The organism is Macrococcus brunensis (assembly GCF_022343725.1).
Taxonomy (GTDB): domain Bacteria; phylum Bacillota; class Bacilli; order Staphylococcales; family Staphylococcaceae; genus Macrococcus; species Macrococcus brunensis.
The window spans coordinates 173,015-229,450 of sequence record NZ_CP092179.1; the positions used below are offsets into that span (position 1 = coordinate 173,015).

At 42.5% G+C, this 56,436-nt stretch carries 66 protein-coding genes (2 of these 66 only partly in view); 49 read left to right on the forward strand and 17 right to left on the reverse strand.

Going from position 1 to position 56,436, the window contains the following annotated elements; translation table 11 throughout:
- Positions 1–346, forward strand: partial view of a Delta(5) desaturase DesA gene (desA, locus tag MGG13_RS00880; RefSeq protein WP_133431381.1) — the final stretch only. It extends 653 nt beyond the left edge of the window; the window shows 346 of its 999 coding nt (coding positions 654–999); the start codon falls outside the window, past its left edge; its stop codon occupies positions 344–346.
- A gap of 34 nt (positions 347–380) precedes the next feature.
- On the opposite strand, the gene MGG13_RS00885 is transcribed toward desA, so the two are convergent.
- The 3 genes from MGG13_RS00885 to MGG13_RS00895 all read right to left on the reverse strand — a co-directional run bounded on the left by MGG13_RS00885 (position 381) and on the right by MGG13_RS00895 (position 3,556).
- Positions 381–1,577: an MFS transporter gene (locus MGG13_RS00885; protein WP_239035041.1), complete on the reverse strand. Its 1,197-nt coding sequence runs from the start codon at positions 1,575–1,577 to the stop codon at positions 381–383.
- Complete coding sequence (locus MGG13_RS00890; protein ID WP_239035042.1) at positions 1,570–1,995, reverse strand: MarR family winged helix-turn-helix transcriptional regulator; 426 nt, start codon at positions 1,993–1,995, stop codon at positions 1,570–1,572. Before MGG13_RS00890 ends, MGG13_RS00885 begins: the two co-directional genes overlap by 8 nt.
- Positions 1,996–2,098: 103 nt before the next feature.
- Complete coding sequence (locus tag MGG13_RS00895; RefSeq protein WP_239035043.1) at positions 2,099–3,556, reverse strand: NAD-dependent succinate-semialdehyde dehydrogenase; 1,458 nt, start codon at positions 3,554–3,556, stop codon at positions 2,099–2,101.
- Positions 3,557–3,659: 103 nt separating this feature from the next.
- Between MGG13_RS00895 and MGG13_RS00900 the strand changes: the two genes are divergently transcribed.
- Positions 3,660–4,859, forward strand: a complete 1,200-nt coding sequence (locus MGG13_RS00900; protein ID WP_133431384.1) for a putative multidrug effflux MFS transporter TcaB — start codon at positions 3,660–3,662, stop codon at positions 4,857–4,859.
- 192 nt (positions 4,860–5,051) lie between these two features.
- Here the strand turns inward: MGG13_RS00900 and MGG13_RS00905 are convergent, their stop codons facing one another.
- Positions 5,052–5,774 (reverse strand): M50 family metallopeptidase, encoded by a 723-nt coding sequence (locus MGG13_RS00905; protein ID WP_239035044.1) that lies wholly within the window; start codon positions 5,772–5,774, stop codon positions 5,052–5,054.
- A 76-nt stretch (positions 5,775–5,850) separates the two neighbouring features.
- Positions 5,851–7,128, reverse strand: coding sequence for a DUF1958 domain-containing protein (locus MGG13_RS00910; protein WP_239035045.1), 1,278 nt, complete (start codon positions 7,126–7,128; stop codon positions 5,851–5,853).
- A 240-nt stretch (positions 7,129–7,368) separates the two neighbouring features.
- On the opposite strand from MGG13_RS00910, the gene MGG13_RS00915 reads away from it, so the two are divergent.
- The 4 genes from MGG13_RS00915 (at position 7,369) to MGG13_RS00930 (ending at position 11,435) form a co-directional block, all read left to right on the forward strand.
- Positions 7,369–8,586 (forward strand): NupC/NupG family nucleoside CNT transporter, encoded by a 1,218-nt coding sequence (locus MGG13_RS00915; RefSeq protein WP_239035046.1) that lies wholly within the window; start codon positions 7,369–7,371, stop codon positions 8,584–8,586.
- Positions 8,587–8,834: 248 nt separating this feature from the next.
- Positions 8,835–9,770, forward strand: a complete 936-nt coding sequence (locus MGG13_RS00920; protein WP_239035047.1) for an L-lactate dehydrogenase — start codon at positions 8,835–8,837, stop codon at positions 9,768–9,770.
- Positions 9,771–9,853: 83 nt separating this feature from the next.
- Positions 9,854–10,687 (forward strand): YitT family protein, encoded by an 834-nt coding sequence (locus MGG13_RS00925; RefSeq protein ID WP_133431389.1) that lies wholly within the window; start codon positions 9,854–9,856, stop codon positions 10,685–10,687.
- Between the two features lie 10 nt (positions 10,688–10,697).
- The gene (locus MGG13_RS00930) at positions 10,698–11,435 is read left to right on the forward strand and encodes a glucosamine-6-phosphate deaminase (RefSeq protein WP_239035048.1); all 738 of its coding nucleotides are present in this window, start codon (positions 10,698–10,700) and stop codon (positions 11,433–11,435) included.
- Between the two features lie 40 nt (positions 11,436–11,475).
- Here the strand turns inward: MGG13_RS00930 and MGG13_RS00935 are convergent, their stop codons facing one another.
- A complete protein-coding gene (locus MGG13_RS00935; protein WP_239035049.1) occupies positions 11,476–12,507 on the reverse strand; it encodes an NAD(P)/FAD-dependent oxidoreductase in 1,032 nt (343 codons plus the stop codon).
- Between the two features lie 101 nt (positions 12,508–12,608).
- Between MGG13_RS00935 and MGG13_RS00940 the strand changes: the two genes are divergently transcribed.
- The 16 genes from MGG13_RS00940 to MGG13_RS01015 all read left to right on the forward strand — a co-directional run bounded on the left by MGG13_RS00940 (position 12,609) and on the right by MGG13_RS01015 (position 30,669).
- Positions 12,609–13,412, forward strand: a complete 804-nt coding sequence (locus MGG13_RS00940) for an ABC transporter ATP-binding protein (RefSeq protein ID WP_239035050.1) — start codon at positions 12,609–12,611, stop codon at positions 13,410–13,412.
- Positions 13,413–13,414: 2 nt separating this feature from the next.
- A complete protein-coding gene (locus MGG13_RS00945; protein ID WP_239035051.1) occupies positions 13,415–14,401 on the forward strand; it encodes a FecCD family ABC transporter permease in 987 nt (328 codons plus the stop codon).
- Positions 14,398–15,420 (forward strand): FecCD family ABC transporter permease, encoded by a 1,023-nt coding sequence (locus MGG13_RS00950; RefSeq protein ID WP_239035052.1) that lies wholly within the window; start codon positions 14,398–14,400, stop codon positions 15,418–15,420. Before MGG13_RS00945 ends, MGG13_RS00950 begins: the two co-directional genes overlap by 4 nt.
- A 54-nt stretch (positions 15,421–15,474) precedes the next feature.
- Positions 15,475–16,515 (forward strand): GTPase domain-containing protein, encoded by a 1,041-nt coding sequence (locus MGG13_RS00955; protein ID WP_239035053.1) that lies wholly within the window; start codon positions 15,475–15,477, stop codon positions 16,513–16,515.
- 142 nt (positions 16,516–16,657) lie between these two features.
- Complete coding sequence (locus MGG13_RS00960; RefSeq protein ID WP_239035054.1) at positions 16,658–17,956, forward strand: ABC transporter substrate-binding protein; 1,299 nt, start codon at positions 16,658–16,660, stop codon at positions 17,954–17,956.
- Between the two features lie 58 nt (positions 17,957–18,014).
- Positions 18,015–18,881, forward strand: coding sequence for a carbohydrate ABC transporter permease (locus tag MGG13_RS00965; protein ID WP_133431397.1), 867 nt, complete (start codon positions 18,015–18,017; stop codon positions 18,879–18,881).
- Entirely contained in the window at positions 18,881–19,690 is an 810-nt protein-coding gene (locus MGG13_RS00970) for a carbohydrate ABC transporter permease (protein WP_239035055.1), read from the forward strand. Before MGG13_RS00965 ends, MGG13_RS00970 begins: the two co-directional genes overlap by 1 nt.
- A gap of 1 nt (position 19,691) precedes the next feature.
- On the forward strand, positions 19,692–20,702 hold the full coding sequence (locus MGG13_RS00975; RefSeq protein WP_239035056.1) for a LacI family DNA-binding transcriptional regulator: 1,011 nt from the start codon (positions 19,692–19,694) through the stop codon (positions 20,700–20,702).
- Positions 20,699–21,427, forward strand: a complete 729-nt coding sequence (locus tag MGG13_RS00980) for a ThuA domain-containing protein (protein WP_133431400.1) — start codon at positions 20,699–20,701, stop codon at positions 21,425–21,427. Before MGG13_RS00975 ends, MGG13_RS00980 begins: the two co-directional genes overlap by 4 nt.
- Positions 21,420–22,436 (forward strand): Gfo/Idh/MocA family protein, encoded by a 1,017-nt coding sequence (locus MGG13_RS00985; RefSeq protein WP_239035057.1) that lies wholly within the window; start codon positions 21,420–21,422, stop codon positions 22,434–22,436. Before MGG13_RS00980 ends, MGG13_RS00985 begins: the two co-directional genes overlap by 8 nt.
- A 12-nt stretch (positions 22,437–22,448) precedes the next feature.
- The gene (locus tag MGG13_RS00990) at positions 22,449–23,492 is read left to right on the forward strand and encodes a Gfo/Idh/MocA family protein (RefSeq protein ID WP_239035058.1); all 1,044 of its coding nucleotides are present in this window, start codon (positions 22,449–22,451) and stop codon (positions 23,490–23,492) included.
- A 2-nt stretch (positions 23,493–23,494) separates the two neighbouring features.
- Entirely contained in the window at positions 23,495–24,463 is a 969-nt protein-coding gene (locus MGG13_RS00995; RefSeq protein ID WP_239035059.1) for a sugar phosphate isomerase/epimerase family protein, read from the forward strand.
- 12 nt (positions 24,464–24,475) lie between these two features.
- Positions 24,476–25,624: an ABC transporter ATP-binding protein gene (locus MGG13_RS01000; RefSeq protein WP_239035060.1), complete on the forward strand. Its 1,149-nt coding sequence runs from the start codon at positions 24,476–24,478 to the stop codon at positions 25,622–25,624.
- Between the two features lie 84 nt (positions 25,625–25,708).
- On the forward strand, positions 25,709–27,379 hold the full coding sequence (locus tag MGG13_RS01005; RefSeq protein ID WP_239035061.1) for a glycoside hydrolase family 13 protein: 1,671 nt from the start codon (positions 25,709–25,711) through the stop codon (positions 27,377–27,379).
- A gap of 137 nt (positions 27,380–27,516) precedes the next feature.
- Positions 27,517–29,871, forward strand: a complete 2,355-nt coding sequence (locus MGG13_RS01010; RefSeq protein ID WP_239035062.1) for a thermonuclease family protein — start codon at positions 27,517–27,519, stop codon at positions 29,869–29,871.
- 75 nt (positions 29,872–29,946) lie between these two features.
- On the forward strand, positions 29,947–30,669 hold the full coding sequence (locus MGG13_RS01015; RefSeq protein WP_239035063.1) for a VOC family protein: 723 nt from the start codon (positions 29,947–29,949) through the stop codon (positions 30,667–30,669).
- Here the strand turns inward: MGG13_RS01015 and MGG13_RS01020 are convergent.
- On the reverse strand, positions 30,660–30,914 hold the full coding sequence (locus tag MGG13_RS01020) for a hypothetical protein (protein WP_133431408.1): 255 nt from the start codon (positions 30,912–30,914) through the stop codon (positions 30,660–30,662). The two genes, MGG13_RS01015 and MGG13_RS01020, sit on opposite strands and share 10 nt — an antisense overlap.
- An 85-nt stretch (positions 30,915–30,999) precedes the next feature.
- On the opposite strand from MGG13_RS01020, the gene MGG13_RS01025 reads away from it, so the two are divergent.
- Positions 31,000–32,238: a lipid II:glycine glycyltransferase FemX gene (locus tag MGG13_RS01025; protein WP_133431469.1), complete on the forward strand. Its 1,239-nt coding sequence runs from the start codon at positions 31,000–31,002 to the stop codon at positions 32,236–32,238.
- A gap of 30 nt (positions 32,239–32,268) precedes the next feature.
- On the opposite strand, the gene MGG13_RS01030 is transcribed toward MGG13_RS01025, so the two are convergent.
- The gene (locus tag MGG13_RS01030) at positions 32,269–32,556 is read right to left on the reverse strand and encodes a hypothetical protein (protein WP_133431409.1); all 288 of its coding nucleotides are present in this window, start codon (positions 32,554–32,556) and stop codon (positions 32,269–32,271) included.
- Positions 32,557–32,723: 167 nt separating this feature from the next.
- Between MGG13_RS01030 and MGG13_RS01035 the strand changes: the two genes are divergently transcribed.
- Entirely contained in the window at positions 32,724–35,924 is a 3,201-nt protein-coding gene (locus MGG13_RS01035) for an efflux RND transporter permease subunit (RefSeq protein ID WP_275416128.1), read from the forward strand.
- Positions 35,925–35,962: 38 nt separating this feature from the next.
- Here MGG13_RS01035 and MGG13_RS01040 read toward each other — a convergent pair whose 3' ends face one another.
- The 3 genes from MGG13_RS01040 to MGG13_RS01050 are packed head-to-tail and all read right to left on the reverse strand — an operon-like array spanning position 35,963 to position 37,576.
- Positions 35,963–36,274 (reverse strand): hypothetical protein, encoded by a 312-nt coding sequence (locus tag MGG13_RS01040; RefSeq protein WP_239035064.1) that lies wholly within the window; start codon positions 36,272–36,274, stop codon positions 35,963–35,965.
- Entirely contained in the window at positions 36,271–37,386 is a 1,116-nt protein-coding gene (locus MGG13_RS01045; protein WP_239035065.1) for an MFS transporter, read from the reverse strand. Before MGG13_RS01045 ends, MGG13_RS01040 begins: the two co-directional genes overlap by 4 nt.
- Positions 37,387–37,411: 25 nt before the next feature.
- Entirely contained in the window at positions 37,412–37,576 is a 165-nt protein-coding gene (locus MGG13_RS01050; RefSeq protein WP_165983068.1) for an SE1832 family protein, read from the reverse strand.
- Between the two features lie 74 nt (positions 37,577–37,650).
- Between MGG13_RS01050 and ybaK the strand changes: the two genes are divergently transcribed.
- Positions 37,651–38,124, forward strand: coding sequence for a Cys-tRNA(Pro) deacylase (gene ybaK / locus MGG13_RS01055; protein ID WP_133431413.1), 474 nt, complete (start codon positions 37,651–37,653; stop codon positions 38,122–38,124).
- Entirely contained in the window at positions 38,121–39,200 is a 1,080-nt protein-coding gene (locus MGG13_RS01060; protein ID WP_133431414.1) for a metallophosphoesterase, read from the forward strand. The genes ybaK and MGG13_RS01060 overlap by 4 nt, the downstream gene beginning before the upstream one ends.
- On the opposite strand, the gene MGG13_RS01065 is transcribed toward MGG13_RS01060, so the two are convergent.
- From MGG13_RS01065 to MGG13_RS01085, 5 genes are all read right to left on the reverse strand, one after another.
- On the reverse strand, positions 39,197–39,598 hold the full coding sequence (locus MGG13_RS01065; RefSeq protein ID WP_133431415.1) for a DUF4064 domain-containing protein: 402 nt from the start codon (positions 39,596–39,598) through the stop codon (positions 39,197–39,199). The genes MGG13_RS01060 and MGG13_RS01065 overlap by 4 nt on opposite strands.
- 74 nt (positions 39,599–39,672) lie before the next feature.
- Entirely contained in the window at positions 39,673–40,458 is a 786-nt protein-coding gene (locus MGG13_RS01070) for a glucose 1-dehydrogenase (protein WP_239035066.1), read from the reverse strand.
- 15 nt (positions 40,459–40,473) lie between these two features.
- Positions 40,474–41,328 carry a GRP family sugar transporter gene (locus tag MGG13_RS01075; RefSeq protein ID WP_239035067.1) on the reverse strand — a complete coding sequence of 285 codons (855 nt, stop codon included), beginning with the start codon at positions 41,326–41,328 and terminating at the stop codon, positions 40,474–40,476.
- A gap of 83 nt (positions 41,329–41,411) precedes the next feature.
- Positions 41,412–42,230 (reverse strand): GNAT family N-acetyltransferase, encoded by an 819-nt coding sequence (locus MGG13_RS01080; RefSeq protein WP_239035068.1) that lies wholly within the window; start codon positions 42,228–42,230, stop codon positions 41,412–41,414.
- Between the two features lies 1 nt (position 42,231).
- The gene (locus MGG13_RS01085; protein ID WP_165983070.1) at positions 42,232–43,023 is read right to left on the reverse strand and encodes an HAD-IIB family hydrolase; all 792 of its coding nucleotides are present in this window, start codon (positions 43,021–43,023) and stop codon (positions 42,232–42,234) included.
- Between the two features lie 104 nt (positions 43,024–43,127).
- On the opposite strand from MGG13_RS01085, the gene MGG13_RS01090 reads away from it, so the two are divergent.
- Both MGG13_RS01090 and MGG13_RS01095 read left to right on the forward strand, forming a co-directional pair.
- Positions 43,128–45,245 (forward strand): DNA topoisomerase III, encoded by a 2,118-nt coding sequence (locus MGG13_RS01090; RefSeq protein ID WP_239035069.1) that lies wholly within the window; start codon positions 43,128–43,130, stop codon positions 45,243–45,245.
- Between the two features lie 143 nt (positions 45,246–45,388).
- Positions 45,389–46,726 carry an NCS2 family permease gene (locus MGG13_RS01095; protein WP_239035070.1) on the forward strand — a complete coding sequence of 446 codons (1,338 nt, stop codon included), beginning with the start codon at positions 45,389–45,391 and terminating at the stop codon, positions 46,724–46,726.
- A 219-nt stretch (positions 46,727–46,945) separates the two neighbouring features.
- Here MGG13_RS01095 and MGG13_RS01100 read toward each other — a convergent pair whose 3' ends face one another.
- On the reverse strand, positions 46,946–47,341 hold the full coding sequence (locus MGG13_RS01100; protein WP_239035071.1) for a hypothetical protein: 396 nt from the start codon (positions 47,339–47,341) through the stop codon (positions 46,946–46,948).
- 346 nt (positions 47,342–47,687) lie between these two features.
- On the opposite strand from MGG13_RS01100, the gene rpsJ reads away from it, so the two are divergent.
- From rpsJ to rplO, 21 genes are all read left to right on the forward strand, one after another.
- A complete protein-coding gene (gene rpsJ / locus MGG13_RS01105; protein ID WP_133417834.1) occupies positions 47,688–47,996 on the forward strand; it encodes a 30S ribosomal protein S10 in 309 nt (102 codons plus the stop codon).
- A gap of 25 nt (positions 47,997–48,021) precedes the next feature.
- Positions 48,022–48,684 (forward strand): 50S ribosomal protein L3, encoded by a 663-nt coding sequence (rplC, locus tag MGG13_RS01110; protein ID WP_133431423.1) that lies wholly within the window; start codon positions 48,022–48,024, stop codon positions 48,682–48,684.
- Positions 48,685–48,708: 24 nt separating this feature from the next.
- Positions 48,709–49,332 carry a 50S ribosomal protein L4 gene (gene rplD / locus MGG13_RS01115; RefSeq protein WP_133431424.1) on the forward strand — a complete coding sequence of 208 codons (624 nt, stop codon included), beginning with the start codon at positions 48,709–48,711 and terminating at the stop codon, positions 49,330–49,332.
- Positions 49,332–49,607, forward strand: coding sequence for a 50S ribosomal protein L23 (rplW, locus tag MGG13_RS01120; RefSeq protein ID WP_133431425.1), 276 nt, complete (start codon positions 49,332–49,334; stop codon positions 49,605–49,607). Before rplD ends, rplW begins: the two co-directional genes overlap by 1 nt.
- A gap of 35 nt (positions 49,608–49,642) precedes the next feature.
- The gene (gene rplB / locus MGG13_RS01125; RefSeq protein WP_133431426.1) at positions 49,643–50,473 is read left to right on the forward strand and encodes a 50S ribosomal protein L2; all 831 of its coding nucleotides are present in this window, start codon (positions 49,643–49,645) and stop codon (positions 50,471–50,473) included.
- 65 nt (positions 50,474–50,538) lie between these two features.
- On the forward strand, positions 50,539–50,817 hold the full coding sequence (gene rpsS / locus MGG13_RS01130) for a 30S ribosomal protein S19 (protein ID WP_133431427.1): 279 nt from the start codon (positions 50,539–50,541) through the stop codon (positions 50,815–50,817).
- Positions 50,818–50,841: 24 nt separating this feature from the next.
- Positions 50,842–51,183, forward strand: coding sequence for a 50S ribosomal protein L22 (rplV, locus tag MGG13_RS01135; protein WP_133451662.1), 342 nt, complete (start codon positions 50,842–50,844; stop codon positions 51,181–51,183).
- 27 nt (positions 51,184–51,210) lie between these two features.
- Positions 51,211–51,864: a 30S ribosomal protein S3 gene (gene rpsC / locus MGG13_RS01140; RefSeq protein ID WP_133431429.1), complete on the forward strand. Its 654-nt coding sequence runs from the start codon at positions 51,211–51,213 to the stop codon at positions 51,862–51,864.
- A gap of 2 nt (positions 51,865–51,866) precedes the next feature.
- Complete coding sequence (gene rplP / locus MGG13_RS01145) at positions 51,867–52,301, forward strand: 50S ribosomal protein L16 (protein WP_133431430.1); 435 nt, start codon at positions 51,867–51,869, stop codon at positions 52,299–52,301.
- The gene (gene rpmC, locus MGG13_RS01150) at positions 52,291–52,503 is read left to right on the forward strand and encodes a 50S ribosomal protein L29 (RefSeq protein ID WP_133417843.1); all 213 of its coding nucleotides are present in this window, start codon (positions 52,291–52,293) and stop codon (positions 52,501–52,503) included. The genes rplP and rpmC overlap by 11 nt, the downstream gene beginning before the upstream one ends.
- Before the next feature lie 22 nt (positions 52,504–52,525).
- Positions 52,526–52,789, forward strand: coding sequence for a 30S ribosomal protein S17 (rpsQ, locus tag MGG13_RS01155; protein WP_133431431.1), 264 nt, complete (start codon positions 52,526–52,528; stop codon positions 52,787–52,789).
- A gap of 29 nt (positions 52,790–52,818) precedes the next feature.
- The gene (gene rplN, locus MGG13_RS01160; RefSeq protein ID WP_133429850.1) at positions 52,819–53,187 is read left to right on the forward strand and encodes a 50S ribosomal protein L14; all 369 of its coding nucleotides are present in this window, start codon (positions 52,819–52,821) and stop codon (positions 53,185–53,187) included.
- Positions 53,188–53,218: 31 nt separating this feature from the next.
- The gene (gene rplX, locus MGG13_RS01165) at positions 53,219–53,524 is read left to right on the forward strand and encodes a 50S ribosomal protein L24 (RefSeq protein WP_133429849.1); all 306 of its coding nucleotides are present in this window, start codon (positions 53,219–53,221) and stop codon (positions 53,522–53,524) included.
- A 24-nt stretch (positions 53,525–53,548) separates the two neighbouring features.
- Positions 53,549–54,088 carry a 50S ribosomal protein L5 gene (gene rplE / locus MGG13_RS01170; RefSeq protein ID WP_133431432.1) on the forward strand — a complete coding sequence of 180 codons (540 nt, stop codon included), beginning with the start codon at positions 53,549–53,551 and terminating at the stop codon, positions 54,086–54,088.
- Positions 54,089–54,117: 29 nt separating this feature from the next.
- Complete coding sequence (rpsN, locus tag MGG13_RS01175) at positions 54,118–54,303, forward strand: 30S ribosomal protein S14 (protein WP_133417847.1); 186 nt, start codon at positions 54,118–54,120, stop codon at positions 54,301–54,303.
- 29 nt (positions 54,304–54,332) lie between these two features.
- Entirely contained in the window at positions 54,333–54,731 is a 399-nt protein-coding gene (gene rpsH / locus MGG13_RS01180) for a 30S ribosomal protein S8 (RefSeq protein WP_096077492.1), read from the forward strand.
- Between the two features lie 28 nt (positions 54,732–54,759).
- Positions 54,760–55,296: a 50S ribosomal protein L6 gene (rplF, locus tag MGG13_RS01185; RefSeq protein ID WP_133431433.1), complete on the forward strand. Its 537-nt coding sequence runs from the start codon at positions 54,760–54,762 to the stop codon at positions 55,294–55,296.
- Positions 55,297–55,321: 25 nt separating this feature from the next.
- Positions 55,322–55,678 carry a 50S ribosomal protein L18 gene (rplR, locus tag MGG13_RS01190; protein WP_133431434.1) on the forward strand — a complete coding sequence of 119 codons (357 nt, stop codon included), beginning with the start codon at positions 55,322–55,324 and terminating at the stop codon, positions 55,676–55,678.
- 18 nt (positions 55,679–55,696) lie between these two features.
- Entirely contained in the window at positions 55,697–56,194 is a 498-nt protein-coding gene (rpsE, locus tag MGG13_RS01195) for a 30S ribosomal protein S5 (protein WP_133431435.1), read from the forward strand.
- Between the two features lie 13 nt (positions 56,195–56,207).
- Positions 56,208–56,387: a 50S ribosomal protein L30 gene (rpmD, locus tag MGG13_RS01200; RefSeq protein ID WP_133431436.1), complete on the forward strand. Its 180-nt coding sequence runs from the start codon at positions 56,208–56,210 to the stop codon at positions 56,385–56,387.
- A gap of 29 nt (positions 56,388–56,416) precedes the next feature.
- Positions 56,417–56,436: the 5' portion of a 50S ribosomal protein L15 gene (gene rplO / locus MGG13_RS01205; RefSeq protein WP_133431437.1), read on the forward strand. The gene runs 421 nt beyond the window's last position; 20 of the gene's 441 nt are visible here — the first part of the coding sequence; it begins with the start codon at positions 56,417–56,419; its stop codon lies off the right edge, out of view.

Below are 56,436 nucleotides of genomic sequence, written 5' to 3' on the forward strand. Positions count from 1 at the left end.
GCTCGGTATCTGGATGTTCTATATCCAGCATACATTTGAGGATTCATATTTTGAAGATGAAAGCCAGTGGGATTACGTTAAAGCAGCAGTAGAAGGCAGCTCATACTACCGACTCCCTAAACTGTTTCAATGGCTGACAGGGAATATCGGCTATCATCACGTACATCACTTAAGTCCGAGAATACCGAATTATATGCTTGAGAAAGCACATAATGAAGTGACACCTCTGCAGCATGCGACGACGATCGGTATCCGTAAAAGTTTCGAGTCTCTAAAATACAAACTGTATGATCCGGAACAGAAGCGTTTCATCACATTCAGTGAATATAAAAGATTCGCTAAATAACAAGAACCCTTACCAGCTGGTAAGGGTTCTTCGTTTATTGACGTTCAAATAATCTGGCATTACGTCCGTGCAGTAAGTAGTAGAGGATAAGACCGACAACAGCGAGAATAGCCATCAGCTGGTATAAACCATGCATACCGACTGAAGGAATCAGATAACCGAGTCCATAAGGGCCAAATCCAAGTGCGAAATCCAGAAAGATGAAATAAGTTGATGTAGCGAGCCCGATTTTATGCGCATCAGTCACTTTAATCGCAACAGCCTGTGCAATGGACTGAATATTACCGTAGCCGAGACCGATGAAGATAGCACTGAGGAGGAGCAGTAGGGCGCTATGGGTCACACTGAGAAGCAGCAGGCCAATAGCGAAACTGATAAATGCCGGAATCATGACAACATTAGTTCCTTTAGTATCCATCAGTCGTCCTGTAATCGGACGTGAAATCAGTACAGCGATAGCATAGATCAGAAAAAAGAAGCTGCCGGCTGCGACTAAATGATTTTCTTTAGTGAAAAACGAAATAAAACTTAAAATACTGGAGTAGGCAGTTGCTGCTACGAGTACAACCACCGCAATCGGTAATGCATTCTTATCGATGAAGTCGCCGAGACGGAACCCTTTATCCGCTGAAGTCTGTGGCGTCAGGTTCTCATTTACTTTGACGAATGAGAGCATGAGTAATGCTGCTACTGCCAGCACGAAGCAGACGATAAAAAGCTGCGGGAACGAGATAAAACGTAGTAAAGTTAAGCCGAGAAACGGGCCGACAGCTGTAGATAACACTGTACTCATACTGAAATAACTGATGCCTTCACCACGACGGGTAACAGGTGTAATGGAAGCAGCGATAGTACCTGTTGCGGTAGATGCGACGCCACTACCGATTCCATTGACGAGTCGCATGACAAGCATCAATGTTAAGTTGCCGGAAAATAAGTATAGTCCTGTTGTAATCGTAAAGATAATCGTACCGATGACCAGAATTTTCTTCTGACCGAGGATATCGATATATTTACCCGCCCAGAAACGGCCGATCAAACTGCCGACGATAAATATCCCTGAGACGAGACCTGCAATGCTTTGGTTGACATGATATTCGTCGACCGCATAACCGCCGATGGTCACTAATAATAAATACATGGATAACATAATAATGAAATTGATAAGAGAAACTAAAATGAAGTTCTTTGTCCATAAGGGTTCTTTAATAGGGGTATGCAATTTATTCATCCTTTCCTTTTTGCAGGTGCTGATAGATAGTGGAGAGTTCATTTGTCACTAAATCAAGCTGTTCGACATCTGCCAATATTTCTGTCTGTTTTTGAATCACTTCATGCAGCATAGTGGCATAGTGTTCGCTGCCTGCTGTGGTCAGCGTCAATATTTTTTCGCGCTTATCTTTTCCTTCAGAAGTTTCAATCAGATTCAGTTCGATCAGACGATGAATGACTTTAGTAGCTGTGGGCTTTTCGATACGACGACTCCGCGCAACTTCAACAAGTGTAGTCGGTTGCTGCTTCGCGATTTCTTTAAAAACAAGCCATTGCGCTGAAGACAGCTGGTGCTTCGTCAGGACCTTATTCATGTCTTCTACATAAAGACGACGGACATCCAGTATTAAATCGAAGAATCGTTGAGATTGTTCCATAAAAATTCTCTCCTTTAATTAGTTAGCCTAACTAACTATATCAAAAAGATAAAAGATGTCAATAAAAAAAGATGGATACCGTAGTATCCATCACATCATGTTATTAGATGAAACGTGTATTGACGAATTTTTCAATGACATATTCTTTAATACCTAAGTGGCTGTTTTCACGGCCGAAACCGGAATGTTTAACGCCACCGAATGGTGTCTCTGGTTGTGAGATAGCAGTAGCATTGATACCTACCATTCCATATTCCAGGCGACGAGAAATTTCCTGAATCACTTTTGCTGAAGAAGCAAACGCATAAGAAGCGAGTCCGAACTCTGTATCGTTTGCCATTTCAATCACTTCATCAAGCTCTTTGTAGCTGATTAAAGGAACGACAGGGCCGAATGTTTCTTTATAGAAGATATCCATTGAGCGGTCGACACCGTCAAGAACAGTCGGTGCATAGAAAGTTCCCTTTGCATAGTCACCTTCAGTAAGACGTTCGCCGCCAAGAAGGATTTTAGCACCTTTAGAAGTGGCATCGTCCAGCTGTTCCTGGATTTTATCAATAGCATCTTCACGAATCAATGGTCCAATGTCGCTGGATTCGTCCATCCCATTACCGACTTTAAGTGTTTTCACTTTTTCAACTAAACGTTTTGTAAATGTATCTTTAATACTCTCGTGGACAAAGATACGGTTAGGTGAGACACAGACCTGACCATTGTTACGGAATTTTGCCGATGCCAGTCCTTCAACAGCCGCATCGATATCTGCATCGCTATGCACGATAAACGGTGCATGGCCGCCTAGTTCAAGAGAAATCTTCTTGAGCGTATCTGCAGATTGTTTATAGAGTTCTTTACCGATAGGTGTTGAACCTGTGAACGTGAGTTTACGTACTGTATCAGAATCTGTCATTGTTTTACCGATCACTTCTGAACTCCCCATCACCAGGTTAACAACACCAGCCGGTAATCCAGCTGCTTCGAACTGTTCAAAGATGGCAAGAGCCGTCAACGGTGTGTCACCAGAAGGTTTGAGAACAATCGTGTTTCCGGCAGCAAGAGCAGGCGCCAGTTTACGTGTGACCATACCAGCCGGGAAGTTCCAAGGTGTAATGGCACCCACGACACCAATTGGCTGATAAACGATTTCAAATTTATGATCGTTTGGTGCAGGAATCAGTTCACCGTATAAGCGACGGGATTCTTCAGCGTTCCATCTGAATAAGTCTGCACCGCCTACAGATTCTACTTGTGATTCTTTAAACGGTTTACCTTGCTCAATCGTCATCACTTCAGCGATATAATCTGCATTTTCTTCAAGTAAGTCTGCTACTTTATTCAGCAGTTCGACTCTATCTTTCAGCTCCATATCACGCCACGCCGGGAATGCTTTTTCAGCAGCTTCTATTGCACGCTTAGTTTCTGCTTCACCTGCTTGTGCGACTTTGGCAATGACTTCGCCTGTTGCCGGGTTGATGACTTCTTTCGTTTCTTTGCTGTCACCCTCTACCCACTGACCATCTATAAATAACTGAGTGTGTACTTGTTCAATAACGTTACTCATGTAAGAAACCCTTCTTTCATAATAGTTATATTTTAGTAATTCCCGCTTCACCTGCCATTAAACGTTAAGGTATAATGCCTGTATGAATAAGAGGAGGCTCTCGATGGAAGAAGTAAAGAAAGTAAAATGGTCTTTAGTAATTGTACTTGGTCTCCTAGCAGCGTTCGGTCCGCTGTCCTTGGATATGTATTTGCCGGCATTACCGCAAGTAGCGGATGATCTATCAACGTCTGCCTCTACAGCACAGCTCAGCTTGACCGCATGTCTGATAGGACTGGCACTCGGGCAGGTACTTGTAGGTCCATTGAGCGATGTGATTGGTCGTAAAAAACCTTTAATTACCGTTTTAATTGTTTATGCGTTCGCATCTCTGCTCTGTGCTTTTGCGGATAATATTGTCTTTTTAGTTGTTCTAAGATTTATTCAAGGTGCGAGTGGTGGTGCAGGGGCTGTCATTTCCCGGGCTATTTCCAGTGATATGTATCAAGGTAAGGCACTCACGAAATTCTTAAGTATGCTGATGCTGGTGAATGGTCTTGCACCTATCTTAGCTCCGGTTATTGGCGGACTGATTCTCAGCTTCTCGACGTGGCACATGGTGTTCTATATTCTGGCAGCTTACGGTGCACTGATGGTCATATTGAGTCTGCCACTTGATGAATCGCTCCCACCTGCTGCCAGACGGGAAGGTGCGTTTTCTGTAATATTCAGCGACTTCAAAGCGCTATTTAAAAATAAACGTTTTGTCATTATGCTGCTCCTGCAGTCACTCACTTACGGCGTGTTATTCAGTTATATTTCAGCTTCACCTTTTATCACCCAGAAGATTTTCCATCTGAGCGCTCAGCAGTTCAGCTATATGTTTGCAGCGAACGGAGTCGGTCTGATTATCGCGAGTCAGCTGACGGCGAAACTGGTCGACCGCTATGATGAGTTCACTATACTCAAGTTCGGTCAGATTGTACAGCTTACTGGCATGCTGCTCACAGCTGCCGTTCTTCTCCTGCATCTGCCGGTCATGCTGCTCTTTGTTGCTTTCTTCTTGCTGATTGCACCAGTCAGCATGATTGGTACAACAGGCTTTTCAATCGCGATGCAAGTCCAGAAGCAGGGTGCTGGCAGTGCATCTTCAATACTCGGTTTAATGCAGTTTATGATGGGTGCCTTGTTGTCGCCGCTCGTCGGTGTGATGGGCGAAACATCTGTGATTCCGTTTATCGTTATCATCTTGATTTGTACAGTAAGCGCGCAGATTGTCCGAATGATGAACCGCAAATATTTTATGGATATTATTCAGGACTAGAGAACTAGGACAGTGTTTGTAGTCTGAATTGACCTGAAGCTACGTAAAGTCCTGCAAAAGCAGTTAGCGGGACTTTACTCTTCGTAAGGCATGATTCCATGCACATATTTAGTGAAAAAAACAGCGCTCATCTCTAATAATATTCAGAGATGAGCGCTGTTTTAGTTTTCAAATAACCTGTGTCCTGAAATTTTAAATCAGGAGCTGCACCGCTGCATATAATGCAGCGAGATGAGCGCTTAGGAATAAGAGATAATAGATAAAAACAGGTAGACGGGTCATCTGACCTAATAAGGCGCCGTCCCATGTCTGATTACGGTCATGAAAATATAAAGCACTGATTGTAAATGACGTAAGGATGGTATCTGCCAGGAGCACTGCAAGGATCAGTTGATAGATGATATCGTTCAACAGCGTATACTGATACTGTGGATTAGCCATCATAAAATACATAAAGGTCCCCAATACAATTAAGACAATCAGTGGCAGCCATTTTCTCGAGGTTTTTATAAAATAGTAAGTGAATATCATGATGAGTGTCAGCCAGAAGATAACAGGTTGATGGTATTGTAAAGAGAGGATGCCTGTTAACAACATCATCGGTGGAAAAAGATAACCACCTATCATCGTCATAAATTGATTGAATGCATGTTTTGTGCGTGTGACTGCATAGCCTGCACGGCCTGTTGTTTTTCTCTCGTAGCGGCTCGTGACGATAATAATATCTTCTACTTTTCCGCCGGTCAGCTGGCAGAACAGAGCATGGCCGAATTCATGAAGTAAAGTCGGAATAATATGAATCCAGCGAAGTAAAAAATGCTGCTGAAATCTGATGTTGATCAGTGTATAGAAAATGGCGATGCCAATAATAAACCAAGGATATAAAGTAATAGGGGATAATAAGAAATCAAACATTAAATCGCTCCTTTAACAAAAATCTAACACATAAAAAGATGCATCTCATCGGTCGTGAGATGCATCTTTCAAATATTTATGATGTTTTTTTCTTCTTTGGCATGAAACTATAAATAAGTAATGCCAGACCTGAAAGAATAGAAAGAGTGGTTAAACCGATAATCCAGCCGAAATGATCTTTAAAAAACTTCTTCATGGCATAACGGTTATAATCTTCATAAGTGACTGTAGCGGGTTTATCATTACTGTCGACAAACTGCCGTTTATAATCATATTGAACGATACCATTTTCATATTTAAATGTGCCTTTTTGCTTCTTGTCTACAATATCGTAAAGGTCTTTTGCAACATAAACTTCCTGATCCCCAAACTGATGTTTACCTTTGGCCAGGACTTTCTGATAGGAATAGCGCCCGTAAATTTCATCCATGATGGCATTTGCCATAATATTGCGGTTAAATTCTGCAGGAGGATCATACCAGTCCATTACACCCATCATCGTCAGGATGATACGCATATTATTTTTATGACCCGTTATCGTAGTGTTAAATCCAGCCGTATCGCTTGATCCGGTCTTTAAGCCATCTACACCTTTATAACCGAGTTTAGCACCTTCCAGGGAATGATTGTATGTATGGAAAGTTTCTTCGTCCTGTGTGCCTTTTTTTATCGTCACTTCGACTTTTTTTGTGTATTTCAGAATATCAGGAAATTCACTGATTAGATGTTGTGTCAGAATAGCATAATCTTTCGCGCTTGAAATATTATCATCGTCTTCAGGATAACCTTTTGCTTTGTACTGCAGCAATAAGTTATTAGGCGCCCCGACAGGATTATAATAATGTGTATGTGTCATGCGCAGTGTTTTCGCCTTCTGATTCATTTTGTCGATAAATGCGGTATCATCTTTATCAACGAGTGAAGCAAGTATATAAGTCGCTACGTTTGATGAATCTGTTAAAGCGGTCTGCAGGAGTTCATCGACGGTATAAGACGCGCCAAGACGCATATGGTTGTTGCTGAGCATCGGTAATTGCGAAATCGCATAGAACTTATCATTGACTTTAACTTTAGTGTTTTTGCTGAACTTGCCTTGCTCCATTGCCTGATAGACGAGATAAATCGTCATCAGCTTAGACATTGAAGCGGGTGGCCACTTTATATTTGGCCGGTCTGCATAGAGAATCTGACCATTTCGTGCAGCGATGACCATAGTACCATGAGGTGCATACTGCTCGCCGATATAAACGCCTTGTTCGTTAGCGATTTCGACTGGGGATTTTGCGTAGGCTGAAGAACAGAATAAGGCAGTGATTATCATAAATGAAAGCAGTGTTTTGATATAGGTAGACATGATTAAACCTCGATTAGTATAGGGAATGTTTTAATCTTATCACATCTTGCAGTAAGCGTGAGCATTTATTCTCAACCCATGATATAGAGGATAGTAAGAGGAAAACCGACATTTATTATTCGATTTTCAAACGATTTCATGACATCTATAAAAAGCATCGTTCGTTTATTAATAAAAAAGATATATTCATACCCTAAAATCAATGCTATAATCTTTCTATCAAAATTAAAGGTGGAAAAAATGAATCTATACTTACTGCTTAATATTTTAGGTCTCTTTGTATTCATACTCGTTGCTTATCTTTTTTCACGCGACAGAAAAAATATCAACTGGAAAGCAGTGGCGATTATGCTTGTCGTCAACTTATTCCTGGCTTGGTTCTTCACACAGTTCCCTTGGGGACGTATTGCTGTAAAATGGGTAGCAGATGGCTTCAGCTGGATGCTGAATGCGGCTTACGTAGGTATCGGTATGCCATTTGGCAGCTGGACAGCGCCGGGTCCTGGCAAAATGGATATGGCTGTCTCTGCTTTACTGCCGATTCTCTTCATTGTGCCGCTCTTCGATATCCTCATGTATATCGGTGTTCTGCCATTTATCATTAAATGGTTCGGCTGGCTGATCTCTAAAGTGACAGGCCAACCAAAGTTCGAATCATTCTTCTCTGTAGAGATGATGGTATTAGGTAATACAGAAGCACTTGCTGTTTCTAATGCACAAGTACGTGAAATGAGTCAGGCGCGTGTACTGACTATTGCCTTAATGTCGATGAGCTGTATTTCAGGTTCTATCGTCGGTGCTTATGTGACGATGGTTCCAGGTGAACTCGTTCTGACGGCTATTCCGCTGAACATCATCAATGCGATTATTATCGCAACAATCTTAAACCCTGTTCGTCTGACGCCGGAAGAAGATTATATCGTTGAAATCAAGGAAGAAAAACGTCAGCCATTCTTCTCATTCTTAGGAGATTCTGTGCTGGGTGCTGGTAAATTGATTTTAATCATCATCGCATTCTTGATCGCATTCGTATCACTTGCTCATTTCATTGATATGTTACTGTCATTACTTGACCGCTTCACAGGTATGGAAATTCGTTTAGCGACAATCCTTGGGCTGATCATGGCACCATTTGCCATGTTACTCGGCTTACCATGGGATCAGGCCTTAACAGTAGGTGGTCATATGGCGACTAAAATCGTAACGAACGAATTCGTTGTTATGATCGGTATCCAGGATGCACTGAAAACAATGCCTGAACATATGAAAGCAGTCCTTGTTACGTTCCTGATTTCGTTCGCCAACTTCTCAACAGTCGGTATGATTATCGGAACATTGAAAGGAATTGTCGATGTGAAAACTTCTGACTTTGTCAGCAAGTATGTACCGATGATGCTTTTAGCAGGTATTCTTGTTTCATTATTATCAGCTGGCTTTGTCGGATTATTCATCTGGTAATTTTACAACAACTTCATAAAGAATCAATAAGAGGTTAATAATCGGGATGTATACTTAAGGTGCTAGAGAAAATGAAAAAGGAGGCTTTTTCATGACTAACCGAGTGCTGAGAGACTTACGTCGCAGATTAAAACAATCCCTGATTCCTAAAATGCCGACGACTGCATAAATAGACTGACCATTTGGTCAGTCTATTTTTTGTATTTGAGGGTATGGGATAGTATTGATGAAGTAAAGGAGAGGCTTAGATGAATATCAGTGGCAATAAAGTAGTGTTAGTGGGGAACGGCGCAGTGGGCTCGAGCTATGCGTTCAGCATGATGAACCAAGGTCTCTGTGATGAATTTGTGATTATTGATCTGAATAAAGACAAAGTGACAGGCGATGTCATGGACTTGAATCACGGTGTACTCTATGCACCGAGTCCGACTAAGATTAAAGCGGGTGATTACAGTGATTGTCATGACGCGGCGATTGTCGTTCTATGTGCAGGGGCGGCTCAGAAGCCGGGTGAAACAAGACTAGACCTTGTGAACAAGAATCTGGCCATTTTTAAGTCAATTGTTGATGAGATCATGGCTTCTGGTTTTGATGGCATTTTTATTGTCGCGACTAACCCAGTAGATATTCTGACATATGCAACCATGAAGTTTTCAGGGCTGCCGACTCATCAGGTAATGGGTTCAGGAACGATTCTTGATACCGCACGCTTCCGTTATTTACTGAGTGAACGGTTCAATGTAGCACCTGCCAGCATCCATGCCAATATCATCGGTGAACACGGCGATTCTGAACTTGCTGTCTGGAGTACGGCAAATATTGCCGGCATGTCTTTAAAGGATTATCTTGAAAAGCACCCGGAACATGACGGAGAATTAGAGACGATTGTGGATGATGTCAAAGAGGCAGCATATCGTATCATTAAAGCAAAAGGCGCTACTTTCTACGGGGTCGCGATGGGACTGATGCGTATTACTAAAGCGATATTGAATAATGAAGAAGCGGTACTGACCGTCTCTGCTTATTTAGACGGTGAGTATGGACATAAGGATATCTATATCGGTGTGCCTGCTATTATCAATCGTCATGGGATCAGACAAGTGATTGAATCCAGACTGAATGACGAAGAAAAAGAACAGCTTGATCAGTCTGTTGCGACTCTTGTCCAGTATATGCCTCGCTGAACAAAACCTGTCCGGGTTGTTTAACAAGCGCCTGATAAGGTAAAGTAGTCATGGACTATAGTTAAAGGAAAGCGAGGATTTATATGAAGATTTCTCTGAAGACCGTATTAGTGGTCATGTTAGGTTCATTTCTTTTTTCAGTGGCAGTGAATATGTTTATTATTCCTGCCAATTTAGGTGAAGGCGGTGTGACAGGTATGTCACTCATCTTCTTATATGCATTCGGCTGGTCGCCCGCTATTACAACATTCGTCATGAACATGTTGCTGCTGGCAGTCGGCTATAAATTTTTATCAAAACGTTCAATGGTGCTGACGATTGTCTCGATTATCTCTTTATCCGTCTTTCTGAGACTGACAGAATCTTGGCAGCTACACCTGGACGAAGTACTGGTCGCACCTATATTTGGTGGATTTATCATCGGTATTGGTATCGGTCTGATTGTTATGGTAGGCGGCACAACTGCCGGTACAACGATTTTAGCGCGTATCGCCCATAAGTATCTGGACGTCAGCACTTCATATGCGCTTTTATTCTTCGATTTAATCGTTGTTGCGATTTCACTTACAGTTATGCCGATTGAAAAAGCACTCTTAACAACGCTAAGTCTTTATATCGGTACAAAAGCGATGGACTTCATGATTGAAGGAACAAACCCGAAAAAAGCTGTCACGATTATTTCACAGAATCCGGAACCGATTGCAAAAATGCTCGATGAAGATATCGGTCGCGGTGTGACACTCTTAAGTGGTAAAGGCTATTATACGAAACGTGAGACAGACGTACTTTACTGTGTCATCAACAAATTACAGCTGACAAAGACAAAACGGATGATCAGAAAAATCGATCCAAATGCATTCGTTGTAGTCCACGATGTCAGAGATGTACTCGGTAACGGCTTTATTACAGAAGACTAAGGAGGCAGTCATGAAATTCATGAACTTAGGCAGTCGGGAAAATGCCAGTCGATATGTTGCAGTTGAAATGTTTAAGGAAATTCATTTTAATGAATGTACACTCTTAGGCTTGGCAACAGGCGGTACGATGGAAGAGATGTACCAGGAATTAGTAGAGCTCCTAAAGCGTCATCAGACGGATATCTCCTGTCTTGAGACATTTAATTTAGATGAGTACTTTAACCTTGATACCAGCCACCCGAATAGTTACATGAGTTACATGAAAAAGCACTTCTTTGATCCGATTGGGATGCAGGATTCTCAGTTCCATCTGCCGGACAATGATCTGTTTGATGTAGAAGAGGACAATCTGCGTTATGACGCAGCCATTCGTGATAAGGGACCTCTGCATATTCAGCTCCTCGGTATCGGTGTCAATGGTCATATCGGCTTTAATGAGCCGGGAACACCTTTTGATAGTAAGACAAGGGTCGTTGAACTTACGCCGGAAACGATTGAAGCAAATGCTCGTTTCTTTGATAGTCAGGACGACGTACCTGTCCAGGCGGTGTCGATGGGGATAGAGACGATTCTCTATTCTAACCGCATTCTGCTCCTTGCGTTGGGTGATAAAAAAGCAGATATCATGGCTAAACTGTATCATATGACAGAACCGGATATCGCTGTTCCGGCGAGCAGTCTCCTGACGCATCCGAATGTAGAGGTCATTATGGACGAAGCTGCTGCTCAGTATATTACGTTTAAATAAAAAGATTCCATTAAGCACATGCTTAATGGAATCTTTTTATTTAGAGTATATTTGATAGCAGTTCCTCATTCTTCTCTTTAAAGACTTCATTATGGCTGGAAACTGTGCCCGCCTCACTTGCTGTTGGATCAATATAAGTCTTTGCAAGGTTCGCAGCATTTGCCGCATCATGGAAACAGCCGGCCATCAGCTGAACTTTGCTATCGTGTGACAATATATCACCAACTGCGTAGACACCTGGAACCTGCGTCGAAGAATCTGCATGACCTTTAATATAGAAATTATCTTTACGTTCGAGCTTAATGTCACATTGATCGAGTAAATCGCTCTCCATATGGAAGCCATGGTTGATGATCACATCATCTACTGCGATTTCCCGAGGTTCACGTGTGCGGCAATGCTGGATGATAACAGATTCAATCGCATCACCTTCAGCCTGCAGAGAATGGATGGAGTGACTCATAATTTTTTCGACACCCCGGTCATCGAGCTTACGGACCATTTCTTCATGCCCCTTGAAATCATCTTTTCGGCATAGTATGGAGACGTGTGCAGCAAACGGTGCGATGGCATATGCCCAGTCGACTGCTGCATTGCCGCCGCCTGAAATAAGCACACGTCTGTCTTTAAAACGGCTGAGTGATGGTACAACATAATGGAGGTTCGCCACTTCATACCGTTCGGCACCTTCTATCGCCAGTTTCATCGGCGAGATAATACCACTGCCAATCGCGATGATAACTGATTTAGATAAGTAGGTGTTTTGATCAGTTGCTACTTCAAAGAGCTGTTCTTCTTTTTTCGTTATATTCATGACTTTCTCGCTCAGATGGACCTCTGGCTCAAAAGTCAGACCTTGTGTAATCATATCGTCTACAATCTCACCGGCTGGTTTGGGGGCAATGCCGCCGATGTCCCAGACAATTTTTTCCGGATAGAGATTGACTTTACCACCGAGTTTATCCTGGTATTCGATGATGCGGACTTTCATGCCACGTAATCCTGCATAAAAAGCAGTATACAGACCAGCCGGGCCGCCACCGATAATCGTTATATCTAATAATTGACTCAAAATAAAGTCTCCTTACTGCGTTAAGTTGCGTTGTTCACCATTATACTATAAAATGAGTGCATTGATAATGATTATCACTTAAAAAGTGAAGGCGGTTTAAAATGGAAAGATTATCCGGAGAAAAAATAACAATCAGCTACGGAGAGCGCGACATCGTCAAAGAACTGTCAGTCCATATTCCTGACGGTAAAGTTACATCCATTATCGGACCTAACGGTTGCGGTAAATCCACCCTTTTAAAAGCGATGGCCCGCATTATCCCTGTTAAGGATGGGCGAGTTGTGCTTGACGGTAAAAACATACATCAGCAATCAACGAAAGAAGTAGCGAAAAAAATAGCCATACTCCCGCAGTCACCTGAAGTAGCAGACGGACTGACAGCAGGCGAACTGGTCAGCTACGGGCGTTTTCCATATCAGAGCGGTTTCGGTCGACTGTCAAAAGAAGATAAAGAAGTCATCGACTGGGCGCTTCATGCGACAGGTACATATGAGTTCAAACATCGTGCTGTCAATGACTTAAGCGGTGGACAGCGTCAGCGTGTCTGGATTGCGATGGCACTTGCACAGAAGACAGATATCATGTTCCTCGATGAACCCACTACTTATCTGGATATCTCCCATCAACTTGAAATACTTGATCTCGTGCAGACATTGAACCGTGAACAAGGGACAACGATTATTATGGTCTTACATGATATCAATCAGGCGATTCGTTTTTCGGATCATTTAATAGCCATGAAAAAAGGTGACATTATTCAGCAAGGTTCACCGGCAGAAGTCTTAACGCATGATGTACTGGAGGAAGTCTTCAATATAGATGCAGAGCTCAGCCAGGATCCTCGTACAGGAAAGCCTCTGCTCATTACTTACGACTTATTATGTAAACACTACACGAGGATTTAGTGATGAAGTTAACACTCAAACCTATTGTTCTTAGCCTTTCTATCTTTCTGGCGATTGCTGTGATGTTGATTATTTCGTTCTGTCTAGGTACTACGAACTACTCTGTGCAGCAAGTCTTTGATGCATTTTTTTCTTATCAGAACACTGAAAGCCAGAATATCATCAGAGATATCAGAGTGCCGCGTGAGTTAGGTGCACTGCTTGTCGGTGCAGCTCTGGCCTGCAGCGGAGCCATTATGCAAGGTGTGACGAAGAATGCACTCGCTGATCCGGCGCTACTTGGACTGAACGCAGGTGCTGCCATGATGATCAGTATAGCGATGGCCGTTTTCAAAGAGACCAACTTCCTGCTGCTCATGACAGCGGGCTTCTTAGGTGCGGTCATCGGCGGTACACTTGTCATGGTGATCGGCAGCTCTAGACGAGGTGGTTTCAATACGATGCGTATTGTTCTGGCAGGTGCGGCTATCTCGGCTTTATTAACCGCACTGGCTGAAGGTATCGCGTTATTCTTCAGATTGAATCAGAGTATTACATTCTGGTCAGCAGGTGGTGTAGCGGGAACAACCTGGCAGCAGCTCAAGTTTGCGGCACCCGTTATTCTCATTATTATCGTGATTGCTTCACTGACTGGCAGACAGCTGACGGCACTCAGTCTCGGTGAAGAGATGGCACAAGGCTTAGGTGTAAATACGCATCGAATCAGGGTGATTTTCTCTGTCATGACGATGCTTCTGGCAGGGGTGGCTGTATCACTAGTCGGTTCTCTGGCTTTTGTCGGGCTGATGGTCCCTCATATCGTCAGATTGCTTGTCGGAACAGACTATCGTCTCATACTGCCGTTCTCAGCGCTGGTCGGCGGACTGTCGATTGTAGCAGCTGACACTGTTGCACGTCTTGCAGGCGAATCGCCGCTCGGGGCTATTATTTCAATCATTGGTGTGCCGTTCTTTATTTATTTAGTAAGAAAGGACGGTAAACTCTTATGATAGAAACACATAAAAAACGCAGACAGCTGATTATTTTAGTGGCTCTTTGCATAGTGGCACTGTTAACGATGGCGTTCAGCATGACGACCGGAGACTTTAAAATGACGGTCCCGCAGTTCTTCCGTACATTGTTCGGTGACGGAGATGCGACAGATACGATGGTGCTGTTTGAGTTCAGAATGCCGCGTCTTGTCGTGACTTTACTAAGCGGCATGGCACTAGCTGTCAGCGGAGCGCTGTTGCAGAGTATTACGAAGAACCCGCTGGCTGATCCGGGTATTATCGGCATCAATGCGGGCAGTGGCTTCTTTATTGTCCTTTTAATCATGTTTATGCCGGTCGACAGCAGTACATTCGTTTATATACTGCCGTTATTCAGTATGATCGGCGGTTTGCTGACCGCTTTATTCATATTTATCCTGAGTTATAAGAAGAACGAAGGCATTCAACCGGTCAGAATGATTTTAATTGGTGTAGGGATGGCGACAGCTTTGAGTGGCGCCTCCATTATGATGACGTCGACCTTTAAAAGTGACCAGATGGAGTTCATCTCTGCCTGGTATGCAGGTTCTATCTGGGGCGATACATGGCCATTTGCCATCATGCTTGCAGTCGCAGTCTGTATACTGTTGCCGATTGTCTTTATGAAGGCTAATACACTTAATATCCTCAACACTCATGAACATATCTCGACTGGTGTGGGTGTCGGTGTGAACAGACAACGGATGATTCTCGTCTCTATCGCTGTATTTTTAAGTTCCTGTGCAGTCGCAGTCAGCGGAGGTATTGGCTTTATCGGTCTGCTTGGACCCCATATCGCACGCAGTTTAGTCGGACCCAGACACCAGATGTTTATGCCGATAGCGCTGCTGATCGGTGCTATTCTTCTGGCACTGTCCGATACACTGGGGCGAATTCTTCTGCAGCCGGCGGGTATCCCGGCAGGTATTATTGTGAGCATTATGGGCGCCCCTTATTTCCTCTATCTGATGAATAGAAGTGCGCAGAATGAATATTAGTGGTTATTTATTGGTATAGTAGAATTATAACTATACGTTAATGGAGTGATGAAGATGAAAAATCATCCTTTAGTCAAAGCATACAGAAAGTTTGTCGCGAACCGTACATCGCATGCGATCGGCTTTATCGGCCAGCCTGATGCCGGTAAGAGCAGTCTGATTAATCAGCTGCTGCCAAAGGCTAAAGCTTATACCGGTGTCCATACCGATGCGACGCTGACGGCACAGTCCTACCTGCATCCTGTCTACGGCGAACTCGTTGATTTCCCGGGCGTCGGTACGGAGGAAATTACGCTAGTACAATATAAGAAAATCATTAAAACAAGTGGTATTCAGCGTTTCTATTATATTTTAAGCAGCAAAATCAGAGAGACGGATATGGACCTCATCAAGTATTTGGCGAAAGAAGGAAAAGAGATTCATTTCGTCTATAACAAAGTCGATGCCTTGATTGATGTCAATCATTCAGAAAGCAGTGAGCTGCTGCGCCATACTAAAAATACGGAACTCAAAGTGATGCTGCGCGGTGTATTGAAAGAACAGAAAGACTATTTGTTCACGAGTGCTTTAACAGGCGAAGGCATAGAGACTTTAAGAGAACAGATTCATAAGCAGATGGAAGAGATGTACGAAACATATCTCAAGCACTACCAAAGTGAAGAGATGAAGGATAGCTATCTGAACTACAAAGTGAACTCAGTCTTCCCCAAACTTTTTACGCCTGCACTTAAAGAAGTCATCTCCCATCAGAACTATACGACACTCGAGCGAACGATTCGCAGCCACTTCAGAGTTGAAGCAGACGACGTCTATGACAAATTTCATCAATGGCCGTCTATAGAGAAGCATGTGAAGGAGATTGAACAGCAAGGGTCAACACTAACGAAGATGATGGACATGACAAAGATGGCTCAGATGGTCCGCAGTGCATTTAAATTAAAATCAATCAATCCTATTCAGGCTGTCTTCAGTTCCCTGGTCGAAGCGGGTATAGCACAGGCACTTCCTGTTGTGCAAGCTATGATTCATTATACGAATGATATGAGAGAGGTCGCAAAGTATATTTTAGATAAGTCGACGCCTCTTTACAGATAAAGATGCTCTTCGGAGCTTCTTTTTTTTATGATTTTATGCAATCGTTTGCAAAAAAGTGTTGACGCTTAATTGATAGGGGTGCTAAGATGAATTTAATGATGAAAACGTTTTCTAATAATATATAGCTAAAGGAGATTAAGAGATGAAAAAATCGTCATTGTTAATACTTGTTCTATCTTTAATTTTTGCTTCAGTTCTCGCAGCCTGTGGTAACTCAGGTTCAGGTGGTGGTACTGCTAAGAAGGGTGACGGCGATCAGGTTACAGTCAATGTCTTCCAGTTCAAAGTAGAGTTCAAACAACAGTTTGAAGAAATGGCTAAGAAATATATGGCTGACCATCCAAACGTTAAAATCAACATTGAAACAGTCGGAGGCGGTAACGACTACGGTCAGGCATTAAAAGCTAAAATCGCTTCTAAAAACGAACCAGATATTTTCAATATCGGTGGTCCGGAAGATCTGAAAGTACACGCGAACCGTTTAGCAGATTTATCTGATATGAAATCAACTAAAGCGGTCATCGATGAAACTTTACTTGCACCGGTTCAAAAAGACGGTAAAACTTATGGTATTCCAATGAACCAGGAAGGTTATGGCTTAATCTATAACAAAGAAATCTTCGAAAAAGCAGGCGTTAAAGCAGAAGATATCAAAACGTTAGACGATTTAGAAAAAGTAGCACAAACAATCGATTCTAAAAAAGATGAATTAAAATTAAGCGGCGTCTTTGCTTTACCAGCGAAAGAAAAATGGGTTTTAAGTGACCACGCAGCAAGCATGTTCTTAGCTAAAGATTTCGACAATGACATTCAGAAAACAGCAGAAGCTAAAACATTACCATTCACTCAAAAAGATCAGTTAAAACAATACTTAGATATCCAGAACAAATACTCTAAACAGCCTGTTGCCTCTCTTGATTACTCTCAACAAGTAGAAGAATTATTCTCTACTGGTAAAGTAGCGATGATTCAACAAGGTAACTGGGCTTATCCAACAATTGAAGGAGTTAACCCAGAAGTAGCTAAAAACGTCGGCATCATTGCTGTACCAACAGGTTCAGGTGAAGCGACAATTCCAGTAGGGGTTGCCAATAACTGGGCAGTCAACAAAAAATCAGATGAAAAAGTTCAAAAAGCAGCTAAAGAATTCTTAGACTGGTTATACACATCTGATGAAGGTAAAAATATTGTCATGGAAGACTTCAAGTTCATTCCAGCTTATAAAGACTACGATACTTCTAAAATTGCTGACCCATTATCAAAAGAAATCTACAAGTATTCAGAAGAAGGTAAGACATCTGCATGGGTATTCAAAGGTTATCCGACAGGTTACACTGACGATGCTTTAGGTGCTTACTTACAAGATTACTTAACAGGTAAAATTTCATTTGATGAAGCAATCAAAAAATCTCAAGATGCTTGGGAAAAAGCAAGAAAATAATAGTTTAAAAAGGGGGTCACATTGCGTGCACTCCCTTTTTAAAATCTGAGGTGAAAAAATGAAGACAAAAAGTTTTGCGTTCTGGCTGTTCCTCCTGCCTGTACTCGTCGCATTGTTAATGGTCATCATCGTCCCGTTTTTATATGGTATTTATTATTCATTTACCAACTGGAATGGTGATACATCGCAGGTGCCTGACTTTATCGGCTTTGATAACTACATCAACCTGCTCAGTGATGACACATTTAAAAACGCGCTCTGGTTTACGTTCAAATATTCTATAGCAGCCGTATTCATCATTAATATTATCGGTTTAGGACTGGCACTGTTAGTGACAAGTCGTATTAAATCAAGAAACTTCCTTCGTACGATTTTCTTCATGCCGAACTTGATCGGTGGACTGATCTTAGGTTTCATCTGGCAGTTCATCTTCACGAAAGTATTTGCTTCTATCGGTGAGGCAATTGGTTCTGAATGGATGCAGGGCTGGCTCAGTGATACGACGACCGGCTTCTGGGGTATGGTCATTCTGTCTACTTGGCAGATGGCAGGTTATATCATGATTATCTATATCGCTTATCTGGAGAATGTGCCAGCTGACTTACTTGAAGCAGCAGAAATAGACGGTGCGAATGCGTGGCAACGCTTCAAAAATATCACGTTCCCGCTTGTGGCCCCTGCTTTTACAGTCAGCATGTTCCTGACATTATCAGGTGCATTCAAGATTTACGACCAGAACTTATCACTGACGAACGGTGGTCCTGGTAACTCAACGAAAATGGTGGCGATGGATATTGTCGATACAGCGTTCAAAATGAACTTGATGGGTTCTGCCCAGGCGAAAGCGGTCATTTTCTTCCTGATCGTTACAGCTATCAGCTTAATCCAGGTTTACTACAATAAGAAAAGAGAGGTGGAGATGTAATGAAAGCAAAATGGTATATTCTTGAGATTATTGCACTCGTTATCGGTCTTCTCTGGTTATCACCTTTCTACTTAATGATCGTCAATGCCTTTAAAACAAAGCTTGAGATTTTCGATAATACCCTTGCATTACCGAAAGAAAAGACTTTCCAGAACTTTATCGATGCATTCCAGCAGCTGAACTTTGCACAGACGTTCCTGAACTCTGTTCTTGTATCGGTTGCCAGTGTTGCGCTGATCATCATCTTCTCCAGCATGGCGGCCTATGCACTTAGCCGTAACAAAGGAAAAGCATCTAACTTTATTTTCTTCGTATTCGTAGCAGCGATGCTCGTACCGTTCCAGTCTGTTATGATTCCACTCGTTAAGATTTTCGGGGATCTGCAGAGCTTGAATATCTGGGGGCTGATGTTTATGTACCTCGGTTTCGGTGCAAGCTTATCTATCTTCCTGTATCACGGTTCACTGCAGGGGATTTCAAAATCGCTCGATGAAGCCGCAATGATTGATGGCGCGAGCAAATGGCAGATTTACTGGCATGTTATCTTCCCGCTCTTAAAACCTATCTCAGTGACAGTCGGTATCCTGAACGTCATCTGGATCTGGAATGACTATCTGTTACCAAGTTTAGTGCTCGGTCCTGGTCAGGAAACGATTCCGCTGAAGTTATTCTTATTCTTCGGTCAGTATACGAAGCAGTGGCATCTCGCACTGGCAGGCTTAACGATTTCAATTATCCCTGTTATCATCGGTTACTTCTTTGCCCAGAAACAAATCATCAAAGGTGTTTCTGACGGCGCAGTGAAATAAGATGGTAACGATTAAAGATGTCGCGAAAAGAGCGAATGTCGCACCTTCCACTGTTTCCCGGGTCATCAGTAACAGTGATGCAATCAGTCAGAAGACGACTGAGAAAGTCCGGAGAATCATGGAAGAGATGGGCTACATCCCGAACGTTTCTGCAAGAAGACTTGTCACAAAGCAATCGAATACCATTGGTCTCCTGCTCAAATCATCTTCTAAAGAGATGCGGCAGAATCCATTTTTCACAGATGTACTGATGAGTATCTCGAAAGTCTGTAAAGACAACGGATATTCAACGGTCATCTCTACAAGTAAAGAAGAAGCTGAACTGCTGCACGAAGTAAAAGAAATGGTCAGCAGTAATGCAGTTGACGGCTTTATCGTCCTCTATTCAAAAGAAGAAGATGCAGTCCTGGATTATCTGCGCAAACTGGATTGTCCTTATGTCATCATCGGTAAGAAGCTGAATCAATCCACAGATATTTTTATTGATAATAATAATATCGAAGCATCGTTTAAACTGACACAGTATTTAATCGATCTGGGCCACGAAAAGATTGCCTTTATCGCAGAGAATAAGACATATGCAGTTAACATAGACCGTCTGACAGGTTACAAGCAGGCCTGTACGGATGCGGGTCTTGAACTTTCTGTTTTTGAAGGCGCTGCAGGAACAGAAGATGTGAAGCATATCGTCCAAAATATGCCCGAGGAAATAACAGCGATTGTAACATCGGACAGCATGATGAATCTGAATGTCTTAAGTGAGCTTTATCTTTTAGGCAGACGCATTCCGGATGATATACAGACGGCTACTTTTAATGACTCCTATCTGAATGAAGCGGCATGCCCGCCTCAGACAGTGGTCGATATTTTTCCGGAGCGTCTTGGTCAGGAGGCAGCCAGCCGATTAATTGAATATTTATGTCATCGTGATATGCTGAAAGTGAGTAAAATGATTCCCACTCGTATTATTGAACGACAGTCTACAAAACGATTAAAGGAGAGAGACAAATGAAAGTGACAGTATGGAATGAATTCAGACATGAAAAAGAATCAGAGAAAGTCAGAAGCGTTTATCCAGAAGGTATTCATCAGCAAATAGCATCGTTTATAGAAGATGCTGAAGTCACAACAGCGACACTGGACGATCCGGAACATGGTCTAACAGAGGAAGTACTGAACCAGACAGATGTCTTAATCTGGTGGGGCCATAAAGCACATGACGAAGTGCAGGACGCGATCGTTGACCGTGTTCATAAGCGTGTTTTAGAAGGCATGGGACTGGTGGTCCTTCATTCCGGGCATTTCTCTAAAGTCTTCAAGAAGCTGATGGGCACTGGCTGTGACCTGAAGTGGCGTGAAGCAGGCGAAAAAGAACGAATCTGGACCGTTATGCCGAACCACCCGATTGCAGAAGGAATCGGTGAATATTTTGAGCTGGAACAGGAAGAAATGTACGGCGAGCATTTTGATATTCCGGCGCCGGAGGAACTCATATTCGTCAGCTGGTTCCAGGGCGGTGAAGTGTTCCGCTCAGGTGCAACCTTCAAACGAGGAAACGGTAAGATTTTCTATTTCCGTCCTGGTCACGAAACTTATCCGACTTATTACAATGAGAACGTACAGCGCGTCATCAATAACGCAGTGAAATGGGCACGTCCAACAACGAATGCGTATCCGACATACGGTAACTATCAGCCGCTTGAAGACTTGGGTAAAGGGGAGAAGACAGATGTTTAAAGTAGGAATCATCGGTTGCGGCAGTATCGCAACACATCGCCATATCCCCGAGTATCAGCAGAACAAGGACGCTGAGATTATCGCTTACTGTGACGTCGTCAAAGAACGCAGCGACGAGCTCGCAGCAGAATTTGGTGGCACAAGCTACAGTGATTATCATGAACTACTGCAGAATCCCGATGTCGAAGTTGTCAGTATCTGTACACCCAACTATCTGCATGCAGAGATGACAATAGCAGCACTTCATGCAGGCAAGCATGTTCTCTGTGAGAAACCGATGGCCACTTCACTTGAAGATGCAGATGCCATGATCAAAGCAGCAGAAGAAAACGGCAGAACATTGATGATCGGACATAACCAGCGTATCAACGAGGCGCATCAGCAGGCGAAAAAAGATATCGCTGCAGGCAAGCTCGGTAAACTCTATTCGTTCAAGACGACGTTTGGTCATCCAGGACCGGAAGGCTGGAGTGTTGATGGACCTGACAGCTGGTTCTTTGACAAAAAACGTGCATTTATCGGCGCGATGGGCGACCTCGGCGTACACAAGGCAGACTTAATGCGTTATATACTTGGCACAGAATTCACAGAAGTAGGTGCGATGATTGAAACATCAGCGAAAAAAGCAGATGTTGATGACAATGCAGTCCTGATTCTGAAGACAGCAGACGGTATTATCGGAACGTTAAGTGCATCATGGGCTTACAATGGCCAGGAAGATAACAGCACGATTATTTACGGCGAAAAAGGTATTCTGAAATTGAATGCAGACGACGTCTATACGTACCAGTTCTTCGGTGCAGACGGACAGATTGAAAGAGAGCAGCTCGGCGAAATACAGACGAATGAAGAAGGCGGCCAGAAGAACTCCCATACGATTGATGCGTTCATCAAAGCGCTGACAAATGATGAGACACCGATCTGTGACGGTCACGAAGGCCGTGCATCTCTGAACGTCATCATCAAAGCGATAGAAGCAGCACAAACTAAGTCGATTACACAAATTTAAGGAGCGTTTCTTATGACGAAAGTCAGACTAGGTATAGCAGGTGTCGGCGGTATTGCGACAGACAGACACATTCCGGCATTCAGAAATTTTGAACAGGTTGAAATCACACATGTCTATGATATCAATACGGAGCGCGCGATGGTTGTGGCCAATCAGTTTCAGATACCGCACGTCGCTTCCAGTTATGAAGAGATGCTTGACCATATTGATGCGGTCGTTATCACGACACCGAACAAGTTCCATGCGCCACTGACGATAGCAGCACTTGAAAAAAATATCTCCGTGATGTGCGAAAAACCGATGGCGACGACGCAGGCAGAAGCAGATGCCATGGTTAAAGCGGAAGAAAAGAGCGACGGTGTACTCCATATTGCTTACCATTATCGCTTTATGAAAGAAGCGATTGCAGCTAAGAAAATCATCGATAAGGGCATTATCGGTGAGCCGTTAGTCGTCCGGGTCAAAGCCATGCGTCGACGTAAAGTACCAGGCTGGGGCGTGTTCACGAACAAAGAACTACAAGGTGGCGGTGCCCTGATTGATTACGGCTGTCATTTACTGGACCTTGCGATGTGGCTTACAGGGAATCAGAAACCGGTCGAAGTATCAGCGCAGACTTATAACAGCCTGAGCCGTATGCCGAACCCGGTCAATGAGTGGGGTGTGTTCAATCCGGAGACGTTTGAAGTGGATGACCATGTGACAGCTTTCATTCGTTTTGAGAACAACGTGACGATGCTCTTTGAAACGAGTTGGGCTGCTAACGTCGAGAGCGACGAAGAACATATCAGTATTTCCGGTACGAAAGGTGGTCTGAATGTCTTCGAAATGAAAGTCAACCAGGCAGACGATACATTGATGACGACGCTTAATATAGACTATATCCAGATTGATCATCCATTCCAGCATCTGCAGGCAGAGAACTTCATTTCAGCGATTACTGACGGGACGCCTTTACGCGTGCAGTCAACAGAAGCAAAAGACGTCTCAAGTGTAATAGAAGCGATTTATTTAAGTGCACAAAAACAGCAGGCGATTCGAATAGAGGGGGAGTAATAATGAAACTAGGTGTATTTAATCCACTTTTCAATGACAAATCTTTCGAAGAGATGCTTGATTATGTTCAGGCATCAGGTGTAGAAGCAGTAGAAGTAGGCACTGGCGGCTATCCAGGCAGCAAACACATCGATGTTGACCAGTTACTCGAAGACGAAGCTGCACGTGAAGCTTATTTAAAAGCATTTGCAGAACATGGTCTTTTTATTTCATCATTCAGCTGTCACGGCAACCCGATTTCTCCGGATGCTGATTTCCGTAGAGAATCAGATGAGACGCTCCGAAAAACAATCAAACTGGCGGCGCTGATGAATGTGCCGGTCGTCAATACTTTCAGTGGAACAGCGGGCGAGTCAGAAGAGGCGAAGCAGCCGAACTGGCCGGTTGTCGCGTGGCCGACAGAATATGCAGATATCTATAACTGGCAGTGGGAGAACAAATTGATTCCGTACTGGCAGGACATCGCAGAAGTTGCGAAAGAAGCGAACGTCAAAATCGGTTTAGAGCTACACGGCGGTTTCCTTGTTCATTCGCCGTATACTTTACTTAAACTAAGAGAAGCAACGAATGAATTTATTGGGGCAAACCTTGATCCGAGCCATATGTGGTGGCAAGGAATTGACCCGGTGGCAGCGATTAAGATTTTAGGTAAAGAAAATGCGATTCATCACTTCCATGCGAAGGACACGTATCTCGATCAAGACAACATCAATATGTACGGTCTTTTAGATATGCAGCCTTACGGTGATGTTAAGACGCGCAGCTGGACGTTCAGAAGTGTCGGCTGTGGTCATGATATGACAGAATGGACACAGATGATGAGTGCGCTTAGAACATATAACTATGATTATATAGTCAGTATAGAACATGAAGATCCGCTGATGTCGATTGAAGAAGGATTCCAGACAGCAGTCCGTAACTTAAAGCAAGTCATCATTAAAGAGACACCGACAGATATGTGGTGGGCTTAAGGAGGAAATTAAATGGCAGAACTTAAACTGGATCACATCCAGAAAACATACGACGGTGGTAATACAGTCGTCAAAGATTTTAATTTACACATTCAGGATAAAGAATTCATCGTCTTTGTCGGTCCGTCGGGTTGCGGTAAGTCGACCACACTGCGTATGATTGCGGGATTAGAAGACATCACAGGCGGTGACTTATTAATAGACGGCGTTCGCGTGAATGATGTACCCCCTAAAAACCGTGATATCGCGATGGTCTTCCAGAACTACGCACTTTATCCGCATATGACCGTATTTGATAACATGGCATTTGGTCTTAAATTACGTAAGATGCCAAAAGATGAAATTAAGACTCGTGTCCACGAGGCAGCAGAAATTTTAGGTTTGACGGAATACTTGAATCGTAAACCTAAAGCACTGTCAGGTGGTCAGCGTCAGCGTGTGGCATTAGGACGTGCGATTGTCCGTGAAGCAAAAGTCTTCTTAATGGATGAACCGCTGTCAAACCTTGATGCGAAACTCCGTGTACAGATGCGTGCTGAAATCTCTAAACTGCATCATCGCCTGCAGACAACGACAATCTACGTCACCCATGATCAGACAGAAGCGCTGACAATGGCGACACGTATTGTTGTTCTTAATAAAGGGGATATCATGCAAGTCGGCACACCGAAAGAAGTCTATGATTACCCGGAAAATATCTTTGTTGCGGAATTTATCGGCTCACCGCCAATGAATATCTTCTCAGCACAGCTGCGAGGTAACCAGCTGCATATTGGTGAGTATTCATTCGATGTGCCGGAAAGCACACTTCGTACGTTAGAAGCAAAAGGCTACAAAGATAAGCCGGTTAAGTTCGGTATTCGTCCAGAAGACATCCACGATGAACCCGTCTTCATTCAGTCATCTGAAGGCACTTCATTTGAGACAAAAGTAACTGTCAGCGAACTCCATGGTTCAGAAGTCATGGTGTACAGTACATTTGAAAATCAGGAGTTTATTTCTAAGCTGGATGCGCGTAATGACTATCAGCCGGGAGACATCATTCGTCTCGCGATGGATATGAATAAAGCACACTTCTTCGATGCTGAGACAGGTGAACGTATTCGCTCGGCAGCAGAAGAACGCAGACGCGAAGCGAAAGTTAAAGTCGACCAAGTTTAATGTTTGAAATGAGGATGAATAGCTGTTAACATGCATAAATGTTAATGGCTTTCTTTATGGCTGAATACAGGAGGATATAACAAAATGGAACGTATCTGGTGGAAAGAAGCGGTATGCTATCAAGTGTATCCACGTAGTTTTAAGGATTCAAATGGCGACGGAATTGGTGATATCAACGGTATCACAGAGAAACTGGACTATCTGCAGGATTTAGGAATCGATGTCATCTGGGTCAGCCCGATCTATAAGTCTCCAAATGATGATAACGGCTATGATATCAGTGACTACCAGGCTATTATGCGGGATTTCGGTACAATGGAAGATTTCGACCGCCTGCTTTTAGAAGTGCATTCACGGGGGATGAAGCTGATCATGGATCTTGTCATCAACCATACAAGTGATGAGCATCCATGGTTCATTGAATCACGTATTTCAAAAGACAATCCGAAACGTGACTGGTACATCTGGCAGGACGCTAAAGACGGTAAGGAGCCGAATAACTGGGCGAGTATCTTTGAGGGTTCTGCCTGGGAGTATGATGTCACAACTGATCAATATTTCATGCATGTCTTCAGCCGTAAACAGCCCGATTTAAACTGGGAAAACAAAGAGATGCGCGAAACTATCTATAATATGGTCAACTGGTGGCTGGATAAAGGTATCGACGGATTTCGTGTTGATGCGATCAGCCATATCAGAAAATCATTTGACAAAGGGGATCTGCCGAATCCTCATAACCTGAATTATGTCGATTCATTTGAAGCGCATATGAACCAGCCGGGTATTCATCAGTATTTAGAAGAGCTGAAAGAAAAGACTTTCTCTAAATATGATATTATGACGGTCGGCGAAGCGAATGGTGTCACGACTGAAGATGCAGATGTATGGGTCGGTGAAAAAGAAGGTAAGTTCAATATGGTCTTCCAGTTTGAACACTTAAATCTCTGGGACCACAATATCGGAACAAGCTTTGACATTCTGGGTTACAAGAAAGTACTGGCGAACTGGCAGAAAGGACTTGAAAACAGAGGCTGGAATGCGCTTTTCATTGAAAACCATGACCGACCGCGTGTCCCTTCTACATGGGCAGATGACAAAGATCACTGGTATGAAAGTTCGACCAGCCATGCGACAGTGTATATGCTGCTGCAAGGCACACCGTTCATCTATCAGGGCCAGGAAATCGGTATGACGAACTATCCGTTCAAAGACATCACAGAATTTGATGATGTCCATGCGAAGAACATCTATAACAACGAGCTCATCAATGGCGCGTCTAAAGAAAAAGTGATAGAGATGCTGCAACGTATCAGCCGTGATAACTCACGGACACCGATGCAGTGGGATGCATCTGACAACGCAGGCTTTACGACAGGACATCCATGGATGAAAGTCAATCCGAACTATCCTTATTTAAACGTTGCACATCAGCTTGAGCGTGAAGATTCGATTCTTAACTTCTATAAAAAACTCATCAAGTTTAAAAAAGACAATCTGATTATGACATATGGGACGTTCGACCTGGTGTATCCGGAGCACGAAACGGTATTCGCGTATACAAGAACACTGGGAGACGAAAAAGTTCTTGTTATCGGTAACCTGGATAATCAGAAAGTAGAGCTTGATGACTCTGAAAACCTTGAATTCAATGCAAAGCAATTAATCATTTCGAACTACGATTACGGTTTTGACATTAAAACAAGCAACAGCATTCAGTTACAACCCTATGAAGCCCGCGTCTATCGCCTGGCGTAATATGATGACCCTCTTCTGCAGATGCAGAAAGAGGGTTTTTTACATATTTAATAATATGTTTACATTATCTACATATTCACTCCATATTCAATTGATAAAATAATAAAGCATTTAATCATAAGAAGAGGAGTAACGGGATGAAATCAACTTTCAAAGCATTTTTATCCATCATGATGGTTCTGTCACTTGTATTATCATTTGCAGGACAGCAAGCACAGGCAGCAGGGAAATTAATTATTTCAGAATACATAGAGGGTTCAGGCTACAATAAAGCGATTGAAATCTATAACCCGACGTCAGAAGCAGTCGACTTATCAACATATTCACTCGTTAATTTTGTTAACGGTGCGAGCGAAACAACAGGTACTGTAGCAGAACTTAAACTGAGCGGCACTTTAGCACCTGGTGACGTTTACGTCATCTCTCACCAGAGTGCAGCAGCAGAAATCTTAGCTCAGGCAGATTTAAAAACAGGTTCGGCAGCTGTTAACTTTAACGGTGATGACACACTCGTTTTATTCGAAAACTACAATGCGACGACTAAGACAGGCGAAGTCAATGATTCTATCGGTCAAGTTGGTGTAGATCCAGGCACAGCATTTGGTACGACGACTTCAACTTTAGATATGACGTTAGTACGTACAGCGGCTAACCTCACAGGGGATACAGATATCCATAATGCTTATGACCCGGCAGCACAGTTCACAGCTTTACCAAAAGATACGACTTCAGAACTTGGCACGTTCAGTGCACAAGTGACACCACCGGCACCAGAAGTCCCTCAAGCTGAATATCATGTCAACGTTGTACGTGTAGTCGATGGTGACACAATCAAGATTTCTCCAAGTATTATGGGTTCAGATACGATTCGTTATGTGAACATCGACACATCGGAGACGTACCACCTTACTTCTTATGATCCGGCTTTAATCGATACAGACTTAAATCACAACCAGAAATATCACGGTGAACAAGCAAAGAAAGCATTAAATGAAATGCTGGCACCCGGTACACCGATTACAGTTAAAGTAAACCCGGATAACATTACAGATGCATATGGCCGTATTTTAGGTCAGGTTATCAGAGAAAGTGATAATCTGAATACAAACTTAGAGCAAGTGAAACTGGGTATGGCTTCAACTTACTTCATCTGGCCAGTCGCTAATATGGATGACTATAATATGTTCCAGGCTGCCGTAGCAGAAGCACAGGCGAATCATTTAGGCATCTGGCAGACAGAGCATCCACTTAAAGAACTTGCATTTGAATTCCGTGCACGTTATGACAAAAAAGGTCTTCAACGCTACGTCGGAGATTCAGAAACTAAACTTTACTATGCACCAGAAGACTTTGCGAAAGTGCCTGTAGAACGTCGTATTTTCTTCGCACAGGAAGAAGCGATTGCACAAGGCTACAAAGTAGCACCAGATACAACTCTTCCTACTGAACCAACAGTAACACCAGCGAAAGAAATGACGATTCAGGAAGCAAGAACAGCGGGTAAAGGAAGAAATGCAATTGTAACAGGAACAGTGACTGCGATCGATGGCTACAATATCTATATTCAAGATGAAACAGCAGGAATGGTTGTACGCAGCAAAACAGTTAAGCCGGCGATCGGTGATGTGATAACTGCAACAGGCACAACGACTGAATATTACGATTTATACCAAGTAGAAACAGAAGATGTGAAAGGGACTGGACAAAAAACAGTTCAACCCTCTGTTACAGCACTTGATCAAATCGGTGAAGACACAGAAGCAGAATATATTGCGATTGAAAAAGTGAAAGTAGAATCAGTGAATACGTATAATGAATATACAGTATCTGATGCTGCAGGCCATACTTTCCTTGTTAAAACAACACAACCACTTGAAATCGGTGCAACTTATGACCGCATCGAAGGTGTTGTGACTTACAGCTTCAATGCTTATAAATTACTGCCTACATCAATCACTAAAGTAACAGAAGTACCAACAACAGAAGCACCAACAACAGAAGTACCGACAACAGAAGCACCAACAACAGAAGCACCAACAACGGAAGTACCGACGACAGAAGCACCAACGACAGAAGCACCGACAACAGAAGTACCGACAACAGAAGCACCAACGACAGAAGTGCCAACAACAGAAGTACCTGCTGTTCAACATGATGTAAGAGGCTTTGTCTTCTTTGATCAAAACAGCAATGGTAAATTTGATAGACCAGACCGCAAGTTAAAGAATGTAAAAGTTGATATTTATCAGAATGGACAATTAGTGAAAACAGTTAAAACTGATAAAGAAGGTCGCTATTCAGTTACTGTCAACGAAGGCACTTATGTCTTGAAGTTTGATGCGCCAGGTAATTTAGTAGAGACATTTGCTAATCAGACAAGTGACGATCTGGATTCTGATATTAAAGATGGTAAAGTAACCGTTAACGTAACAAAAGATATGGAAGACGTTACAGCTGGATTTGCAAAAAACATCGGTAAATTCCGCAAATAAGAATTTTGTAGAGAAAACACCTTTTCAGGTGTTTTCTTTTGTTTTCTTCCTTACAATAGTTTTGAGGTGAAAGAGATGAAATTACAATGGGACCATATTATTCACTATATAGACGGACTTGATTCATTTGAGTTTCCAGACCAGCTCCTTGATATACATGAAGGTGGCAGACATGAACAATTGGGTACATTTAATTATTTGAGCTATACGGATTTAAGTTATATCGAGTTCATAGATGTATTTGATAAAGAACGTTTGAAGAAGTCTGTAACGGGGGAGCAGCGTCTGAGTTTTGCTGCCACGTTTGAGAGAACAGTCTACCAGGAAGGCTGGAAACGGCTCTGTTTTCGAACGGATGATATAGAAGCCTTGAATGATCATTTCATTTCATGCGGATTGTCGACGATTGGACCGAGTCAAATGTCCCGCACTAAACCAGATGGACAAGTCATCAGCTGGCAGCTTCTTTATATTGATGACGACAGAATGGACAGAGAGTTACCTTTCTTCATTCAATGGGGGGAAGAGGATGAGAGTAGACACGAACAACTGGCGCCTTTGTTTCAGCCGCTTCGTGTCGTGGATATCACCTTGATGACGCAAAATAAAAACCAGTTCATCCAAAACTGGACAGACTGGTTTAATGCAAAGTATGATGGTAATCAGCTGTTAATACCGGATGGGCCCACCTTCACGCTGATGGAAGGCGATAAAGAAAGTATTGAAGCCATCACAATTGCGGGAATAGATCATCCTTCTATAGAAGTACACGGTGCCACATATCATTTTCAGGCATAAACATAGTCGTAAATATGCAGAACGATAAGTGAAACATGAAAGGCTACGATTAAAAGTGTTATAATAGCGAACGTAAAGTTAAGTCGGCTTTTTCTGACGATGAGAAAGAGAATGCTGATAATCGCACCGAGTGCCGCGACAATGATATTGAGATCAATTCGGTCAACGGACTGGTGTCCCTGAATGATAAAAATAAAAATTAAGTTCAGAAGTGCAATAACTGCAAGTAATATATTTCTAAACATAATAGCCTCTTTTCTTTAGGATAGGGTTATTATAACAGAACGATAGTGAACATGCTTGAAACGTGAAAGGAAGAAACAAACAATGATCGAATATAGAACAATCAGCGATAAAGAGCACGATACATTTGTCAAAACTCATCCCCACGGCGACTTACTGCAACTATCAAAGTGGGCTGAAGTGAAAAAGTCGGCCGGCTGGTATAGTAAACGTATTTCAGTCAGTCGAAATAACAAAACAGTCGGTGTCGCCCAGCTTTTATTCAAAAAAGTACCTAGAATGCCGTATACACTGTGCTATATTTCAAGAGGTTTTGTCTGTGACTATCATGACCACGAAGTTGTGGAAGCCTTACTGGAACAGGCAGTTGAAGTGGCCCGTCGTGAGCGTGCGTATGCTATCAAGATTGATCCGGACGTCGAAGTGACAGAAGCACAAGGTCTTGTCGAGTTTATGGAGTCTATCGGATTCAAGCATAAAGGGTTTGAAGATGGCTTGAGCAAACATTATATTCAGCCGCGTATGACGATGATCACCAATATCGATCAAAGTGATGAAGATTTGATTAAGAGCTTTGAACGCAATAATCGTTCACGAGTGAAACTGAGTCAGAAAAAAGGAACAGAAGCCTATATCGCAGGACGTGATGAGCTGCAGACATTCGCAGATTTAATGCAGGAGACCGGTTCAAGAGATGGTTTCCTGACACGTGATGTTTCTTATTTTGAGAATATCTATGATGCGCTGAATCCAGATGGTGATGCGGAACTGGTACTTGTCAAACTAGTACCTGGTCACGTACTCCCTAAATTACGAGAAGAACTGGCGCTGCGTAAAGAGAAAAAAGAACGACTCGTGACAAAAGAGAAGAACCAGAAAGTTGAGAATCAATTAAAAGATCTGGAAATCCAGATGGCTAAACTGGAGAAACAGATAGAAGAACTGACCGAAATGGAGAAAACAAATCCGGAAGGTAAAGTATTATCAGGTTCTATTCTGACATTCGCCGGTCACAAAGCCTATTACCTTTACGGCGCATCAAGCAATGAGTACCGCGACTATCTGCCGAATTACAATATGCAGCTGACGATGATGCGTATTGCACGTGACAGAGGCGCGAAAACTTATGACTTCGGGGGGACAAGTAATCATCCGGATAAAGACTCTGAATACTTTGGTCTCTGGCAGTTCAAAAAAATGTGGGGGACAAGACTCAGTGCGAAAATCGGAGAATTTGATTATGTTCTGAATCCTTATGTGTATCAGCTTGTTGAACAAGTAAAACCACAAATCATGAATTTGAAACGTAAAATAGGTCGCAAATAAAAAAAGTCTTATCCAGCTGGATAAGATTTTTTATTTTATATCGAGATAAAGATAAGGATCGATAAACGTGATATATATAAGAAATAGCAGACTTACAAATGCTGTAAGTGTCAATATGATCGCCAGGATGCGATACATTAAATCTTTTTCAGTTAGATTCACTTTACTGAAGTAATAACGTAACCCGATGAATATTGAGATAAGACTGAAAAGAATCCAGAAGTAACTCGTGAAGAAAATAATACCACTATTGATGAAATAACCGGCGATGAAAACAAAGTGCATCAGGATTGAAAGAAGCATCAGTACTTTTTGCATAAAATCCCTCCACCCTTTATTTTAGTTGAAAACCAGTAATAAAGGAAACTGAAATTAGGACATTCCAATCATAAAGGAAAGAGTGGGGAATTTTGGTTTTATTATTAGTAAAGCCCATATATTTAAGTTATATTACTAAGTAGGACAATCATTATAGGAGGCAAGATGTGGTAAAGAAAATAATTGATTTCTCGTTACATAATAAACTGGCACTGTGGCTGATGACCCTACTCATTGCAGCAGCAGGTATTTACTCGGCTATGACTATGAAAGAGGAGATGCTCCCTAGTATTTCATCTCCTGTTCTTACGGTCACAACCCCTTATCCTGGTGCGACACCAGAAGCAGTACTCGACAACGTAACAGACCCGATAGAAAAGAAAGTTAAGAGTATGGAAGGTGTCGACACGGTTTCCAGTCAGTCGATGCAGAACGCTTCAGCTATTACCTTACAGTACGATTTTGGTACGGATATGGATAAGGCAGAGAAGAAAGTTCAGGAAGCAATTGATTCACTTGATCTACCTGAAGAAGTTCAGGATACAACAATCGACCAAATCTCAATGTACACATTCCCAATCATCAGTTATTCGTTTTCAAACGACGAGAATGATATTAAAGGTCTGACGAAAAAAATCAAAGACGATTTAATTCCTCAAATTGAAGGGGTAGAAGGCGTTTCAAGCGTTTCGTTCTCTGGTCAGCAGGTTGAGCAGGTAGAACTTCAATTTGATGAAGATAAGATGAAGAAAAAAGGTCTGACTGAAGAGTCAGTGCTTCAGTTCATTAAAGGGGCGACAGCAAATGCGCCGCTTGGTCTCTATACGTTCGGTAATGACTTGAAATCTATCGTCGTAGATGGCCAGTTTACATCTGTAGATGCACTTAAATCACTTAAAGTACCTGCCACAGGTGCTCAAGATGCACAAGCTGGTCAAGGACAAGCTCAGCAGGGCGCACAAGCACAAGGCGCACAAGCACAGGGTGCTCAAGGTGCAGATGCACAAGCACAGATGTCACCTGAAGCTCAAAAAGCAATGGCTGAACAGATGAAAAGTGCGAAGATCCCGACTGTTAAGTTAGGCGATATCGCAACAATCAAAAATGTTGAAAGCCGTGAATCGATTTCAAAAACGAATGGTAAAGATTCTTTAAGTATCCAGCTCGTGAAATCTGACAACGCTAATACAGTCAGCGTAGCAAACGATGTTAAGAAAGTTGTAGATGACTACGTCAAAGAAAACAAAGGCGTCAACGCACTGTTGCTGATGGATCAGGCAAAACCTATTCAGGATTCAGTTAAGACGATGGTAGAAAAAGCTGTTATCGGAGCTATTTTTGCAGTCATCATGATTCTGATTTTCTTACGTAATATCCGTTCAACATTTATCGCTGTCGTGTCTATCCCGATGTCAATTCTGATTGCTCTTCTGATTCTGAAGCAGTTAGGTGTAACGTTAAACATCATGACACTGGGTGCGATGACAGTGGCAATCGGTCGTGTTATTGATGACTCCATTGTTGTTATCGAGAATATATTCCGTAGAATGTCGAGTAAGACTGAACCTCTCCGCGGAGCTGCATTAATCGCAGATGCGACTAAAGAGATGTTCATGCCGATCATGTCTTCTACAATGGTTACAATCGCAGTGTTTCTGCCACTTGGACTTGTTTCAGGTTCAATCGGCGAACTCTTCCGTCCGTTCGCACTCACTGTGGTATTTGCGCTTCTCGCATCATTATTAATCGCGATTACCATCGTGCCGATGCTCGGTCATATTTTCTTCAGAAATGGTATCAAAGGCCATCACGACGAGAAACCAGGCCGTATTGCTCACTTCTACCGCAACATTTTAGAATGGGCACTGAACCATAAGTGGATTGTCGGTATTTTAAGTACATTATTATTAATCGGTAGTTTGATGCTAACACCACTTGTAGGTACATCATTCATTTCTACGGGCGAAGATAAGTTGCTTGCGTTAACTTATAAACCGGAGCCAGGTGAAACAGAAGAAGAAGTGGTTGATCATGCAGACGAGATTCAGAAAGAACTCGCAAAGAATAAAAACGTTTCAAATATTCAGTACTCAGTAGGTGGTAAAAATCCATTCAGCCCAGTTGCTTCTAATGATATGGCGATGATGGTTGAATATGATAAAGATACACCGAACTGGGATTCTGAAGCAGAGAAAATACTGAACAAAATTGCAACCTTCGACCATCCAGGTTCATGGAAAAACCAGGACTTCGCAACAGGTGGGACTTCTAACAGTGTCTCTGTATCTGTTGTCGGACCAACGACAGAGGCTATCCGTGAGACTGTAAAAGACGTTGAAGATGTCATGAAGAAACAGAAAACTTTATCAAATGTGGATTCTTCTCTTTCTAAAAGTTACGAAGAATATACGATTAAAGTGGACCAGAACAAACTGGCTGAAAGTGGTCTGACAGCGGGACAAGTCGCGCTTGCCCTGAACCAGCGTTCACCTGAGACAGTCGTAACGAAAGTCGGCAAATCAGGTGATTCAACAGACGTGATTCTGACGAAAGATCAGGACACAAAATGGACTGAGTCTAAGCTTGAAAATACTAAACTCACTTCTCCACTTGGACGTGAAATTAAACTCAGCAGTGTTGCTGAGATTGAAAAAGGACAGTCATCAGATACCATCATGCGTAAAGATGGCGACGTTTCTGCTACTGTAGACGGTAAGATTAAAGCAGATGATGTCGGTAAAACAACAGCAGATGTATCAGAAGCTATCAGCAAGATTGATAAACCGGATAACGTTAAGATTAATGTCGGCGGTACAAGCGAAGATATCGGTGAAAGTTTCTCTCAACTCGGACTTGCGATGCTTGCAGCAATCGGTATCGTCTATCTGATTCTTGTACTGACATTTAAAGGGGGGCTTGCGCCACTTGCTATCCTCTTCTCATTACCATTTACGATTATCGGGGTGATAGTAGGACTGCTCCTGTCAGGTGAAACATTATCAGTGCCATCTATGATCGGGGTACTGATGTTGATCGGTATCGTGGTCACGAATGCCATTGTACTGATTGACCGTGTCATCCATATGGAAGCGAGCGGTTTACCAACACGAGAAGCTTTACTTGAAGCAGCTTCTACACGTGTGAGACCAATTCTGATGACAGCACTTGCGACTGTCGGAGCGTTATCACCGCTGCTCTTTGGTGGTGACGGATCAGTACTGATCAGTAAATCACTCGGTGTTACGGTTATCGGTGGACTTGTATCATCTACTGTCCTGACGCTGATTGTCGTACCAGTCGTGTATGAACTCCTGATGAAGCTAAAAAACAGACGAAAAAAAGTGACGACTGAAACAGTCGTCAGATAATAAAGAAACGGTTAGTCGACTAGACTAACCGTTTTTTTTTATAGCATAAATGAAGTAATGATAATCATCACGGCAAGCATTGCAGTGAAAATATGCAGAATCTGCAGTGCCTTTAAATCACTGATCTTAAACTTGAAGGCTGTGATTTCAATATTGATGACAAGTGCAGCAACGAGTAAGATGACCCATAATGAACCACTATGGCCGATGAGCATGCCGGCAGCGAAGACGATTAATGCAGCACCGAATATCATGCGCGCAATATCTGTCAGTTTAGTGTTATAGAAATAGATGCTTAAGAATGCAATAAGTAAATAGATGACGATGAATAACGTCAGTAATAGAATCATGCTGTTTTTCCTTTCGAGAAGTATAGAGCGATTAACATAAGCGCGATCAGACTTGTACCGGCGCCAATGAAGAACGGCAGACTCAAGCTGTATGATAAGAGTCCTGTGAATAACAGAGGACCGATAATACGGCCGAGACTATCAAGCGAGTAACTGACACCTGTCAGTTTACCCATGTTCTGTGATGAGGTCGACTTCGTCAGTGTAGACGTGAGAAGTGTACGGACTAATGCATTGCCTGACATCAGAAGAACAAGGCAGATGCCGGCATAGTAGATGTTCATGGTAAACGGCAGCATCACAAAAGCGATCATGGTCACAATCTGACCGAGGACCATAATACCTCGTTCCTGACCATGCTTCACTTTACGCAGGAATCCTCCCTGCAGTAAGGCATTCACTAAGCCGCCGATCATAAACAATATGCCCATCTGCGTCGGTGTGATGTCAATCCGTTCGATCTCAAGTAACTGGAACGAACTTTCCATACCACTCATCGTCATCGTCACAATAAATGTACTGATGAGGAGTATGATGATAGGGACCGTATAGTTCAGTCTGCCGCCAGTCTGTTTACCGGTCTCATGGAAGTGCGTCTCCGGTAATTTTGCAGCGACTGCGACTATAATGGCAAGCAGGATCGCAGAAGTAACGAAATATGGCAGCTGATAAGAATAACCAGCGAGCAGCCCACCGACTGCAGGCCCGAATATAAATCCGAAGCCAATCATCATACCCATTAAGCCCATATAGCGATTCCGTTCCTCTGAAGTCGTCACATCGGCTACAATACTTGTAGTTGTACTGAAGCAGGCCCCAGAGAACAGTCCGCCGATAATACGCGAGATATAAAGCATTGTCAGATTGTCGATGAACAGGCCGAATGTCAGGAAGCTGATCGCAAAGCCGGTCAGACCGATAAGTAGAATCTTCTTGCGCCCGATTTTATCTGACAACTGGCCACAGAATGGTGCCGCGATAAAAGAAGCGATTGAATAAATCGATAACAGTAAGCCCATATGAAAGGCATTCAGGCCCATATCTTTAACGAGGGCCGGGATAACAGGAATAACGATACTGAAGCCAAAATAAATAAAAAACTGTATGGCCATCAATATGGAGAAGAATGATTTAAGTTCAGGCGTCGAGCTGCTCGCGGATCTCTCTGATTTCGTGTTCGAGTTCAATTAAGCGTTCCTCCAGTTTATCCGCTGAGTTTCCGGTTGATTGTACTTTCTCAATATCACCTTGAATGCGGACGTATTCATGTTTAAGTTCTGTAAGCTGATAATTTAAATCCATGATGAACTCCTTTAGTTCTAGTGTATAACTATTATAAGCTATAATGAAGAAGACTTAAAAGAGGTGGGATTGAAATGACGAAAAAACTGAAAACGAATGCAATCCGTAAACTGGATCAGCTGAAATTAGAGTATGACATGATCCATTATAACAGTGACGAAGCAGTGGACGGCATCAGTGTCGCTCAGCAGATCGGCGAAGACGCATCAGTCGTTTATAAGACACTGGTGACGCATGCGGGTGCAGATTTATATGTCTTCGTTATTCCGGTAGCAGGTGAACTGGATATGAAAAAAGCAGCACAGGCAGCTGGCGTCAAGAAGCTTGAGATGCTGCCGCTGAAAGAACTGCAGCCGAAGACAGGCTATGTGCGCGGTGGCTGTTCGCCTGTCGGCATGAAGAAATTATCCCCGACATTTATCGACCAGCCCGCTGCCGACCTGGAATATATGATAGTCAGTGCCGGACAACGGGGGACACAGATGAAACTCGGTCCTGCTGATTTACAACAAGCGGCACACGCCCAGTTCAGTGAGGTCTGCCGATGAAACTGAAAGATAAATTAGTCCGGCTATCTATACGAGGAAAAAGGACCATAGTGATTTCAGATATTCACGGTGAACTGGAATTATTTAAAAAGTTGCTTGAGCAAGTCGATTTCAGCAGAGACGATATACTCATCGTCAACGGAGATATACTGGATAAAGGCCGGAATAGTCTCGGCACGATGAAATATATCAGGCAGCTGACGGGAGCGGGGAACGTCTACGTGATAGAAGGCAACTGCGATCGCTTTTTCGATGAACTGGAAGAGGAGTGGCTCTATCCTTATATGGATTACCGCTATACAGTCGCGCATGAATTTCTGAAGGAAACCGGTACGACGCTGACCGATTACAAGACGCAGCACGATTTTGCAGAAGCGGTTCTCGACGTATACAGTGATTATCAGACATGGTTCAGAAACTTGCCGACTGCGATTGAGACAGAAGATTACCTCTTCGTGCATGCAGGGATAGAAGACGATTATCTCGAGACACCGCGTGAAGTGGCACTGACGATGCCTGAGTTCTATTTATCAAATCATCACTTAGATAAGAAAGTCGTTGTCGGACACTATCCGGCAGCCAATTTTGCAGAAGCAGGACTTTATAGTCACGGGATAAAGGTGAACGATGAGCGACGAATCATCGCACTGGACGGTGGCAATCAAGTGAAAGAATCCGGACAGCTGAATGCGCTGCTGATTGAAACAGATGGCACTCTTACTATGCAGGCAGTAGACGCACTTGAGTCTGCTCTTGTCATTCAGGACTTTGAAGTGACATTGCAGGAACCGCATACGTTCACATTTCCGGATTACAATATCCGAGTGATGGATGGGGATGACTATTTTACTTTTGCTGAACATGTATCGACGGGCACACAGTTTATGGTCAAGACAGAATGGATCATAGAAAAGGAAGGTCAGACTTATCTTAAAGATGACTACACGGATTACTTTGTAGATGTCAAAGCAGGAGAAGAAGTCAAAGTGGTCGGTCAATATGCCGGTTATACGTTGATCAAGAAAGAGAGCGTCGTCGGCTGGGTGCCGGAGGAAGTGCTGGACACTTCCTCTTAGTAAGGCGTCTGATATTTTTCGTTACGGTTATAGTAACGGTAACGTGTGATCAGCATGGTGCCTGCAGTGACGAGCAGAATCGGCAGGATGACTGTATAGAGCATCATGAGTCCTGACAGAATCAGCATGACAGCACTTGCGATGATATAACGCTTCATATAGAGGATACCAAGCAGATTAAGAAGAAGCGGAATGAAGATGATGACACCAAAAGGCAGCAGGACTTCTTTTAAAGCAGTCGTTGCTTCAGTCACATCATCTGTTCTTGCACTTAGAAAATCCTGTATGATAGCCTGATCGGCAAGAAGATAGATTGCTATGACACAGATGAAGATAAGGGTCTGGATGATAACACCGACAACAGCAAGTGTTCTAGGTAATTGAATAAACTCTTTCATAGTTACACCTCTTTATTTTCATCTATCATAACAAAAAACGCGCTGAATTGTTGAAATTCAGCGCGTTTTTTATTTTAGCCTTTACCGCCCATGAATGACGGATACTTTGTCATACCGCCATCGACGTAGATGGTTTCTCCTGTAATATAGCTGGCATTCTGACTGGCAAGGAATGTCGCAACAGTCGCAACTTGCTCAGGTTGACCGATCATACCCATAGGAATCATTTTCTCAGTCTGAGCGAGTGTCTCAGGATCTGTGAACTTGTCACGCGTATGTGCCGACATAATGGCACCAGGTGAGATATTATTGACGCGGATTCCTTTAGGCGCAAATTCCATACTCATCGTTTCCATCATCAGCTTCATACCGCCTTTACTTGCAGCATAATTGACGTAATTCGGCCACGGGATGATGTCATGAACGCTGGAGATATTGATGATATTTCCTTTGATATCATGCTCAATGAAGTATTTAGCAGCTTCCCGGCTGCCGATAAAAGCACCTGTCAAATTGATATCCATGACGCGTTTGAATTCTTCTGCTGTCATCTCAACAGTCGGAATCGCTTTTTCTGTGCCGGCGTTGTTGACCATGATATCCAGACTGCCAAATTCATCAATAGCGGTCTGAATAAGCGCGAGAATATCTTCTTCATTTGACACATCCGCTTGCTTAGTGACGGCCTGTCCACCATTTTGTTTGACTGTTTCAGCGACCCTCTCTGCTTCTTCTTGGCTGGAGTTATAATTGACGACCACTTTTGCTCCGTTTTTACCGAATTCTTCTGCCATCGCTTTACCGATACCACTTGAAGCACCTGTAATGACGACGACTTTATCTTTTAAATCAGAATACATTGAATTTCCTCCTTATTATTCTTTTGCATAACCGAGTAAAAAGGCAGCGGCAATAATCAGGACAATACCGATAGCGATGCTGATGTACTGCTTCTTCGTTTTCTTTTCTTTGAGTAAAAAGATTCCGCCGAGCGTAGAAACAACGACGAGCATCTGTGAGAATGAGAAACTAGTGGCAACGCCTACACGAGGCTGTGAATAGAACATCGCCATGTTACCCAGCGCCCAGACGATACCCGGTAGAATGTTCTTCAGAACAGCTTTCTGTCCAGGGTTATGTTTGAAACTTAAGAGTAATCCGCCGAGTACCATACCGATAGCCTGCGGGAATAAAGCATCCCAGCCTTCGACCCCGAAGAACTGGCCGATGACGACATAAGTGATATAGCCGATACTTGAAATGAGCAGAATCGGAATCGCTTTGGTGAGTCCGCCTTTTTTATCTTCGTCGTCTTTATCGCCTTTCAGCGAAGTGAGAATAACTCCGCCAACTAGTAAGGCAAGTGCTGTAAGACCGAGTATAACGGACGTGGTACTACTCCATTCATTGAAGAAGAGGACCGAAATTAAAGTAGTGCCGACGAGCTGCATCCCTGTAGAAATGGGCATTGTACGGGAAACGCCGATCATATCGACACTCTTCAGCTGGTTACCCTGACCGAGTGCCCAGAAAGCACCAGAAACGGCACCGACCAGCAGTATCTTCCAGCTCAGCTCCGGCTGAACGAAGATATAGACGCCGATACCAATCAGAAAAGCACCGATAACTGTTCCCATAATCTGCTCATAAGGCGAGCCGCCGACTTTGACGTTGATGAGAACGACGCTTCCCCAGAGAAGCGCCGGTAATAATGCGATGAGAATATCCATTAAAAGCTCCTTTACTATGCTGTTAGTTTTTCATTCCCTTCATGACACCTGTAAAACATACGTGATACGCAAAAAAGACGACCTTAAAGGTCGCCCGAGTCAATCGTATATTTAAAGTGATGCATTTCGTCAGTCTTCTTGAAACCGAGTTTCTCGTAAAATTCAATCGCACGTTTTCGCTTATCTTCAACAACGAGCTGGATGGCTATCGCCTGATGTTCGTTAAACGCATGCTTCGCTGCATGTGCGACCAGTTTGTGACCGATACCTTGCTGGCGATAATGTTTATGTGTCTCTACATGATCGATATAGCAGACAGCCTGGTCATTCACTTCCAGAATAACATAGCCTTTGACGATTCCTTCACTGAGTAACAGGAAGAGTTCATAGTGATCATCAAGAGAATCAAGAATCTCTTTTTTCTTCTCAGAGACGTCAACATATAGGTTTTTCAGCAGTTCACAGAAACTCTTCTTATAGATAGGGCTGTATTTAATGTCTTGTCTCGTATCGATGTCATCAGTCAGTTGTTCTGCTGTCATCGTGTACTGCGTATCTAAGTACTGGGTTTTCAATGATTTCATCGCCTGCTGACCGAACTGGTAGCGGTCATCAATATAGAATTCATATGTTTTGATATCCGGATGGCGATGAGTTAAAGTGCGCCACATGTCATAAATCGCATCCAAATTGAAATCAGTCGTCAGCGGGCCGATTACTTTCGCGGAATCTTCTTCTCTGATTATGCCGATAAATGTCTGATCTTTCATGATGATATCATCGTCAGCCAGGTTACTAAGTAACGTTTCGATCGCTTCAATAGACCGCGGAAGATAGCCCACGCGGTGCTCGGGTGTCTGATTCAATCTATGAATAAACTGAGCTGTCTTTTTAATATCCATATCACTCGCTCCTTCTTTCAAGAATAGAGAGGATGCCTTTGTTGTAAGGGAAGTCTGCATGTTTTAAATGTCGTTCTTTCGCTTCAGCTGTTGCGTTACTCACTAAATACCCATGTTTGACTGCATTTAGCATCTTAATATCATTGCCGCTGTCACCAAACGCATAAGTCTCGTCAAAGTCGATGTCATATTTCTGGATAAGATAACGCACGATGGCATCTTTACCCGCACTCTCCGGGAAAAAGTCCACATCGTAACAGTCAGCAGGGTCACCGATCAACGGATTGCATTTACTGATGTTGACGATTAAGTGCTGTGCTTCTGCCGTAGCGCGTATCTGCTGGAACCGGCGTTCGTCTTCCTCTCTATTTGTTTCACGATAATAATAATTACGTGAGAAAGGCGCATCTACAAAAAGTTCCTGTACCATCAGCTGGATGTCACGGTCTGCAAGTGATTTTTCAACATCCAGAATCGTCGACTTTGTAAAACCTTGCTGCATCAGCATCTTTTCGTAGTCAAGGTCATAAATTTCTTCGCCGTCTTTATAATAGTAGAGTTCTGTACCAGAATTACAGGCAATGAAGTGAGGATATTCCATCTCCATTTCGTCTAGACAGCCTTTAATCATATCAAGCGTGCTGGCGGAGACGATACCGAACAGCAGGTGGCGTTCTTTGTTCAGATAATCCATGAGTGCTTTAACGTCTTTAGCATTATTTCGGTCATGGGCGAAGTAAGTTTCATCAAAATCAGAGCAGACAAGTGTGCGGATTGATTCAGGAAACAGCATGCAGAAAACCTCCTTATTTTCAAATAGCATACAGTACTTAAGATGTGAACTCAACTGAAAGAATGCTATAATGATGCAATGACTTTACGAGAAGGAATGATAGGATGAAATCAGTCGTACTTGCTGAGAAGCCGTCTGTTGCGCGTGATATTGCACGTGTCCTCGGCTGCAATCAGAAAAAAGAAGGCTATATGGAAAACAACCGTTATATCGTCACATGGGCATTAGGTCATTTAGTGACGAATGCAGACCCGGAACAATACGACAATAAGTATAAGACATGGGACTTAAACGAACTGCCGATTCTCCCGAAGTATATGAAGACGGTCGTCATCGGTAAGACGCGTAAGCAGTTCAATACAGTGAAACATCAGATAGAGCGCAGTGATGTCAATGAAATCATCATCGCGACAGATGCCGGCCGCGAAGGAGAACTGGTGGCACGACTCATACTGGAGAAGTGTAAAGGGGAAAAACCTGTTAAACGTCTCTGGATCAGCTCGGTCACTGATAAAGCGATTAAAGATGGCTTCAATCAATTAAAAGACGGCCGCCAGTATCAGGGGCTGTACGATGCTGCTTTGGCACGAAGTGAGGCTGACTGGATTGTCGGTATCAATGCAACACGTGCACTGACGACTAAATATGATGCACAGTTATCTACAGGTCGCGTTCAGACGCCGACATTGCAGATGGTCAAGCTGCGTCAGGATGAAATCAATCAGTTTAAGGCGCGTAAATATTACGGACTTGAAGCAGTTATAAATGGTACGAAGTTCAGCGGGCCAAATCAGATTTTTGATGAAAGACAGATAGATGAGCTGCAGAAAAAGCTGCAGGGACTTGAAGCGGTCGTGAATGCTGTCGACAGTCAGGAGAAAAAGAAATATCCTGATAAACTGTATGACCTGACATCACTTCAGCAGGAAGCTTATAAACGCTACAAATACTCTGCTAAAGAAACGCTGAGTACGATGCAGAACTTATATGAAAGCCATAAACTGGTGACGTATCCCCGAACAGATGCCAACTATTTAACAGAAGATATGGTACCAACACTTCGTGACCGCGTCGCAGCACTCAGCGGCACGCAGTTCAGACCTGTTGTCGTTGAACTGATCAAGACACAGATTAAAGGCAGCAAACATTTTATTGATGATTCAAAAGTATCCGATCACCATGCGATTGTGCCGACAGAAGTCAAGGCGCGTCCGGATGATCTGACGCTCCGCGAACGTCATATATATGAGCTGATTGCAGAACGGTTCCTGAGCGTACTCTTAAAACCTTATCGTTATGAACTGCAGACCGTGAAAGTGACGATCGGCGACACGGTCTTCACTGCGAAACACGAACGACCAGTCGAACTTGGTTTTAAAGCTTTATATGAACAGCTGACTGAAAGAGCTGCACTGGCATTCAAAAAAGGTGACCGCTTAAATGCAAAGCTAACGAAGACATACGGTGAAACAACACCGCCTCCATATTTCAATGAGGGAACGCTGCTGAAAGCGATGGAAAATCCTGCAGCTATCTTCAAGCTGGATAAAGAAAGTCGTTCAACCCTGAAAGAAACAGGGGGTATTGGTACCGTAGCGACAAGAGCAGATATTATAGAGAAGCTTTATAATCTGAATGCCATTGAATCGTCTGACGGCAAACTTCGCGTCACTAATAAAGGGAAACAGCTGCTGGAACTTGCGCCTGCTGAACTGAAATCGCCGGAACTGACAGCAGAGTGGGAACACAAACTGACGCTGATTGAACGCGGTAAATACAACCGAAAAGCGTTTATCGGTGAAATGAGAACATTTACGGAACAGCTGATTCAAGGAATCAAAGACAGTGAAGATAAATTCAAGCATGACAATCTGACGTCAACTGAATGTCCGACGTGTGGTAAGTTTATGCTCGAAATCAAGACGAAGAATACGAAGATGCTGGTCTGTCAGGATCCGCAGTGTAAGACGAAGAAAAATGTCCAGCGTAAGACGAATGCCCGCTGTCCGAACTGTAAGAAGAAGCTGACGCTCCATGGCAAAGGACCGAAGGCGATGTACAGCTGTACATGCGGATTCCATGAGACGCAGGAACAGATGGATAAGAGATTCAGTTCCAAGAAAACAGGAAAAGTATCACGTAATGACATCAAGAAGTATACGCAGAAAGAAGAACCAGTCAATAACCCGTTTGCCGATGCATTAAAAGGATTGAAATTATGAGACTGCCTATAGAGGTAGTCTTTTTTAGTTAAATAACGAACAAAAAAGGATTATTTATTATGAATGTTCGATTTCTTATTGCTTTTTACTGAGTCGCGTAATAGAATATACAAGTATTTTAAAAAAGAACGTAAGGAGTTAATATGAAGAATTATTTTAAATTCGATGAACTCGGCACTAACTATAAGCGCGAGATTCTCGGTGGTCTTACTACTTTCTTATCAATGGCCTATATTCTAGCTGTCAATCCAGCGATGTTATCACTTAAAGATGTGCCTGATCTGCCAGACGCAATGCGTATGGATGCAGGCGCAGTATTCGTTGCAACGATCCTTGCTTCAATCGTCGGCTGTCTCTTCATGGGACTTATCGCCAATTATCCGATCGCACTCGCACCAGGTATGGGACTGAATGCATTCTTCGCGTTCACAGTTGTTCTGACATACGGTATCCCGTGGCAGATTGGTCTGACAGGTGTTCTCTTCTCAGGACTGATTTTTGCGCTTTTAACCATGAGCGGCTGGCGTGAAACGATCATCAACGCCATACCGTTCGAACTGAAGATGGCCGTCTCAGCAGGTATCGGTCTCTTTATTACTTTTGTCGGATTAAAAGGTGCAGGCATTGTCGCGCCAAGTAAAGCGACATTGGTAACAATCGGTAACATCCACGACCCGCATGTCCTACTTGCAGTCGGGGGTATCGTCATTACTGTCATTTTAATGGCACGTAAAGTACCAGGCAGTATCTTTATCGGGATGATGCTGACAGCTATCTTCGGTATGATATTTGGTCTGATTGATCCGCCAAAACAGATCATCAGCCAGATTCCAAGTGTTGAACCGACATTCGGTAAAGCATTTGAAGCGTTTCAGGATCCTGGCCAGTTACTGACATGGCATTTCGTTGCAGTCGTACTGACATTCCTTTTCATCGATTTCTTTGATACAGCAGGGACATTAGTGGCTGTAGCGAACCAGGCAGGGTTTGTTAAAGACAATAAATTACCACGTGCTGGCCGTGCACTCTTTGCGGATTCACTCGCGACAATGACTGGTGCAGTCTTCGGTACTTCAACAACAACTTCTTACATTGAATCATCAGCAGGTGTAGCAGTCGGTGCACGTACAGGTTTTGCCAGTGTAATCACAGCACTTTGCTTTGCATTAGCCTTATTCTTCTCGCCACTGATGGCGGTCGTGACGAGTGCTGTAACAGCACCGGCACTCGTGATTGTTGGTGTACTTATGGTCTCTAACTTAAGTAAAATCGAATGGGACCGTTTTGAAATCGCAGTACCGGCATTCCTGACGATGATCATGATGCCGCTGACATATTCAATCGCAACAGGTATCGCCTGTGGATTTATCTTCTATCCGATTACAATGATTATGGCAGGCAGAAGAAAAGAGATTCATCCTATTATGTATGTACTCTTTATCGTGTTTGTTCTTTACTTCATATTTGTACAACATTCATAAGAATGGCTGCGGCCATTCTTTTTTTGTTTTGGTGCGAGATAGGGGGGGGCATGTCGAGTTACCAGCGATAAACGGCAAATATCGCTGATAACTCAGGATAAAGAGACTGAACCAGGGAGTTACCAGCGATAAACGGTAAATAACGCTGATAACTCCAGTCTTTGCATAAATATCCCCGCAAAAAAATCGACCGCCCTTAGTTAAGGACAGTCGATTTTTCTATTCATATCTTCTATTCACTGTTTTATCTGTATCCCCACCGTAGTAGACGTGTGTGTTACCGACTTGTTTCGGGAATGACATGACGCGGATGATGAAGTAAATCATAATAAATGTCATCACCCAGTGAAGAATCATTGCAACGATAGGAACGAATGATATGAGACTGAAAACAATCCCTACAATCGGTACCCATAAAAGTTCTTTAGAACGTCCATATTGATCAGCAAGCATCGCGGCAATCATAATACCATAAATGATTAAACTAGTACCAATTGGAGCCCAGGCTGTAGATAACACATACAGGTCGCCGATAATCGGTAAGCCAAAAAATGCTTCACGCATCAATGCGATAATACCTAGTACTAAGAATAAAATACGAAATGAACTTTTCATTAAATAACCTCCTTGTTTGTCGTCTTCCATCCATACATGCTCTTTCTAATGGAAGATACTTCTATTATACTATCTTTGGCAAAATTCCTTAATTATAATGACTTGCACCCAGCACTGATAATCGGTAGAATATAAAAATACGGTTTGAAAATAAAATCAACATTTCTAGTGTAAAGTGTTGATTTTTACAGTGAAGTCCTGTATTATATCTACTGTTGGACTTTTAAAAGCGATGAAGCGAGAGGTTACTGACACACCCGGCCGCTTTGCCATGGCGATGTGTGAGACAATTTTCGTGGAGAAGTCTATCAAACCAAAATAGACGATATCAAGAGGAGGTAAAATAATGGCAAAACAAAAAATTCGTATTCGTTTGAAAGCTTATGATCACCGTGTGATCGATCAATCAGCTGAGAAGATTGTAGAAGTAGCGAAACGTTCAGGTGCTGAAGTATCTGGTCCGATTCCGTTACCAACTGAAAAAACAGTTTATACAATCATCCGTGCCGTGCACAAATACAAAGACTCACGTGAGCAATTTGAGCAACGCACACACAAACGTCTTATCGACATTGTTAACCCTACACCTAAAACAGTTGATGCTCTTATGGGCTTAAACTTACCGTCAGGCGTAGACATCGAAATCAAATTATAATTTAAAGTAGGAGGTGCGACTTTCGATGACCAAAGGAATCTTAGGAAGAAAAGTGGGAATGACTCAAGTATTCGCTGAAAACGGTGAGTTAATTCCAGTAACTGTAGTAGAAGCAGCACAAAACGTTGTATTACAAAAGAAAACTGACGAAGTTGATGGTTACTCATCAATCCAAATCGGTTTCGAAGACAAACAAGCATACAAAAAAGACCGTAAGTCTAATAAATATGCAACTAAGCCAGCTGAAGGCCATGCTAAAAAAGCAGGCACAGCGCCTAAGCGCTTCATTCGTGAATTCAGAAACGTAGATGCTTCTGAATACGAAGTAGGTCAAGAAGTCACTGTTGATACATTCCAAGCTGGTGACATCGTTGACGTGACAGGAACTTCAAAAGGTAAAGGTTTCCAAGGCGCAATCAAACGCCACGGACAGTCACGTGGACCAATGAGTCACGGTTCTCGTTACCACAGACGCCCAGGTTCAATGGGTATGGCATCTGACGCTTCTAAAGTATTTAAAGGTAAAGCATTACCAGGCCGTATGGGCGGTAATACTGTTACTATGCAAAACTTAGAAATCGTTAAAGTTGATGTTGAAAACAACGTTATCTTAGTTAAAGGTAATGTTCCAGGACCTAAAAAAGGATTAGTTAAAATCCAGACTTCAATTAAAAAAGGCAATAAATAATAGCTGAAAGGAGGACATAACATAATGGCTAATTATGATGTATTAAAAGTAGATGGATCTAAAGCAGGTTCAATCGAATTAAACGACAACGTATTCGGTATCGAACCTAATCAACATGTATTATTCGAAGCAATCAATCTTCAACGTGCTTCACTTCGTCAAGGTACGCACTCAGTAAAAAACCGTTCAGCAGTACGCGGTGGTGGACGTAAACCTTGGAAACAAAAAGGAACTGGCCGTGCTCGTCAAGGTACAATCCGTGCGCCACAATGGCGTGGTGGTGGTATCGTATTCGGACCAACACCAAGAAGCTACTCTTACAAAATGCCTAAGAAGATGCGCCGCTTAGCGCTTCGTTCAGCATTATCAGCTAAAGTAAGAGACAACGAATTCACAGTTCTTGATGCATTAACATTCAATGCTCCAAAAACAAAAGAATTCAAATCAATGGCAACGACACTTGAATTGCCTAAAAAAGTACTTTTCGTTATTGACGCTGAAGACATTAACGTGTTCTTATCAGCTCGTAACATCCCTGGTGTGACAGTTGTAACTGCATCTGGTCTGAACGTTTTAGATATCGTTCATGCTAACCAAGTAGTGATGACTCAAGCAGCAGTTCAAAAAGTAGAGGAGGTGCTCGGTTAATGGAAGCTCGCGATATCATTAAGCGCCCCGTAATCACTGAACGTTCATCTGAGCAGATGGCTGACGAGAAGTATACATTCGATGTAGACACTCGCGCTAACAAAACTCAAATCAAAATTGCGATTGAAGAAATCTTCAACGTTAAAGTTGATAAAGTGAACGTAATGAACTACAAAGCGAAAAAGAAACGTGTAGGTCGCTACACTGGCTACACAAACAAACGTAGAAAAGCAATCGTTACATTAAAAGAAGGATCAATCGATTTCTTCAACTAAAAATAAACATTTACCATTAAGGAGGTAAAACGACAATGGCAATTAAACATTATAAGCCAATAACAAACGGTCGTCGTAATATGACAGGTTCAGATTTCGCTGAAATTACGTCAACGTCACCTGAAAAGTCATTACTTGAGCCCCTTCCGAGAAAAGCGGGTCGTAACAACCAAGGTAAATTGACTGTACGTCACAGAGGTGGCGGTCATAAACGTCAGTACCGTGTTATTGATTTCAAACGTAATAAAGATGGTATTCCAGGTAAAGTCGCTACTATCGAGTACGATCCAAACCGTTCAGCGAATATCGCATTAATCCACTACTTAGATGGTGAAAAACGTTATATCATCGCGCCTAAAGGCTTAGTTGTTGGTCAAGAAATCAACAACGGTCCAGAAGCAGATATTAAAGTAGGTAACGCATTACCACTTATCAACATCCCAGTCGGTACAGTTATCCACAATATCGAGTTAAAACCAGGCAAAGGTGGTCAGTTAGTACGTTCAGCTGGTACATCTGCTCAAGTACTTGGTAAAGAAGGTAAATACGTTCTTGTTCGTCTTAAATCTGGTGAAGTTCGTATGATCCTTTCAACTTGCCGTGCTACAATCGGTCAAGTAGGTAACGAACAACACGAACTTATCAACATCGGTAAAGCCGGTCGTTCTAGATGGAAAGGCAAACGCCCAACTGTTCGTGGTTCTGTAATGAACCCTAACGATCACCCACACGGTGGTGGTGAAGGACGTACTTCAATCGGACGTAAATCTCCAATGTCTCCATGGGGTAAACCAACCCTTGGTAAGAAAACTCGTAAAAAGAAAAACCGTTCTAACAAACTTATCGTTCGTGGACGTAAGAAATAATAAAATCAACTTGCTGACTGCGGCATAAGCCGCAGTGTACAGCAGGATAAGAGGGAGGCGCCACAATGGCTCGTAGTCTTAAAAAAGGACCTTTCGTTGACGATCACTTAATGAAAAAAGTTGAAGCAATGGAAGCAAACACTAAAAAATCAGTAATTAAAACTTGGTCTCGTCGCTCTACTATTTTCCCTAACTTCATCGGCCACACTATCGCAGTATACGATGGACGTAAACACGTGCCTGTATTCGTAACTGAAGATATGGTTGGACACAAATTAGGCGAATTCGCACCTACACGTACTTACAAAGGTCACGGTGCAGACGACAAGAAAACTAAACGCTAATTTCATATTTAAGGAGGAGAAACCATGGAAGCAAAAGCGGTAGCAAGAACAATCCGTATCGCACCTCGTAAAGTGAGATTAGTTTTAGATCTTATCCGAGGTAAAGAAGTTGGCGAAGCAATTGCCATCTTAAAATTAACAAATAAAGCATCTTCACCAGTAGTGGAAAAATTATTAATGTCAGCTTTAGCAAACGCTGAGCATAACTACGACATGAACATCGACACTTTAGTGGTTAAAGAAGCATATGCTAACGAAGGTCCGACTTTAAAACGTTTCCGCCCACGTGCACAAGGCCGTGCGAGCGCGATCAACAAACGTACTAGTCATATCACTATCGTAGTAGCAGATAAAGAAGCTAAATAATTAATATCTCATTAAGGAGGGAATACAGTGGGTCAAAAAATTAATCCTATCGGACTTCGTGTCGGTATCATCCGTGACTGGGATGCGAAATGGTATGCAGAAAAAGATTTCGCTACTCTGTTACACGAAGACTTAAAAATTCGTAAATATATCGCAGAAAACTTAAAAGACGCTTCTGTTTCTCGTGTAGAAATCGAACGTGCAGCTAATCGCGTTAATATCGCTATCCACACTGGTAAACCTGGTATGGTTATCGGTAAAGGCGGTTCTGAAATCGAAAAATTACGTAACAACTTAAACGGTTTAACTGGCAAACGCGTACACATCAACGTTGTTGAAATCAAGAAAGTTGATATGGATGCAACACTTGTTGCTGAAAACATCGCTCGTCAATTAGAAAACCGTGCATCATTCCGTCGCGCTCAGAAACAAGCAATTCAACGTGCTATGAAACTTGGTGCTAAAGGTATCAAAACTCAAGTATCAGGTCGTTTAGGTGGTGCGGATATCGCACGTGCTGAGCAATATTCTGAAGGAACTGTTCCACTTCATACATTACGTGCTGACATCGATTACGCACATGCTGAAGCAGACACTACTTATGGTAAATTAGGTGTTAAAGTATGGATCTACCGTGGAGAAGTTCTTCCTACTAAGAAGTCTAGTGAAGGAGGAAAATAATAATGTTATTACCGAAACGTGTAAAATACCGTCGTCAACATAGACCTAAAACAACTGGTCGTTCAAAAGGCGGAAATGAAGTAACATTTGGTGAATATGGTTTACAAGCAACAACAACTGCTTGGATCACATCACGTCAAATCGAATCTGCCCGTATCGCAATGACTCGTTACATGAAACGTGGCGGGAAAGTTTGGATCAAAATCTTCCCACATACACCTTACACTAAAAAACCTTTAGAAGTACGTATGGGTTCTGGTAAAGGTGCCGTTGAAGGATGGGTAGCAGTAGTAAAACCTGGACGTATTATGTTTGAAATCGCTGGTGTTCCAGAAGAAACAGCTCGTGAAGCATTACGTTTAGCATCTCACAAACTTCCAGTGAAAACTAAGTTTGTAAAACGTGAAGAATTGGGTGGTGACACAAATGAAAGCTAAGGAAATTAGAGATTTAACCACTTCTGAAATTGAATCAAAAGTAAAAGCGCTTAAAGAGGAACTTTTCAACCTACGCTTTCAGTTAGCTACAGGTCAACTTGAAAATACAGCACGTATTCGTGAAGTAAAGAAATCAATCGCGCGAATGAAAACTGTTGTACGTGCAAGAGAAATTGAGCAACAAAAAACTGAACAAAAATAATTGAAAAGAGGAGGACACTCTAGTGAGCGAAAGAAATTACCGCAAAGTTTACACTGGTAAAGTTGTATCTGACAAAATGGATAAAACAATTACAGTGTCAGTAGAAACTTACAAAACACATTCTTTATACGGCAAACGTATCAAGTATACGAAAAAATATAAAGCACATGATGAAAACAATACAGCTAAAATGGGCGATATCGTAAGAATTATGGAAACACGTCCTTTATCAGCTACAAAACGCTTCCGTTTAGTTGAAGTAGTTGAAGAATCAATCATTATTTAATCAATATAAGATAAAGGAGGTAACTCAGAATGATCCAACAGGAATCACGCTTAAAAGTAGCAGACAACTCTGGTGCCCGTGAAGTATTAACTATTAAAGTATTAGGCGGATCTGGCCGTAAAACAGCTAACATTGGTGACGTTATTGTATGTACTGTTAAAAATGCTACACCAGGTGGCGTTGTTAAAAAAGGTGACGTTGTTAAAGCAGTAATCGTTCGTACTAAATCTGGTGTACGCCGTAACGACGGTTCTTACATCAAATTCGATGAGAACGCTTGTGTTATCATCCGTGACGACAAAGGTCCTCGTGGAACACGTATCTTCGGACCAGTTGCTCGTGAATTACGTGACGGCAACTTCATGAAAATCGTTTCATTAGCACCTGAAGTATTATAATAACCACTAAAAATTGAGGAGGTGTCTCGACATGCACGTAAAAAAAGGCGACAAAGTTATCGTTATCACAGGTAAAGATAAAGGTAAAACAGGAACTGTAATTGAAGCACTTCCTAAAAAAGATCGCGTTGTAGTTGAAGGTGTTAACATCATCAAAAAACACCAAAAACCAACACAAATGAATCCTGAAGGCGGAATCGAAGAGCGCGAAGCTGCGATTCACGTATCAAACGTTATGTTACTGGATCCTAAAACAAACAAACCAACACGTGTCGGCTACAAAGTAGAAGACGGTAAAAAAGTTCGTGTTGCGAAGAAGTCTGGAGAAATCATTTAATAATCTTGGAAGGAGGTTCTCACTTTGACTCGTTTAAAAGAAAAGTTCAATAATGAAATTACACCTGAATTGATGAAAAAGTTTAACTACGCATCAGTAATGGAAGTACCAAGAATCGAAAAAATCGTTGTGAATATGGGTATCGGTGATGCTGTTCAAAACTCTAAAGTATTAGATACTGCAGTTGAAGAACTTCAAGCAATCACTGGTCAAAAACCAATGGTTACTAAAGCTAAAAAATCAATCGCAACATTCCGTTTACGTGAAGGAATGCCTATCGGTGCGAAAGTAACGTTACGTGGCGAAAGAATGTACGAATTCTTCGACAAATTAGTAAACGTTTCACTTCCTCGTGTACGTGACTTCCGTGGTATCTCAAACAAAGCGTTTGACGGCCGTGGTAACTACACTTTAGGTGTTAAAGAACAACTCATTTTCCCTGAAATTGACTATGATAAAGTAAGTAAAGTACGAGGAATGGATATCGTTATCGTTACAACGGCTAACACTGACGAGGAAGCTCGTGAATTGTTAACTCAATTCGGTATGCCATTTCAAAAGTAATCTCTAATCTAATAGGAGGCTAAAACTTAATGGCTAAAAAATCAATGATCGTTAAACAACAACGTGAACCTAAATTCAAAGTTCAAGCTTATACAAGATGTGAACGTTGTGGACGTCCACATTCAGTTATCCGCAAATTTAAACTTTGCCGTATTTGTTTCCGTGAATTAGCTTACAAAGGTCAGATTCCTGGCGTTAAAAAAGCAAGCTGGTAAAATCAAAGAGTTGAAAGGAGGAAATTTTAATGACTATGTCAGATCCAATCGCAGATATGCTAACACGTGTGCGTAACGCAAACATGGTGCGTCACGAAAAATTAGAATTACCTGCATCAAACATTAAAAAAGAAATCGCTGAAATCCTTAAACGTGAAGGATTCGTTAAAAGCGTAGAATATATCGAAGATGACAAACAAGGTGTTATCCGTATGTTCCTTAAATACGGTTCAAACAACGAACGTGTTATCACTGGTTTAAAACGTATCTCTAAACCTGGTTTACGTGTATACGCAAAAGCTGATGAACTTCCTAAAGTATTAAATGGTTTAGGTATCGCATTAGTTTCAACTTCTGAAGGTGTTTTAACTGATAAAGAAGCGCGTCAACGTAATATCGGTGGAGAAGTATTAGCTTACATCTGGTAAGAATTATTAAAGAAGGAGGTGCCGACAGATGAGTCGTGTTGGTAAGAAAATTATTGACATCCCAGCTGGTGTAGAAATCAAAATTGATGGACACACACTGACAGTTAAGGGTCCTAAAGGTGAATTGACAAGAACATTTAACGAAGAAATGACTTATAACTTAGAAGACAACACTTTAGAAGTTGTTCGTCCTTCTGATTCTAAAGCACATAAAACAATCCATGGTACAACGCGTGCATTAATCGCTAACATGGTTGAAGGTGTGTCTAAAGGTTTCGAAAAGAAACTTGAATTAATCGGGGTTGGTTACCGTGCGCAAATGCAAGGTAAAAACTTAATCCTTAACGTTGGATACTCTCACCCAGTTGAAATCGTAGCAGAAGACGGTATCACATTATCTGTTGAGAAAAATACTAGCGTAAAAGTTGAAGGTATTTCTAAAGAGCGCGTTGGTGCGATCGCATCAAACATCCGTGCTACTCGTCCACCAGAACCTTATAAAGGTAAAGGTATCCGTTACGAAGGCGAATACGTTCGTCGTAAAGAAGGTAAAACTGGTAAGTAATTAACTTAAAGAAAGGAGTATTCACATGATCTCTAAAATCGATAAGAATAAAGTACGTTTAAAAAGACATGCTCGTGTTCGTGCGAAACTTGCAGGTACAACTGAGCGTCCACGTTTAAACGTATACCGTTCTAACAAACACATTTATGCTCAAGTAATTGATGACGCTCAAGGTGTTACAATTGCACAAGCATCTACACAGACTTTAGACTTAGATGCAACATCAAACGTTGAAGCAGCTAAAAAAGTAGGCGAAGCAGTCGCAAAAGCAGCAGTTGAAAAAGGTATCACTGCAGTTGTCTTTGACCGCGGAGGGTATTTATACCACGGCCGTGTTCAAGCTTTAGCTGAAGCAGCTCGTGAAAACGGACTTCAATTTTAATAAAAGGAGGGACACTTAATGCGTCGTGAAAGAGAAGTAAAAGAATTTGAAGAACGCGTAGTTACGATTAACCGTGTTTCTAAAGTAGTTAAGGGTGGACGTCGTATGCGTTTCACTGCACTTGTAGTCGTTGGAGATAAAAACGGTCGCGTAGGTTTCGGTACTGGTAAAGCTCAAGAAGTACCAGAAGCGATCAAAAAAGCAATCGAAGATGCGAAGAAAAACTTAATCACTGTTCCTCGTGTAGAGGGTACTACTCCTCACCAAGTAACAGGTCGTTTCGGTGCTGGTAGCGTATTAATCAAACCAGCTGCACCTGGTACAGGGGTTATCGCTGGTGGTCCAGTGCGTGCCGTACTTGAATTAGCAGGTATCACTGACATCTTATCTAAATCTTTAGGTTCAAACACACCAATCAACATGGTCCGCGCGACTGTTGAAGGTTTAAAAGAACTTAAAGTGGCTGAAGAAGTAGCACAATTACGTGGAAAAACAGTCGAAGAACTATTAAATTAAGGAGGGCATACAAATGGCTAAATTACAAATTTCCCTCACTCGTAGTATCATCGGTCGTCCTGAAACACAACGTAAAACTGTTGCTGCTTTAGGTCTCAAAAAAATGCATCAGACAGTTGAAGTTGATGACAACCCTGCGATTCGTGGGCAAATCAATAAAGTAAGTCACTTAGTGACAGTTAAAGAAATTTAATTTCTATTATTAATTAAGGAGGTGCCGTAATGAAATTACATGAGATGAA

What these genes read in the sequence shown, in the direction of transcription:
- MGG13_RS00885 (WP_239035041.1), bottom strand. Translation starts at nt 1,577, where the DNA reads ATGAATAAATTGCATACCCCTATTAAAGAACCCTTATGGACAAAGAAC.
- MGG13_RS00890 (WP_239035042.1), bottom strand. Translation starts at nt 1,995, where the DNA reads ATGGAACAATCTCAACGATTCTTCGATTTAATACTGGATGTCCGTCGT.
- MGG13_RS00895 (WP_239035043.1), bottom strand. Translation starts at nt 3,556, where the DNA reads ATGAGTAACGTTATTGAACAAGTACACACTCAGTTATTTATAGATGGT.
- MGG13_RS00900 (WP_133431384.1), top strand. Translation starts at nt 3,660, where the DNA reads ATGGAAGAAGTAAAGAAAGTAAAATGGTCTTTAGTAATTGTACTTGGT.
- MGG13_RS00905 (WP_239035044.1), bottom strand. Translation starts at nt 5,774, where the DNA reads ATGTTTGATTTCTTATTATCCCCTATTACTTTATATCCTTGGTTTATT.
- MGG13_RS00910 (WP_239035045.1), bottom strand. Translation starts at nt 7,128, where the DNA reads ATGTCTACCTATATCAAAACACTGCTTTCATTTATGATAATCACTGCC.
- MGG13_RS00915 (WP_239035046.1), top strand. Translation starts at nt 7,369, where the DNA reads ATGAATCTATACTTACTGCTTAATATTTTAGGTCTCTTTGTATTCATA.
- MGG13_RS00920 (WP_239035047.1), top strand. Translation starts at nt 8,835, where the DNA reads ATGAATATCAGTGGCAATAAAGTAGTGTTAGTGGGGAACGGCGCAGTG.
- MGG13_RS00925 (WP_133431389.1), top strand. Translation starts at nt 9,854, where the DNA reads ATGAAGATTTCTCTGAAGACCGTATTAGTGGTCATGTTAGGTTCATTT.
- MGG13_RS00930 (WP_239035048.1), top strand. Translation starts at nt 10,698, where the DNA reads ATGAAATTCATGAACTTAGGCAGTCGGGAAAATGCCAGTCGATATGTT.
- MGG13_RS00940 (WP_239035050.1), top strand. Translation starts at nt 12,609, where the DNA reads ATGGAAAGATTATCCGGAGAAAAAATAACAATCAGCTACGGAGAGCGC.
- MGG13_RS00945 (WP_239035051.1), top strand. Translation starts at nt 13,415, where the DNA reads ATGAAGTTAACACTCAAACCTATTGTTCTTAGCCTTTCTATCTTTCTG.
- MGG13_RS00950 (WP_239035052.1), top strand. Translation starts at nt 14,398, where the DNA reads ATGATAGAAACACATAAAAAACGCAGACAGCTGATTATTTTAGTGGCT.
- MGG13_RS00955 (WP_239035053.1), top strand. Translation starts at nt 15,475, where the DNA reads ATGAAAAATCATCCTTTAGTCAAAGCATACAGAAAGTTTGTCGCGAAC.
- MGG13_RS00960 (WP_239035054.1), top strand. Translation starts at nt 16,658, where the DNA reads ATGAAAAAATCGTCATTGTTAATACTTGTTCTATCTTTAATTTTTGCT.
- MGG13_RS00965 (WP_133431397.1), top strand. Translation starts at nt 18,015, where the DNA reads ATGAAGACAAAAAGTTTTGCGTTCTGGCTGTTCCTCCTGCCTGTACTC.
- MGG13_RS00970 (WP_239035055.1), top strand. Translation starts at nt 18,881, where the DNA reads ATGAAAGCAAAATGGTATATTCTTGAGATTATTGCACTCGTTATCGGT.
- MGG13_RS00975 (WP_239035056.1), top strand. Translation starts at nt 19,692, where the DNA reads ATGGTAACGATTAAAGATGTCGCGAAAAGAGCGAATGTCGCACCTTCC.
- MGG13_RS00980 (WP_133431400.1), top strand. Translation starts at nt 20,699, where the DNA reads ATGAAAGTGACAGTATGGAATGAATTCAGACATGAAAAAGAATCAGAG.
- MGG13_RS00985 (WP_239035057.1), top strand. Translation starts at nt 21,420, where the DNA reads ATGTTTAAAGTAGGAATCATCGGTTGCGGCAGTATCGCAACACATCGC.
- MGG13_RS00990 (WP_239035058.1), top strand. Translation starts at nt 22,449, where the DNA reads ATGACGAAAGTCAGACTAGGTATAGCAGGTGTCGGCGGTATTGCGACA.
- MGG13_RS00995 (WP_239035059.1), top strand. Translation starts at nt 23,495, where the DNA reads ATGAAACTAGGTGTATTTAATCCACTTTTCAATGACAAATCTTTCGAA.
- MGG13_RS01000 (WP_239035060.1), top strand. Translation starts at nt 24,476, where the DNA reads ATGGCAGAACTTAAACTGGATCACATCCAGAAAACATACGACGGTGGT.
- MGG13_RS01005 (WP_239035061.1), top strand. Translation starts at nt 25,709, where the DNA reads ATGGAACGTATCTGGTGGAAAGAAGCGGTATGCTATCAAGTGTATCCA.
- MGG13_RS01010 (WP_239035062.1), top strand. Translation starts at nt 27,517, where the DNA reads ATGAAATCAACTTTCAAAGCATTTTTATCCATCATGATGGTTCTGTCA.
- MGG13_RS01015 (WP_239035063.1), top strand. Translation starts at nt 29,947, where the DNA reads ATGAAATTACAATGGGACCATATTATTCACTATATAGACGGACTTGAT.
- MGG13_RS01020 (WP_133431408.1), bottom strand. Translation starts at nt 30,914, where the DNA reads ATGTTTAGAAATATATTACTTGCAGTTATTGCACTTCTGAACTTAATT.
- MGG13_RS01030 (WP_133431409.1), bottom strand. Translation starts at nt 32,556, where the DNA reads ATGCAAAAAGTACTGATGCTTCTTTCAATCCTGATGCACTTTGTTTTC.
- MGG13_RS01040 (WP_239035064.1), bottom strand. Translation starts at nt 36,274, where the DNA reads ATGATTCTATTACTGACGTTATTCATCGTCATCTATTTACTTATTGCA.
- MGG13_RS01045 (WP_239035065.1), bottom strand. Translation starts at nt 37,386, where the DNA reads ATGGCCATACAGTTTTTTATTTATTTTGGCTTCAGTATCGTTATTCCT.
- MGG13_RS01050 (WP_165983068.1), bottom strand. Translation starts at nt 37,576, where the DNA reads ATGGATTTAAATTATCAGCTTACAGAACTTAAACATGAATACGTCCGC.
- ybaK (WP_133431413.1), top strand. Translation starts at nt 37,651, where the DNA reads ATGACGAAAAAACTGAAAACGAATGCAATCCGTAAACTGGATCAGCTG.
- MGG13_RS01060 (WP_133431414.1), top strand. Translation starts at nt 38,121, where the DNA reads ATGAAACTGAAAGATAAATTAGTCCGGCTATCTATACGAGGAAAAAGG.
- MGG13_RS01065 (WP_133431415.1), bottom strand. Translation starts at nt 39,598, where the DNA reads ATGAAAGAGTTTATTCAATTACCTAGAACACTTGCTGTTGTCGGTGTT.
- MGG13_RS01070 (WP_239035066.1), bottom strand. Translation starts at nt 40,458, where the DNA reads ATGTATTCTGATTTAAAAGATAAAGTCGTCGTCATTACAGGTGCTTCA.
- MGG13_RS01075 (WP_239035067.1), bottom strand. Translation starts at nt 41,328, where the DNA reads ATGGATATTCTCATCGCATTATTACCGGCGCTTCTCTGGGGAAGCGTC.
- MGG13_RS01080 (WP_239035068.1), bottom strand. Translation starts at nt 42,230, where the DNA reads ATGGATATTAAAAAGACAGCTCAGTTTATTCATAGATTGAATCAGACA.
- MGG13_RS01085 (WP_165983070.1), bottom strand. Translation starts at nt 43,023, where the DNA reads ATGCTGTTTCCTGAATCAATCCGCACACTTGTCTGCTCTGATTTTGAT.
- MGG13_RS01090 (WP_239035069.1), top strand. Translation starts at nt 43,128, where the DNA reads ATGAAATCAGTCGTACTTGCTGAGAAGCCGTCTGTTGCGCGTGATATT.
- MGG13_RS01095 (WP_239035070.1), top strand. Translation starts at nt 45,389, where the DNA reads ATGAAGAATTATTTTAAATTCGATGAACTCGGCACTAACTATAAGCGC.
- MGG13_RS01100 (WP_239035071.1), bottom strand. Translation starts at nt 47,341, where the DNA reads ATGAAAAGTTCATTTCGTATTTTATTCTTAGTACTAGGTATTATCGCA.
- rpsJ (WP_133417834.1), top strand. Translation starts at nt 47,688, where the DNA reads ATGGCAAAACAAAAAATTCGTATTCGTTTGAAAGCTTATGATCACCGT.
- rplC (WP_133431423.1), top strand. Translation starts at nt 48,022, where the DNA reads ATGACCAAAGGAATCTTAGGAAGAAAAGTGGGAATGACTCAAGTATTC.
- rplD (WP_133431424.1), top strand. Translation starts at nt 48,709, where the DNA reads ATGGCTAATTATGATGTATTAAAAGTAGATGGATCTAAAGCAGGTTCA.
- rplW (WP_133431425.1), top strand. Translation starts at nt 49,332, where the DNA reads ATGGAAGCTCGCGATATCATTAAGCGCCCCGTAATCACTGAACGTTCA.
- rplB (WP_133431426.1), top strand. Translation starts at nt 49,643, where the DNA reads ATGGCAATTAAACATTATAAGCCAATAACAAACGGTCGTCGTAATATG.
- rpsS (WP_133431427.1), top strand. Translation starts at nt 50,539, where the DNA reads ATGGCTCGTAGTCTTAAAAAAGGACCTTTCGTTGACGATCACTTAATG.
- rplV (WP_133451662.1), top strand. Translation starts at nt 50,842, where the DNA reads ATGGAAGCAAAAGCGGTAGCAAGAACAATCCGTATCGCACCTCGTAAA.
- rplP (WP_133431430.1), top strand. Translation starts at nt 51,867, where the DNA reads ATGTTATTACCGAAACGTGTAAAATACCGTCGTCAACATAGACCTAAA.
- rpmC (WP_133417843.1), top strand. Translation starts at nt 52,291, where the DNA reads ATGAAAGCTAAGGAAATTAGAGATTTAACCACTTCTGAAATTGAATCA.
- rplN (WP_133429850.1), top strand. Translation starts at nt 52,819, where the DNA reads ATGATCCAACAGGAATCACGCTTAAAAGTAGCAGACAACTCTGGTGCC.
- rplX (WP_133429849.1), top strand. Translation starts at nt 53,219, where the DNA reads ATGCACGTAAAAAAAGGCGACAAAGTTATCGTTATCACAGGTAAAGAT.
- rpsN (WP_133417847.1), top strand. Translation starts at nt 54,118, where the DNA reads ATGGCTAAAAAATCAATGATCGTTAAACAACAACGTGAACCTAAATTC.
- rpsH (WP_096077492.1), top strand. Translation starts at nt 54,333, where the DNA reads ATGACTATGTCAGATCCAATCGCAGATATGCTAACACGTGTGCGTAAC.
- rplF (WP_133431433.1), top strand. Translation starts at nt 54,760, where the DNA reads ATGAGTCGTGTTGGTAAGAAAATTATTGACATCCCAGCTGGTGTAGAA.
- rplR (WP_133431434.1), top strand. Translation starts at nt 55,322, where the DNA reads ATGATCTCTAAAATCGATAAGAATAAAGTACGTTTAAAAAGACATGCT.
- rpsE (WP_133431435.1), top strand. Translation starts at nt 55,697, where the DNA reads ATGCGTCGTGAAAGAGAAGTAAAAGAATTTGAAGAACGCGTAGTTACG.
- rpmD (WP_133431436.1), top strand. Translation starts at nt 56,208, where the DNA reads ATGGCTAAATTACAAATTTCCCTCACTCGTAGTATCATCGGTCGTCCT.